The organism is Streptomyces sp. NPDC000880 (assembly GCF_053599675.1).
In genome coordinates this window covers 1-55212 of sequence record NZ_JBSFMS010000005.1, presented here as the reverse complement: position 1 = coordinate 55212, position 55212 = coordinate 1, and the positions used below count along the sequence as shown (strand labels likewise).

Annotated in this window: 54 protein-coding genes and 10 pseudogenes; 30 read left to right on the top strand and 34 right to left on the bottom strand. The window is 68.7% G+C overall.

Going from position 1 to position 55212, the window contains the following annotated elements:
* Positions 1 to 900: 900 nt before the first annotated feature.
* Positions 901 to 1305, bottom strand: a complete 405-nt coding sequence (locus ACWDO5_RS03035; RefSeq protein WP_450527873.1) for a PP2C family protein-serine/threonine phosphatase — start codon at positions 1303 to 1305, stop codon at positions 901 to 903.
* On the opposite strand from ACWDO5_RS03035, the pseudogene ACWDO5_RS03030 reads away from it, so the two are divergent.
* The 9 genes and pseudogenes from ACWDO5_RS03030 to ACWDO5_RS02990 all read left to right on the top strand — a co-directional run.
* Positions 1237 to 1581, top strand: a pseudogene (locus ACWDO5_RS03030) (LAETG motif-containing sortase-dependent surface protein); the annotation flags it as partial. The gene ACWDO5_RS03035 and the pseudogene ACWDO5_RS03030 overlap by 69 nt on opposite strands.
* Positions 1582 to 1609: 28 nt before the next feature.
* The gene (locus tag ACWDO5_RS03025) at positions 1610 to 2059 is read left to right on the top strand and encodes a hypothetical protein (protein WP_450527872.1); all 450 of its coding nucleotides are present in this window, start codon (positions 1610 to 1612) and stop codon (positions 2057 to 2059) included.
* Between the two features lie 401 nt (positions 2060 to 2460).
* Positions 2461 to 2862, top strand: coding sequence for a hypothetical protein (locus tag ACWDO5_RS03020; protein WP_450527871.1), 402 nt, complete (start codon positions 2461 to 2463; stop codon positions 2860 to 2862).
* Between the two features lie 35 nt (positions 2863 to 2897).
* Positions 2898 to 3059 carry a hypothetical protein gene (locus ACWDO5_RS03015; protein ID WP_450527869.1) on the top strand — a complete coding sequence of 54 codons (162 nt, stop codon included), beginning with the start codon at positions 2898 to 2900 and terminating at the stop codon, positions 3057 to 3059.
* A 79-nt stretch (positions 3060 to 3138) separates the two neighbouring features.
* Complete coding sequence (locus tag ACWDO5_RS03010) at positions 3139 to 3531, top strand: hypothetical protein (RefSeq protein WP_450527868.1); 393 nt, start codon at positions 3139 to 3141, stop codon at positions 3529 to 3531.
* A 3-nt stretch (positions 3532 to 3534) separates the two neighbouring features.
* Positions 3535 to 3849, top strand: coding sequence for a hypothetical protein (locus ACWDO5_RS03005; protein ID WP_450527866.1), 315 nt, complete (start codon positions 3535 to 3537; stop codon positions 3847 to 3849).
* Positions 3846 to 5114 carry a hypothetical protein gene (locus ACWDO5_RS03000; RefSeq protein WP_450527864.1) on the top strand — a complete coding sequence of 423 codons (1269 nt, stop codon included), beginning with the start codon at positions 3846 to 3848 and terminating at the stop codon, positions 5112 to 5114. The genes ACWDO5_RS03005 and ACWDO5_RS03000 overlap by 4 nt, the downstream gene beginning before the upstream one ends.
* Before the next feature lie 566 nt (positions 5115 to 5680).
* Positions 5681 to 6118, top strand: a complete 438-nt coding sequence (locus tag ACWDO5_RS02995) for a hypothetical protein (RefSeq protein WP_450527862.1) — start codon at positions 5681 to 5683, stop codon at positions 6116 to 6118.
* A gap of 103 nt (positions 6119 to 6221) precedes the next feature.
* On the top strand, positions 6222 to 6614 hold the full coding sequence (locus ACWDO5_RS02990) for a DUF4158 domain-containing protein (protein ID WP_450527860.1): 393 nt from the start codon (positions 6222 to 6224) through the stop codon (positions 6612 to 6614).
* On the opposite strand, the gene ACWDO5_RS02985 is transcribed toward ACWDO5_RS02990, so the two are convergent.
* Positions 6562 to 6672 carry a helix-turn-helix domain-containing protein gene (locus ACWDO5_RS02985; RefSeq protein WP_450527858.1) on the bottom strand — a complete coding sequence of 37 codons (111 nt, stop codon included), beginning with the start codon at positions 6670 to 6672 and terminating at the stop codon, positions 6562 to 6564. The two genes, ACWDO5_RS02990 and ACWDO5_RS02985, sit on opposite strands and share 53 nt — an antisense overlap.
* An 87-nt stretch (positions 6673 to 6759) precedes the next feature.
* A complete protein-coding gene (locus tag ACWDO5_RS02980; protein ID WP_450527856.1) occupies positions 6760 to 8388 on the bottom strand; it encodes an alpha/beta hydrolase in 1629 nt (542 codons plus the stop codon).
* A 392-nt stretch (positions 8389 to 8780) separates the two neighbouring features.
* Between ACWDO5_RS02980 and ACWDO5_RS02975 the strand changes: the two genes are divergently transcribed.
* Complete coding sequence (locus tag ACWDO5_RS02975; RefSeq protein ID WP_450527855.1) at positions 8781 to 9593, top strand: DUF4158 domain-containing protein; 813 nt, start codon at positions 8781 to 8783, stop codon at positions 9591 to 9593.
* A 180-nt stretch (positions 9594 to 9773) separates the two neighbouring features.
* Here the strand turns inward: ACWDO5_RS02975 and istB are convergent.
* Both istB and ACWDO5_RS02965 read right to left on the bottom strand, forming a co-directional pair.
* Positions 9774 to 10510 (bottom strand): annotated as a pseudogene (gene istB, locus ACWDO5_RS02970) (IS21-like element helper ATPase IstB).
* A 37-nt stretch (positions 10511 to 10547) separates the two neighbouring features.
* The gene (locus ACWDO5_RS02965; protein ID WP_450527853.1) at positions 10548 to 11033 is read right to left on the bottom strand and encodes a Mu transposase domain-containing protein; all 486 of its coding nucleotides are present in this window, start codon (positions 11031 to 11033) and stop codon (positions 10548 to 10550) included.
* A 232-nt stretch (positions 11034 to 11265) separates the two neighbouring features.
* Between ACWDO5_RS02965 and ACWDO5_RS02960 the strand changes: the two genes are divergently transcribed.
* The 5 genes from ACWDO5_RS02960 to ACWDO5_RS02940 all read left to right on the top strand — a co-directional run bounded on the left by ACWDO5_RS02960 (position 11266) and on the right by ACWDO5_RS02940 (position 15457).
* Positions 11266 to 11520, top strand: a complete 255-nt coding sequence (locus ACWDO5_RS02960; RefSeq protein ID WP_450527851.1) for a DUF5372 family protein — start codon at positions 11266 to 11268, stop codon at positions 11518 to 11520.
* Positions 11521 to 11623: 103 nt separating this feature from the next.
* On the top strand, positions 11624 to 12181 hold the full coding sequence (locus tag ACWDO5_RS02955; protein ID WP_450527849.1) for a helix-turn-helix domain-containing protein: 558 nt from the start codon (positions 11624 to 11626) through the stop codon (positions 12179 to 12181).
* Complete coding sequence (locus ACWDO5_RS02950) at positions 12153 to 12443, top strand: hypothetical protein (RefSeq protein ID WP_450527847.1); 291 nt, start codon at positions 12153 to 12155, stop codon at positions 12441 to 12443. The genes ACWDO5_RS02955 and ACWDO5_RS02950 overlap by 29 nt, the downstream gene beginning before the upstream one ends.
* Before the next feature lie 34 nt (positions 12444 to 12477).
* Positions 12478 to 14574: a recombinase family protein gene (locus ACWDO5_RS02945; RefSeq protein WP_450527845.1), complete on the top strand. Its 2097-nt coding sequence runs from the start codon at positions 12478 to 12480 to the stop codon at positions 14572 to 14574.
* A 430-nt stretch (positions 14575 to 15004) separates the two neighbouring features.
* The gene (locus ACWDO5_RS02940) at positions 15005 to 15457 is read left to right on the top strand and encodes a hypothetical protein (RefSeq protein ID WP_450527844.1); all 453 of its coding nucleotides are present in this window, start codon (positions 15005 to 15007) and stop codon (positions 15455 to 15457) included.
* A gap of 81 nt (positions 15458 to 15538) precedes the next feature.
* On the opposite strand, the gene ACWDO5_RS02935 is transcribed toward ACWDO5_RS02940, so the two are convergent.
* From ACWDO5_RS02935 to ku, 3 genes are all read right to left on the bottom strand, one after another.
* Entirely contained in the window at positions 15539 to 16477 is a 939-nt protein-coding gene (locus ACWDO5_RS02935; protein WP_450527842.1) for an SMI1/KNR4 family protein, read from the bottom strand.
* Positions 16474 to 16674, bottom strand: coding sequence for a FitA-like ribbon-helix-helix domain-containing protein (locus ACWDO5_RS02930; protein ID WP_450527840.1), 201 nt, complete (start codon positions 16672 to 16674; stop codon positions 16474 to 16476). The genes ACWDO5_RS02935 and ACWDO5_RS02930 overlap by 4 nt, the downstream gene beginning before the upstream one ends.
* A 449-nt stretch (positions 16675 to 17123) precedes the next feature.
* The gene (ku, locus tag ACWDO5_RS02925; protein ID WP_450527839.1) at positions 17124 to 17891 is read right to left on the bottom strand and encodes a non-homologous end joining protein Ku; all 768 of its coding nucleotides are present in this window, start codon (positions 17889 to 17891) and stop codon (positions 17124 to 17126) included.
* Positions 17892 to 18637: 746 nt separating this feature from the next.
* On the opposite strand from ku, the gene ACWDO5_RS02920 reads away from it, so the two are divergent.
* Entirely contained in the window at positions 18638 to 19267 is a 630-nt protein-coding gene (locus tag ACWDO5_RS02920; RefSeq protein ID WP_450527837.1) for a TetR/AcrR family transcriptional regulator, read from the top strand.
* A gap of 32 nt (positions 19268 to 19299) precedes the next feature.
* On the opposite strand, the gene ACWDO5_RS02915 is transcribed toward ACWDO5_RS02920, so the two are convergent.
* The 5 genes and pseudogenes from ACWDO5_RS02915 to ACWDO5_RS02895 form a co-directional block, all read right to left on the bottom strand.
* Complete coding sequence (locus tag ACWDO5_RS02915; RefSeq protein ID WP_450527836.1) at positions 19300 to 20064, bottom strand: SDR family NAD(P)-dependent oxidoreductase; 765 nt, start codon at positions 20062 to 20064, stop codon at positions 19300 to 19302.
* A 254-nt stretch (positions 20065 to 20318) separates the two neighbouring features.
* Positions 20319 to 20660 (bottom strand): DUF488 domain-containing protein, encoded by a 342-nt coding sequence (locus ACWDO5_RS02910; protein ID WP_450527835.1) that lies wholly within the window; start codon positions 20658 to 20660, stop codon positions 20319 to 20321.
* Between the two features lie 1753 nt (positions 20661 to 22413).
* Complete coding sequence (locus tag ACWDO5_RS02905) at positions 22414 to 22605, bottom strand: hypothetical protein (protein WP_450527833.1); 192 nt, start codon at positions 22603 to 22605, stop codon at positions 22414 to 22416.
* Between the two features lie 333 nt (positions 22606 to 22938).
* On the bottom strand, positions 22939 to 23535 hold the full coding sequence (locus tag ACWDO5_RS02900; protein ID WP_450527832.1) for a ParB/RepB/Spo0J family partition protein: 597 nt from the start codon (positions 23533 to 23535) through the stop codon (positions 22939 to 22941).
* A pseudogene (locus ACWDO5_RS02895) lies at positions 23532 to 23861 on the bottom strand (ParA family protein); the annotation flags it as partial. The gene ACWDO5_RS02900 and the pseudogene ACWDO5_RS02895, both read right to left, overlap by 4 nt.
* A 46-nt stretch (positions 23862 to 23907) precedes the next feature.
* On the opposite strand from ACWDO5_RS02895, the gene ACWDO5_RS02890 reads away from it, so the two are divergent.
* Positions 23908 to 24420 (top strand): hypothetical protein, encoded by a 513-nt coding sequence (locus ACWDO5_RS02890; protein WP_450527830.1) that lies wholly within the window; start codon positions 23908 to 23910, stop codon positions 24418 to 24420.
* Positions 24421 to 24778: 358 nt separating this feature from the next.
* Here ACWDO5_RS02890 and ACWDO5_RS02885 read toward each other — a convergent pair whose 3' ends face one another.
* Positions 24779 to 24952 carry a CsbD family protein gene (locus ACWDO5_RS02885; protein ID WP_450527954.1) on the bottom strand — a complete coding sequence of 58 codons (174 nt, stop codon included), beginning with the start codon at positions 24950 to 24952 and terminating at the stop codon, positions 24779 to 24781.
* Positions 24953 to 25248: 296 nt separating this feature from the next.
* Between ACWDO5_RS02885 and ACWDO5_RS02880 the strand changes: the two genes are divergently transcribed.
* Positions 25249 to 25404, top strand: coding sequence for a DUF6131 family protein (locus ACWDO5_RS02880; protein ID WP_328400485.1), 156 nt, complete (start codon positions 25249 to 25251; stop codon positions 25402 to 25404).
* 271 nt (positions 25405 to 25675) lie between these two features.
* Here ACWDO5_RS02880 and ACWDO5_RS02875 read toward each other — a convergent pair whose 3' ends face one another.
* Positions 25676 to 26530 (bottom strand): universal stress protein, encoded by an 855-nt coding sequence (locus ACWDO5_RS02875; RefSeq protein ID WP_450527827.1) that lies wholly within the window; start codon positions 26528 to 26530, stop codon positions 25676 to 25678.
* Positions 26531 to 27056: 526 nt separating this feature from the next.
* On the opposite strand from ACWDO5_RS02875, the gene ACWDO5_RS02870 reads away from it, so the two are divergent.
* The 3 genes from ACWDO5_RS02870 (at position 27057) to ACWDO5_RS02860 (ending at position 29114) form a co-directional block, all read left to right on the top strand.
* The gene (locus ACWDO5_RS02870; RefSeq protein ID WP_450527826.1) at positions 27057 to 27251 is read left to right on the top strand and encodes a hypothetical protein; all 195 of its coding nucleotides are present in this window, start codon (positions 27057 to 27059) and stop codon (positions 27249 to 27251) included.
* A gap of 381 nt (positions 27252 to 27632) precedes the next feature.
* Positions 27633 to 28064 carry an NfeD family protein gene (locus tag ACWDO5_RS02865; RefSeq protein WP_450527824.1) on the top strand — a complete coding sequence of 144 codons (432 nt, stop codon included), beginning with the start codon at positions 27633 to 27635 and terminating at the stop codon, positions 28062 to 28064.
* A 3-nt stretch (positions 28065 to 28067) separates the two neighbouring features.
* A complete protein-coding gene (locus ACWDO5_RS02860) occupies positions 28068 to 29114 on the top strand; it encodes an SPFH domain-containing protein (protein ID WP_450527823.1) in 1047 nt (348 codons plus the stop codon).
* A 308-nt stretch (positions 29115 to 29422) separates the two neighbouring features.
* On the opposite strand, the gene ACWDO5_RS02855 is transcribed toward ACWDO5_RS02860, so the two are convergent.
* The 3 genes and pseudogenes from ACWDO5_RS02855 to ACWDO5_RS02845 form a co-directional block, all read right to left on the bottom strand.
* Positions 29423 to 29566 (bottom strand): hypothetical protein, encoded by a 144-nt coding sequence (locus tag ACWDO5_RS02855; protein WP_450527822.1) that lies wholly within the window; start codon positions 29564 to 29566, stop codon positions 29423 to 29425.
* Positions 29567 to 30146: 580 nt separating this feature from the next.
* A pseudogene (locus ACWDO5_RS02850) lies at positions 30147 to 31033 on the bottom strand (Na+/H+ antiporter NhaA); the annotation flags it as partial.
* Positions 31034 to 31051: 18 nt separating this feature from the next.
* Positions 31052 to 31249, bottom strand: a pseudogene (locus tag ACWDO5_RS02845) (DUF488 domain-containing protein); the annotation flags it as partial.
* Positions 31250 to 31801: 552 nt separating this feature from the next.
* Here ACWDO5_RS02845 and ACWDO5_RS02840 point away from each other — a divergent pair.
* Positions 31802 to 32233, top strand: a complete 432-nt coding sequence (locus ACWDO5_RS02840) for an SRPBCC family protein (RefSeq protein WP_450527821.1) — start codon at positions 31802 to 31804, stop codon at positions 32231 to 32233.
* A gap of 9 nt (positions 32234 to 32242) precedes the next feature.
* Here ACWDO5_RS02840 and ACWDO5_RS02835 read toward each other — a convergent pair whose 3' ends face one another.
* From ACWDO5_RS02835 to ACWDO5_RS02820, 4 genes are all read right to left on the bottom strand, one after another.
* The gene (locus ACWDO5_RS02835) at positions 32243 to 33376 is read right to left on the bottom strand and encodes a site-2 protease family protein (RefSeq protein ID WP_450527952.1); all 1134 of its coding nucleotides are present in this window, start codon (positions 33374 to 33376) and stop codon (positions 32243 to 32245) included.
* Positions 33377 to 33935: 559 nt separating this feature from the next.
* On the bottom strand, positions 33936 to 34346 hold the full coding sequence (locus tag ACWDO5_RS02830; protein ID WP_450527819.1) for a VOC family protein: 411 nt from the start codon (positions 34344 to 34346) through the stop codon (positions 33936 to 33938).
* Positions 34347 to 36036: 1690 nt separating this feature from the next.
* Positions 36037 to 37440: an MFS transporter gene (locus tag ACWDO5_RS02825; protein ID WP_450527818.1), complete on the bottom strand. Its 1404-nt coding sequence runs from the start codon at positions 37438 to 37440 to the stop codon at positions 36037 to 36039.
* A gap of 179 nt (positions 37441 to 37619) precedes the next feature.
* Positions 37620 to 38495 (bottom strand): LysR substrate-binding domain-containing protein, encoded by an 876-nt coding sequence (locus ACWDO5_RS02820; RefSeq protein WP_450527816.1) that lies wholly within the window; start codon positions 38493 to 38495, stop codon positions 37620 to 37622.
* Positions 38496 to 38883: 388 nt separating this feature from the next.
* Here ACWDO5_RS02820 and ACWDO5_RS02815 point away from each other — a divergent pair, with 388 nt between their 5' ends.
* From ACWDO5_RS02815 to ACWDO5_RS02805, 3 genes are all read left to right on the top strand, one after another.
* Positions 38884 to 40065, top strand: a complete 1182-nt coding sequence (locus tag ACWDO5_RS02815; protein ID WP_450527814.1) for an L-talarate/galactarate dehydratase — start codon at positions 38884 to 38886, stop codon at positions 40063 to 40065.
* 323 nt (positions 40066 to 40388) lie between these two features.
* Positions 40389 to 41318, top strand: coding sequence for a 5-dehydro-4-deoxyglucarate dehydratase (gene kdgD / locus ACWDO5_RS02810; RefSeq protein ID WP_450527812.1), 930 nt, complete (start codon positions 40389 to 40391; stop codon positions 41316 to 41318).
* 36 nt (positions 41319 to 41354) lie between these two features.
* Positions 41355 to 42968 (top strand): aldehyde dehydrogenase (NADP(+)), encoded by a 1614-nt coding sequence (locus ACWDO5_RS02805; RefSeq protein WP_450527810.1) that lies wholly within the window; start codon positions 41355 to 41357, stop codon positions 42966 to 42968.
* A gap of 135 nt (positions 42969 to 43103) precedes the next feature.
* Here the strand turns inward: ACWDO5_RS02805 and ACWDO5_RS02800 are convergent.
* From ACWDO5_RS02800 to ACWDO5_RS02785, 4 genes and pseudogenes are all read right to left on the bottom strand, one after another.
* A pseudogene (locus tag ACWDO5_RS02800) lies at positions 43104 to 43268 on the bottom strand (IS3 family transposase); the annotation flags it as partial.
* 132 nt (positions 43269 to 43400) lie between these two features.
* Positions 43401 to 43567 (bottom strand): annotated as a pseudogene (locus ACWDO5_RS02795) (dihydrofolate reductase family protein); the annotation flags it as partial.
* A 229-nt stretch (positions 43568 to 43796) separates the two neighbouring features.
* Positions 43797 to 44147, bottom strand: a pseudogene (locus tag ACWDO5_RS02790) (hypothetical protein); the annotation flags it as partial.
* 207 nt (positions 44148 to 44354) lie between these two features.
* A complete protein-coding gene (locus ACWDO5_RS02785) occupies positions 44355 to 45815 on the bottom strand; it encodes a SulP family inorganic anion transporter (protein WP_450527950.1) in 1461 nt (486 codons plus the stop codon).
* Positions 45816 to 46296: 481 nt separating this feature from the next.
* Here ACWDO5_RS02785 and ACWDO5_RS02780 point away from each other — a divergent pair, with 481 nt between their 5' ends.
* Both ACWDO5_RS02780 and ACWDO5_RS02775 read left to right on the top strand, forming a co-directional pair.
* Positions 46297 to 46749 carry a MerR family transcriptional regulator gene (locus tag ACWDO5_RS02780; RefSeq protein ID WP_450527809.1) on the top strand — a complete coding sequence of 151 codons (453 nt, stop codon included), beginning with the start codon at positions 46297 to 46299 and terminating at the stop codon, positions 46747 to 46749.
* A 40-nt stretch (positions 46750 to 46789) separates the two neighbouring features.
* Positions 46790 to 47062: pseudogene (locus ACWDO5_RS02775) on the top strand (Na+/H+ antiporter NhaA); the annotation flags it as partial.
* On the opposite strand, the gene ACWDO5_RS02770 reads toward ACWDO5_RS02775, so the two are convergent.
* The 3 genes from ACWDO5_RS02770 to ACWDO5_RS02760 are packed head-to-tail and all read right to left on the bottom strand — an operon-like array spanning position 47020 to position 48321.
* On the bottom strand, positions 47020 to 47355 hold the full coding sequence (locus ACWDO5_RS02770; RefSeq protein ID WP_450527807.1) for a YnfA family protein: 336 nt from the start codon (positions 47353 to 47355) through the stop codon (positions 47020 to 47022). The pseudogene ACWDO5_RS02775 and the gene ACWDO5_RS02770 overlap by 43 nt on opposite strands.
* Before the next feature lie 11 nt (positions 47356 to 47366).
* Positions 47367 to 47675 (bottom strand): hypothetical protein, encoded by a 309-nt coding sequence (locus ACWDO5_RS02765; protein WP_450527806.1) that lies wholly within the window; start codon positions 47673 to 47675, stop codon positions 47367 to 47369.
* Positions 47656 to 48321 (bottom strand): MerR family DNA-binding protein, encoded by a 666-nt coding sequence (locus tag ACWDO5_RS02760; protein ID WP_450527804.1) that lies wholly within the window; start codon positions 48319 to 48321, stop codon positions 47656 to 47658. The genes ACWDO5_RS02765 and ACWDO5_RS02760 overlap by 20 nt, the downstream gene beginning before the upstream one ends.
* Positions 48322 to 48339: 18 nt before the next feature.
* On the opposite strand from ACWDO5_RS02760, the pseudogene ACWDO5_RS02755 reads away from it, so the two are divergent.
* Positions 48340 to 48785: pseudogene (locus tag ACWDO5_RS02755) on the top strand (hypothetical protein); the annotation flags it as partial.
* Between the two features lie 168 nt (positions 48786 to 48953).
* On the opposite strand, the gene ACWDO5_RS02750 reads toward ACWDO5_RS02755, so the two are convergent.
* Complete coding sequence (locus tag ACWDO5_RS02750; RefSeq protein WP_450527802.1) at positions 48954 to 50075, bottom strand: sensor histidine kinase; 1122 nt, start codon at positions 50073 to 50075, stop codon at positions 48954 to 48956.
* Positions 50076 to 50080: 5 nt separating this feature from the next.
* The gene (locus ACWDO5_RS02745) at positions 50081 to 50836 is read right to left on the bottom strand and encodes a response regulator transcription factor (protein WP_450527801.1); all 756 of its coding nucleotides are present in this window, start codon (positions 50834 to 50836) and stop codon (positions 50081 to 50083) included.
* Positions 50837 to 51194: 358 nt separating this feature from the next.
* On the opposite strand from ACWDO5_RS02745, the gene ACWDO5_RS02740 reads away from it, so the two are divergent.
* On the top strand, positions 51195 to 51383 hold the full coding sequence (locus ACWDO5_RS02740; RefSeq protein ID WP_450527799.1) for a Tn3 family transposase: 189 nt from the start codon (positions 51195 to 51197) through the stop codon (positions 51381 to 51383).
* Positions 51384 to 51786: 403 nt separating this feature from the next.
* Here the strand turns inward: ACWDO5_RS02740 and ACWDO5_RS02735 are convergent, their stop codons facing one another.
* The 3 genes from ACWDO5_RS02735 to ACWDO5_RS02725 form a co-directional block, all read right to left on the bottom strand.
* Positions 51787 to 52728 (bottom strand): NADP-dependent oxidoreductase, encoded by a 942-nt coding sequence (locus tag ACWDO5_RS02735; protein WP_450527798.1) that lies wholly within the window; start codon positions 52726 to 52728, stop codon positions 51787 to 51789.
* Positions 52729 to 52753: 25 nt separating this feature from the next.
* Positions 52754 to 52894 (bottom strand): hypothetical protein, encoded by a 141-nt coding sequence (locus ACWDO5_RS02730; RefSeq protein ID WP_450527797.1) that lies wholly within the window; start codon positions 52892 to 52894, stop codon positions 52754 to 52756.
* Positions 52895 to 52996: 102 nt separating this feature from the next.
* Entirely contained in the window at positions 52997 to 53977 is a 981-nt protein-coding gene (locus ACWDO5_RS02725) for an NmrA/HSCARG family protein (RefSeq protein ID WP_450527796.1), read from the bottom strand.
* 206 nt (positions 53978 to 54183) lie between these two features.
* Between ACWDO5_RS02725 and ACWDO5_RS02720 the strand changes: the two genes are divergently transcribed.
* Entirely contained in the window at positions 54184 to 54762 is a 579-nt protein-coding gene (locus tag ACWDO5_RS02720; RefSeq protein ID WP_450527795.1) for a TetR/AcrR family transcriptional regulator, read from the top strand.
* The last annotated feature ends 450 nt before the right edge of the window (positions 54763 to 55212 follow it).

Below are 55212 nucleotides of genomic sequence, written 5' to 3'. Positions count from 1 at the left end.
GGTCACCGGCGCGGGATCCCGGCTGCCGGTGTGAGCCAGCAGGGTGTGCAGGGGCCCAGGGGGCGGGGGTTGATGACTTGCAGCCAGCCGCATCCCGTACTGGTGAGGCAGTACGGGATGGAGGGATAGGAGCGCCACCTCCACGAGACCCACCATCGGGGTTCGGGGAGCTGTCCAGCCATGGGCATGTCGGTGGGCAGGAGTCTTCCGGCGAGTTCGACAGTGGCGAGGTCGGCGCTGCCCAGGCCAAGGCGGGACGCCCGTGATCACGAACTCTTCCGGCAGACTCACTCAATGGGGCACCGACGAAACCCATCTCCCTTCGCCTGGTTCACCGCCCTCGGCGGACGGGTAGCCGCGGGCCACCACGCTGGCGTCAGATGCCGACCTGCGGAGCGCCCTCCGGGGCACGCAGCAGGCCTTCCAGTAGATAGCCGGATCTGATGCGCAACTCCCACCCGTGCACCTGGACAGCCAGCGCGGCCAGAGCACTTGGCCAGGTAGCCGCACAACGCATCCATCTCCGCGAGGCCCGCCGGATCCGACCGCGACTCCAGCGGCGAGTACGGCACCCCGTCGCGGATCGCAGGCGCATAGTTCCCGTAGTAGCAGACCGATCACCCGGTCACGCTCCCAACCCGCGCCATTGACCACATCGCGAACGTGTGGGCGGCGATTACCAGCCACGCTCCAGCGGTCCGCCGCCTGCGGACTACGCAGCCGCGGTGCGGCGGAGCCTGGAGAAGGCAGCTGCTGCAGGAACATCAGACCCCGGTCCGGCGTGTACGCACGGGGGGACGGACTCACCGGCCGGGAGTGATCACTATAGCGTTCAACTACCTGTGTTTGCACAGCCGTTTGCTGGCTGCGTGCCCCGGCAATAGGTCTCCTGTTCTCGTGTCAGGTGTCGCTGGATGCAGTTGCGTAGAAGCGGGCCACGAGCAGCGCAATGTTGTCGTCCCGATCGCCTGGGTCGACCGTGTGCAGCACGTCGTCACAGAGTTCTTCCAGGGGTGGGCGGCCCGCTCCCGTCGGCGGATAGGCGTGGAGATGGTTCTGCAGACGTTCGATACCTGTCCCGATGCCGCGGTGCCGGGACTCGACAAGCCCGTTGGTGTACAGCACGAGGGTGGCTCCCGCCGGGAGGTCCAGCTCGACTGTTTCGCAGACCGCCTGACCGGTGCCGATGGGTGCTCCGAGCTGCACCGGCACGATGTCGGTCCGCTGGCCGCCCGGGTGCAGCAAGAGGGGCGGCGGGCGGCCCGCGCTCGCCATCGTGATCCGGCCTCGTTCTGCGTCTCGCATACAGGCAGGTCACCAGCTGATCTAGATCGAGTTCCTGCGCGTGCTCGTCGAGTGGCAGTTCCTCCAGCGGACCGACTGGGGTCGCCCTGTCCGCTCGCCGTTCAGCCGCCACAATCGGCGCGGCCATCGCGCTCGCCGCGGGCACCGTCCACCGACGGCACCGGTACACAGACGCAGACCGGCTCCGGGGCCTCCCCCCAAAACCTCGCGGAGACCGGCAGCAGCTCCAACACCCCCTACATCGCCGCCACCGCGGCCATCCTGGTCGCCGCAGGCACGTGTCTTCTCTTCGGTGGAGGTGCCGGTGCCGTCGGTTGTGGGGTTGGCCGTGCAGCGGCCCGTCGGCGCCAACGCCGCCACGTCCCTGCGCACCGCCGCCGTGGCCGCGCTCGTCGCCGCCACCGGTCGCTCCGTGCCCAAGCTCCACCGCCTGGACGTCGCCGACGTCGACCTGGACCACGGGCCCCTTCCTCAGATCGAGCTGGACACCGGGCCGCACCCGCTCGACCGGCAGACCGCCGACGTCCTGCGCCGCTGGCTCGACATCCGCGCCGGCATCACCGCCCAACTCGAAGGCAGCGACCCGGGCTACCTGTGGATCCCCACAAAGCCCGGCCGCGCCCGCGGCGGCGAAGAACCCCCAAAGCCCGGCCTCACCCGCGCCGCGGTACGCACCCTGCACTCCGCCCATCGCACCCTGGTCACCCAGGTCTTCGGCACGCCATTGCGCCCCGGCGCCCTCCTCCCCCACTGAGCAAGGGGGCAGCCAAGCCACAATGATCGCTGCTGGCCGGACACAGAGCGCTCGCATCCCGGCTCGCTACCGCTATTTTTCCGTTCCGATACCAACGCAATCGTCGACTCGATCACGGACCCGGCGAGGGGGGGGGCGAGCTGCATCGGCGTGAGACTTGCGCGACGGTCGCCGTCGAGTGCGCCCAAGGGACGGACTGTGCAGCATCGTCGACCCCGTCGGGCTCACTCTGGGACCCCACAGCTTGTCTTTGCTGTTCAACGCCATGAGGGGTGCGGCAGTCGATGCCAATCGTGCCCCTGATTCGCGGCACCCGCTGACTGCACACGAGCCGAGCGGGAACTACTGCCGCTGGACTGAGCCGCCTTGGGCTTGTGCAGGCGCTGCTAGATTCGGCCGCCATGCGATCACATGAGTACGACCTCGACTTCCGCGACCGGGCCAGGCGAGTACGCGCCTGGGGTATCGGTTTGTTGTCCTTGGCGACGCTCCTGTGGACATGGTGTTTTCTGTTGCTGCTCACGCCGTACGAGGTTGATAGAAAGCCTGACGACCGTTACCCCCAACAGTGCGAATCACGGTTGTTCACGGAGCGTGGTACGGCCAACGAGGGCCTGCAAGCCAGTGACTGGTGCCAGAACGAACGCGACTGGCCCGAGGCCCTGGCCGTACTCGGGCTATCCGTGCCAGTAACGGCCGCTGGTGTGGGGCTCTTCACGAGCGGCAGTGTGACCTGTCGGATGAGCGCCCACGCCGAGGCCATGCGCGAGCTGGACAAGCTCGCCGACTCACCGAAGAGGTAGGAGAGCTGTTTCGTCACGCAGTCCGCTGGCCTTACGTGTCTCCCGATTCCGCAGGTCGCCAAGTCGCCGTCGACGTGAAGGAGCTGCCGGACCTCGTGGCCGCGCTCATGCGCCGCAGGTCGGCCACGGTGCGCGTCCCGGCCCGCTTCGCGTACCAAGCAGCCGTTTTCCACAGGGCTTTCGTCATCCACAAGTAGTTAGGTGCCAGCCTGGAACGGGTGGGACGATCACGATGACCACGCCGAAAGGGGACGGAAAATGTCTACGCCTGCGATCATGCACGATCTGGAAACGGCACTCGCCTCCGGCGACAACAGCACGGTTCTCGCAGCCGGGTGGAACGCGTTCGATCTGGTGGAAGGGGTCGCCGACTCTGTCACCTGGGAAGGCGGAGACGAGCTGCAGGCCTTGGCAGCGGCGCAGGCTGCCTCCGCCGGCCGCGGCCTGTTGCCGCTGCCGGGCACCGGGCGTCCGCACGATGTTTTGCCCACAATTCCTGGGGCCGACGCACTGGTTCCGTACGCCGACTTGATGCGGCACGTGCACGCGGCGCTGACCCGTCTGGCGCAGGCGGCCGGCATCAGCGCGGAAACCCGCACTGTCCTGCGGGAGGCGGCCGGCCATGCGGCGGCCGCCGCCGGCGCCCTTGCCAGCGTGTGGGAGCGGTAGCGCGTGACGACGCTGGGGGACCTCTTCGACACGGCCGACGTCCGCCTGCGCGCGGCCGCCCAGACGCCGCTCGCCGCCGCCGATCCCGCGTATCGCGCAGCACTGGCCGGGCATCTCGACCAGTTCCTCAGCCATCTGCAGGACGGCCTGGGTGCCAGCGGTGATACGCCGGCGCCGTCCCCTGCAGCATCGGATCTGACCTTCCATCTGGGCAAGGCCGCGGAGCGCTGCAAACTGCCCAGCGGCTACTCCCGGCGCCGGACCGGGCCGGGCTCGGCGCAGAGGGCCACGAACTCGCCGACGCTACTCACGCTGTGACGGCCGTACGGGACGTGATCGAGAGCCACCGAGGCCCCAATCGCGAGCCGGTGACCGCGTACGCGTACACGTTCAGCGCACGGCCCGCCCACGACTACCTGACCCAGCGCTCCGCCGAACTCGCCTGGGAAGCAGGCCGGATCGCCCATGCCCTGACCCAGGGGGCGGAGGATCCGGGCGTCGCCGCCGCTCTCGCCGACGCCCGTGCCTACCTCGACCAGGCCAGCGTGTTCGGCCGGGCCGGTACCCGCTACGCCGACCCAGGCGTTGCTGCCTTCCCGCTCGCGCTGCCGATCGAACCAGTCCAGGCCAGCACCTCGGATGCGACCGCTGACATCACCGGCAGGCTCGCCGAGGACTGCGAGCGGCTGAGCCGGGTGGCCTTCGAAACCCTGCACGACCGGACCGCCCACCGACTGAGCGGCTCAGACCTGCAACAGCTGTCCCGCTGGACGGCAATGGGCCGTCTGCTGTCCGGTCGGGTGCTGCTGCGCGTAGCAGAGCAGACTTCGGATAGGGCCGTTGCTGGCGCTTTGCGGGAGGCGGCCGGCGGTCTGCGCGGCTCCGCGCGGGCATGGCAGGAAGCCGCGGCGGCCTGGCAGCGGATCGTCGACGTGGCCGATCCGCGTGCCCATCCCAAGCTGCCGCCGCCGAGCTACGAGATCGTCCGCCAGGGCAAGGTGGTACAGCTGCCGCAGGTCGTGCCGCACCCGGGCACGGTCATCGCGCACACCTCGGTCGTCCGGGTCGGTCAGATGCTGTTCGGAGCCCCGTGGCGACCAGAACAGCGGCCGGGCGAGCCCCGCACCGCGGACGCGATCCTCGCCGACACACGGGGGGAGGGGCCACTCACGGCATCTCTGTACCGACTCCCAGCGGCCGGCTGGCAGCTGGCCGCGGCCGCGCCGGTCACGGTGCGCCGTACCCAAGGCAGTCTGGTCACCGACTCCATCGAGCACCGGCCCTCCGGGCTCGATCCCAAGATGCGCTTCTATCCCGCCCATCCTCGCCAGATCGATACGCTCACCAACGTGTATGGAACGGTGATGAAGGCCGAGCAAACCGCCGCGGCGGCGCTGTTGACTGTCGCGAAGCAGACCGGCACAGCCGTCCCACGCGCGCTCCTCGATGCCGCCGCGCACCGCCTCATCGCCGAGCAACAGGGCTGGGCACAGCAGGACTCGGGCCCCACCGCCCGCCAACAGCGCAATGCGCTTCAGGGCGTACAGCCTCCCGTCCGGCGGCTGCGCGGCAGCCACCAGTAGCCCGCCGATCATCAGCGCTCCCGACACCTCCGACTGCCCGCTGGCTGTGCTGCCGCCTTCCGCGACGCGACGCTGTTCAAGACCGCCTACGACTACGGACTGCGGCGCAACGAGACGCGGATGCTCGATGCCGCCGACTTCGGCCGCAACCCGCGCGGAGGCGAGTTCGGCGAGTACGGCCGGTGCCAGGTCCGGTTCGGCAAGGCCCAGAAGGGGTCCAGCACTGGCGACCTCGCGTAATCGTGAGTCGCGTATTCCTCCGCCAGTGGGGGCTGTGCTCACTGTGAGTGGCCGCCAGTTTCAGCCCCTTTCCCCTGCCGCCGGGCAGGTCGGCCGTTCCGCCTCGACCCACCTGTCCGCGCTCCTCAACGAGATCGGTGTTCCCGGCTGCAGCCGCCCACGGCGCCGCCATCCGCCAACAGCTTCTGGAGATGCCCGCCCCCGGCGTCGCAGATGCTCTCGCTACCACGACAGAACCGCGACAGGCTGGTCTCCTCAACGAGGTAGGCGGGCGTGGAGTCGATACGCGCAGGCGAGTCCGCACCCAACGGTGATTGACTGGCCCGATGAGCACGTTCGACGAGTACCTCACGGACTGGGAGTTCGGCGAGGACTGGCGGCCAGTGGTCGAGCACCTGGCGGCCCGCGTCACGAGCTGGCCCAGTGGGGCGCCGGAACCTGAAGACTTTTGCGTGGACTTCCCCGTCGACGTCCTATGGACAGACGGCCTGCTGGTGTGGACGAGCCTGGTAGACCCCGTACGCAATATGATCAGCACCTGCTTGGGCGGCCAGATCGACCGTACGGGTCTTCGCTGCGGCATCCTGAACCCCCACAATCCGGGAGACCATCTCGACTGCCGCTTCGTCCTTCTCGGCGAAGGAAGATCCCTTTCTGATCTGGCAGATGTGCTTCTGGATTGGGTGGCCGCCGAGGCCGCACGTCTTTCGACCAGTCGACCGCAGCCCCTACGCGCGCCGAGATCCGTGCAACCGGAGGCGTGACCGCTCCCGGGCTCGTGTTCACCGTGAGTGGTCGCCGGGGGCATAGTGCCGCCAGGTCCCTCCGGGGGAGGCGTGTGCTCCGTCTGGGTGGTCGGCCGGGATCATGCGGCGCATGGCTTCGGTGGAACGTACCGCGTACCCGCGGTTCAAGCGCACGGTCTCCTCTCGTGAGTTACATGAGTCGTTTACCCCGGGGCCGTCCGAGGTGGCGTGGGCGCGGGGGAAGGCGCGGTCGGCGGAGCATGTGCTGGCGCTGGTGGTGTTGCTGAAGAGCTACCAGAAACTGGGCTATTTCCCGGACTTGGCCGAGGTAGGGGTGCCGGTAAGAACCGTGTCACCAGCCGCAAACGGCGGTGATCAGTCCTTTGACCTGGAGGGTCGGGTCAGTTCCGCCGTGTTGGTCGACTCGGCGAGCGCGAGACGGCCGCCCTTCAGTTCGGGCACTAGTTGTAGATGGTGTTGCGGGAGACTCCGAGGAGCTTCGCGATCGAGGTGACGGTGTTCGCCGGACGGGCGAGCAGGTCGCGAGCGTGACGTACCTGTTCGTCGGTCATGGCCGGCGGGCGGCCGAGCCGGGTGCCTCGGGCGCGGGCGGCGTGGGGTGGTGTCGTTCCCGAACCGGTCTCGGCCAGCGTGTCGTCCTACTGGGCGGCGACGGCCAACCCGCCCCCACCGGTGTCCACACTGCCGCGCGGCTTGGGCGCGGCGAAGGGGGGCGCGTCCTGGCGGCACATTGTTCCGGTCGGCGGGAGGGCGCCGTCGATGAGGTAGCGGCTTGCATAAGCGTTGACGCAGCTGCTGGGGTTGAACAGTGCCGTGTGCCCGACTGCATCGTGGGTCAGCAGGCGGGCATTGGCCAGCTCCTTCGCCATAGCCTGCGCGGCCGACAGGGGAGTGGAGGGGTCGTAGGTGTTCCCGACCACCAGGATGGGGTTCGCCGTCGGCTTGTTCCATGGGCCGCGGTAGCGGTCCTCGGCGACCGCCGGCCAGGAGGCACAGCCCGCGGAGGCCCAAATCCAGTAGCGTCCGGTGTCCCCAGCACGGGCGGCCGCGGCCTCTGCCAGGGTGTCGTACACACCGGGGTCCCGCGGGTTGGGGCTGTCGCCGCAGAAGACCGCGGTGCTCTGTTCCTCGCCCAGGTACGGATTCGGGTTGGGGACCGGTGGCGGGGGCGGGAGGGGGGACGGCTCCGGGACGCGGCCCTGCCACAGGTCCTGCAGCCTGCCGGCGAGTTCCGTCCCCCCGAGCTGGACGTCGTAGAGGCTGTTCACCACGTCAGCCACCGTGCCGGCGTAGGTCCACGGGCCCACGGGCTCCTTTCGGAGCCGCTGCAGCAGCTGGTCGTACTTGTCCTGGGTCGCCTTCGGGTTGCCGGCGGAGAACGCGCAGCGGGCGGTCGTCGTGGATCCGCACAACGTGAGGAACCGGTTCACGGTCTCCGCGGCGCTGCGGCCGGAGCCCAAGCGCTGGAACGACGTGGTCTGGGGGGCCTCGTCGGAGGCGTTGTTCGTCCAGGCCTGCGGGTCCCAGTTGGCGTCGAAGACCATGGCGCGGACCCTGCCGGGGAAGAGGTTCGCGTAGGTGGCGCCCAGGTACGTGCCGTAAGAGATCCCGTAGTAGGTGAGCTGGTGGTCACCCACCGCCTTGCGAAGCTGGTCGAGGTCGCGAGCGTTCTCGGCGGTCGACACATGGCGCAGGAGCTCGGGGGCACGCTGCTCACAGCGCCGGCTCAGTTCCTCGTACGCTGCGGTGAAGGCCGCCCGCTCCTTCTCTCCCACCGGGAAGCCTGCCGCTTTGCTCGCATTCCAGTCTGCGGCTTCCTCGGGACTCGCGAAGCAGTTCACCGCGGTGCTGTTGCCGATGCCGCGGGGGTCCCAGCTGACGATGTCGAACCGCTCCCGCACCTCGCGCGGGAAGGACTCGTAGTTCTGTGGCATCTGGACCGTTCCGGGGCCGCCAGGTCCGCCGGGGTTGAAGAACAAGGTGCCGATGCGCTGTCCGGGGCCGGTGGCCTTCCGTTTGACGACGGCGAGTTCGATGGTGCGGCCACCTGGGTCGTCGTAGTCGAGCGGGACCTTCGCGGTCGCGCAGTCGAACGGACTGCCCTGGACGCAGGGTTTCCAGTCGAGCTGCGGGGCGGGCACGGACGGGGACGGCGCGCCACCGGCCGGAGCGTGAACCGGTCCGGTAAATGCCGTCGAGCAGATCACCACGGCGGCGAGGGCCGCGGCATGATGCCGACGGCCCGCTATCGGGGTAGATATGTGCATGTCTTGTCCTTCCCGGTTGAGGGCCCGACGCCACCCATGCGCTGGACGTCGGCACGCATCCGGTCAACAACACCTCGGTCCGGCAAGGCGCGCGAGCGAACCGGGGCCGAATGGCGGAGCTACTGCCCACATCGTCTTAGGCCGGTATTGCGCCGCGAAGTACCTGGTCCGGGCTCGGAACTGCTGGCGCCGGTGTCGCGTCGGGTGGCGTGAGCACGGGGCTCCAGCCATTCGGACCCAGTCGCCTTGCGGGACCTGACCGGCCGCGGTGGGGTGGACGCGGGTGCGTGCCGACGCCCAAGCGATCGCCTCGCACTCGCCGAGGCGACCAACACGGCGGAACTGCCTAGGCCTGCCAGGTCCGAGGATTGATCACTGAGGTTTGCGGGCTGGTGACACGATTCTTACCGGCACCCCAGGTACCGGAGCTGGTGGTCGGGCATGTGCGCGGTCTGCTGGGGCTGGGCGAGGAGGTGGCGCCCACGCATGACTCCGCCCGTACGCTGCGGCATCACCGTACGGTCGTGCGTGAGCGGCTCGGTGTCGTCTACGACCAGGAGAAGGCCCGCGAGATCGCCGCCGCGGCGATCTACGAGGCCGTGCAGGCCAAGGACAACCCGGCGGACCTGATCAACGTGGCGCTGGAGAAGCTGGTCAAGGCCAGGCTGGAGCTGCCCGGCTACACCACGCTGGATGAGATGGCCGCGGCGATCCGGACCAAGGTGAACGAGGACTTCTTCGCGCGAGTCGTATCGTGCATGGACGAGGTAGAGCAGGTCCGGTTGCTCGCGCTGCTACGAGTGGTGGCGGGCTCGCGCAGCAAGTTCGACGAGCTGAAGCGGCCGGCGAAGGCGCCGACGGTCTCCCATTTGCGCGAGCACCTGACGTATCTGGACTCCCTGGAGCTGCTGGGCCCGACCGTAAAGTGGCTCGATGGGGTGCCGCCGGGGAAGGTGGAGCACTTCGCCGGGCAGGCGAAGGTGATGGACGCAGCCGAGATGTCCAAGGTCGGCGTGGTGAAGCGGCTCGCGTTGCTGGCGAGTCTGCTGCACATGGCGAAGGTGCGGGCCCGCGATGAGCTGGTGACGATGCTGTGCAAGCGCATGGGAGGGGGCGGGCTCGGTCCTCGTCCTGCGATTCGCGCAGCAGGGCCCGGTGGCGGACGACCGCCTTCTCCACGGCTTCGACCAGGTTGTGCCAGATGATGGTGTCGTGGTCGAAGGCGGGAACCACAGGTCCCCGAGAAGCACATCGCTCACGACCGTTCATGATCGTGCTTCTGGTGACCCTCCGTGGCCCTGGCACGGAAAGTGATCCAGAACCTGAACGCTGACCCTTTCTGGCCGGTCGAATCGTGACCCACCGGGGTCTGTTGTTGTGGTGGTTCAGTCGGTTTCTGTGGGTGCGGTGGGGATGCGTCCGAGTTGCCGTCCGCGTCCGCGCATGCGATAGGAGTCGCCTTTGAGGGAGTGCACCTCGGCGTGATGGACGAGGCGGTCGATCATCGCGGCGGCCACGGTTTCGTCACCGAAGACCTCTCCCCAGCGTCCGAAGGGTTTGTTGCTCGTGACGATCACGCTCGCTCTCTCGTAGCGGTTCGAGATCAGTTGGAAGAAGAGGTTCGCGGCCTCGGATTCGAAGGGGATGTAGCCGACCTCGTCCACCACGATCAGGGGATAGCGGCTGAGCTTGGTGAGCTCGCTCTGCAGGCGTCCGGTGTGGTGGGCGGCTGCGAGGCGGTCGACCCACTCGGCGGCGGTGGCGAACGCGACGCGGTGGCCGGCCTGGCAGGCGCGGACCGCGATTCCGATCGCCAGGTGCGTTTTCCCGATCCGGGCGGGCCCAGAAAAACTGCGTTCTCTTTGCCCGTGATGAAATCCAACGTACCAAGGTGCGCGATCTGTTCGCGTGTCATGCCGCGCAGGTGGCTGACGTCGAGCTCTTCGATCGTTTTGATCGCAGGGAAACGGGCGGCCCGGATACGGGCTTCCCCGCCGTGCGACTCGCGGGCGGCGACCTCGCGCTGCAGGCAGGCGGCCAGGAACTCGGTGTGGGTCCAGGACTCCGCCCGCGCCCGCTCGGCGAGCCGTTCAGCGGCGTCCAGCAGAGCCGGTGCTTTCATCGTCCGGGCGTAGAAGGCCAGGTCGGAGGCCGTCTGCTCACCGGTCCGACGGCCGGCTGCGGGAGCCTTGCTGTTGGTGGGAGCGGGTGCAGTGCGGGCCGTCACGACGTCTCCAGTCTGTCGTCGCGGTCTGCGCCCCCCTCGATGAGGGTGAACACCCGGTCATAAGTGTCCAGTCGGCGTTGCTCCACGTCGATGTACTCGGGTGTGGTGGCCGCGGCGCGGGCCTGGGCGGCCTGCTGGTGGCGGTATGCCCCGCGCAGGTCAGCGGCGGTGCGGGCGTGGTCGGGATCGGTGATCGTCTGATGTCTGGCCCAGCAGCGGGCATGCCGGCGACCTGTCTGCCTCCGGGAGTGAGCAAGGCCGTCACCTCCTCGGTGTCGGTGCGGACGACGACCGCTTTACCGATCGCCATCGGGTGGACGGAGTAGTCACAGGTGTCGACACGGATGTAGTGATCACGGCCGATGCGTGTGTGAAAGCGCCACCAGCGTGGTGGGTCGACGGGGGGAAGGGCGAGCATCCCGGCCCGGTCGGCCTCCCACCGCTCGATCGGACGGGCTCCCAGGGTGCGGTGGTGGCGCCGGTTGGCGATGGTGAGCCATTCGGCGAGCTGGGTGTTGAAATGCCCGGGCCGGTGAAGGTGCGACCGGGCAAGAACGACGTCTCGAGGTAGCCGTTGGCCCGTTCCACCAGCCCTTTGTCACGAGTCGTCGACTGCACCCGATCCGCACGGTCGGCACGGAGTTGTCCGGGTGACGCATCTTTTCCATCCCTGGGCCGGGCGGGAGCTCACCTTCGTCGACCGGCGTCTGGCCTGGGACGAGGACCGGGTCGCCCTTGCCGACGAGAACGGGGAGGTGGTCTCGCTGCCTGCGGCCTGGACGGATATCGACCCCGTCGATCCCTTCGTCACGATGGCCGCGGGACGCTGCTCCTTTCGGGTGGCGGACCTCCTGGCCGTCGCCGACCTCATCGACGCTCTTCGCGTACGGGCGTCGGGAGAATGATGCCGTGACCGTCGTCTGATCCACGCCCGGCCGGACGACCGGGTTGGTCAACGGCGCGCGGGGGTAGCCAGCTGGTTTGCCTCCGCGCGCCTGCCTCGTGGTCTTGGCCGGGCCGAGTGTCGGCGCGAACCTGGTGACACGGCCGGAGACAGGGGAGGCGGACGCGATGACGGTGACGGCGAGGGACCCGAAGATGGCTGCACTGGCGGCGTCCAGGTCGCTCAACCCGCATCCGGAGAAGGTGACCGACGAGGTGTTCCTGGCCTCGCCGTTCTGCGACCCGCGCGACGTGGTGCAGGTCAAGTACGAGATGGTGCGACGCGTCCGCGTCGACAAGGTGCCGGTTGCCCGGGCGGCCCGTGCCTTCGGCTACTGCCGTCAGGCGTTCTATGAGGTCGCCGCCGCCCTGGACTCCGGCGGCCCGGGTGCCCTGGTGCCCGGCAAGCCCGGCCCGAAGGGGCCGGTCAAGCTGACCGCACCGGTCATAGACCGCATCGATGCCTGGCTGGTGGCCGATGCTGCTCTGACCTCGAAGGACGTCGCCGGGAAGGTCACGGAGGAGTTCGGCTTCACCGTCCACCCGCGGTCGATCGAGCGCGCTCTCGCCCGGCGGCGCGAGCCGGACAGCGCCGGTGAGGACGAGCCCATATCCCGCCGTTGACCCGAGTGGTGACGTCACAGCGGGCGTTAACGAGTACGAGCGGCTGCGCGAGAGCGCGGGCCGCGGCAGCCGCCGCAACGGGCTGGGCGTGCTCGTCGCCCGGGGCATGGTCGCGTTTGTGAGAGTCGCTGCCTCGTTGGCTGCCGCGGCGGTGCCGAGGAGCCCTGCCCCGCCGGCCGCCGATGCGGTGGCCACCACGTTGGACGCGGAGGTCATCCGGGTGTGGTCCCGGATGGTCTGGGCCCACGCCAACTCCCCTTGAAGCAGCGCGATATGAGGATGGGGCGGGAACGTCGATGAATGACCAGCTGTTCGGTCCGGCCGCCAAGGTGACGGCCGCCCACCTCGCCAGAGATGCGTACTTGTATGTCCGGCAGAGCTCGCTGAAACAGGTTCTGAACAACACCGAGTCGACGGTGCGGCAGTACGGGCTGAAGGAGCGGGCCATCGCGCTGGGCTGGCCGGGCGACCGGATCCACGTCATCGATACCGATCAGGGCCAGTCCGGGGCCACGGCTGCGGACCGGGAGGGCTTCCAGCGGCTGGTCACCGAGGTCGGCATGGGACACGCCGGGATCGTCCTCGGCCTGGAGGTGAGCCGGCTCGCGCGCAACAGCACCGACTGGCACCGTCTGCTGGAGATCTGCGCGATGTCCGCCACGCTGATCCTGGACGAGGACGGCCTCTACGATCCCTGCGACTTCAACGACAGGTTGTTGCTGGGGCTCAAAGGGACGATGTCCGAGGCGGAGTTGCACCTGCTCAAGGCACGTCTTCGGGGTGGACAGCTGTCCAAGGCCCGGCGTGGGGAGCTGATCCAGCCGTTGCCGATCGGCCTGGTCTACGACGGCGCGGGAAAGGTCGTCCTCGACCCGGACACCGCGATCCAGGACGCGATCCGCACCGTGTTCACTCTGTTCGACGCCACCGGCTCGGCCACCGGCGTGGTCAAGGAGTTCAACAAGAACAAGCTGCTGCTGCCGCGGCGGATCCAGTCCGGCCCGGACAAGGGCAAGGTCGTCCGGGCACCGATCGCGCACTCCAGGGTGCTGCAGATCCTGCATAACCCGCGCTATGCCGGGGCCTTCGTCTATGGCCGCTACCAGCACAAACCCACAGCCAGCGGGAAGAGCGGCCCGGCTCTGCAGCCGCGCGAGCAATGGATCGCTCTGTTCCCCGACGCCCACGTCGGATACATCTCTTTCGAGAAGTACGAGGCCAACCAGGACAAGCTCACCGCGAACGCTGTCTCCTATGGCAAGGACCGCCGCCACGGACCACCGCGCGAGGGCCCGGCTCTGCTGCAGGGCATCACGATGTGCGGGATCTGCGGGCGCCGGATGACCGTGCGCTACCACCACCGCAAACACGGTCTTGAGCCGGAGTACGTCTGCCAGGCCAAGGGCATCGAATACGGCAGTCCGATCTGCCAGCGCGTGCACGGCGCCGTGGTCGACAACGCGGTCGGCCGCCTCCTGGTCGAGGCCCTGACCCCGCACGCGATCTCCGCCGCCCTCGCGGTCGCCGACGAGCTCGCCGCCCGCGCAGACGAGGCCGAACGGCTACGGGCCGCCGCCGTCGAACGCGCCCAATACCAGGTTGACTTGGCCCGCCGCCGCTACCTCGCCGTCGACCCCGACAACCGGCTCGTCGCCGGCAGCCTGGAAGCCGACTGGAACACCGCCCTGCGCGAACTCACCCAGGTCCGAGAAACGTACGAGAACGCCAAGAACAGCGGCCAAGGCGTCCTCGATGGCGCCCAGCGGGCCCGGATCACCGCCCTGGCCGCCGACTTCCCCGCCCTCTGGAGCGACGAAGACACCCCGATACGGGAACGAAAGCGCCTGGTCAGACTGCTCGTCACCGACGTCACCCTGGTCCGGGCCGAGCAGATCACCGCCCACGTCCGCCTCACTGGCGGCCAGCAGCACACCCTGGACATGCCCGTCCCCCTCGCCTCCTGGCAGATCCGGCAGACCCCGCCCGAGGTCGTCGCGCTCGTGGACGAACTCCTCGACGACCACACCGACGGCCAGATCGCGAAGATCCTCACCGACCAGGGCCACGTCTGCGGCGGCGGCCAGCCCATCTATCCAGGAACGATCAAGCACATCCGCAAGGCATACAACTTGCGCAGCCACCCCCAACGACTCGCCGACCAGGGGCTGTTCAGCCTGAACGAGATCGCCCGTCGACTCCAGATCCACACCAACACCGTCAAGAAGTGGAGAAGCCAGGGTTTGCTGACCGGCCGGGTCGCCAACGACAAGGGCGAGTACTACTACCAGCTGCCCGGCGCCGACTTCACCAGACCCCAGATCGGTCGGCCACCGGGCCCACGACCAGCACCAACCGAAACAACCACCGAATCAGCCCAAGGAGGCGCAGTATGAAGCACGAGGTTTCGCTTCCGGATCCCGGGGCCGGCACAGGTAGATGACGGGACCATCCCCGCGGGTGCGGGGAGCAGGGCGTGGCGTATCACCTGCTCGATCTGTTGGAGGGACCATCCCCGCGGGTGCGGGGAGCAGTGCCGCTCTGTCGGCGGTCACGTAATTACCCACGATCTGCATGCTCAGCGTCACGTAATTCCCCACCCCCGTGGTCACGACTCCCCACCGGGACGCTGACCATCGCGGGCCACTGATCATGCTCGAATTGGTGTAATGTTCCCCGTTTCGTGTGGTTTGAGTAGCTTCTAGCTATCTCTTGTGAATCGGTCGGGTTCCCCATGGGCATGCCGGTGCCGGGTTGGGGGCCTGGACCTCTCGGAGTCGTCGCGGTCCCTCGATCCGCGAGCCGAGAGGCCGACGGACGCACTGGATGGCAAGGAGAACGTTCCGCCGCCACAGCCGCAAGGTGGTGTGCCCGTCCACGTGGACCAAGCACCCCGCCGGCCCGATCATGGGCAGCACCGACTGCGACGAGTACGCCCCCGCGTCCACTCACGAGAGCGGCGGATTCCCCGGCGGCGTCAACCAGGTCACCGACGGCAGCAAGTGCGCCCAGCTGTACACGGACTGGGCGTTCAACGGCGTCGGTGACGGGTCGACGTCGTTCGGTCTGTTCGCCGACACCCGCACCGCGCCCAACGGCCCCACCGGCACCGAACGCTGCGGACGGGCGGCGATCGACTCCGCGCAGAACCAGGGCGCGTTCAGCAAGCTCCAGCCCAGCGTGTGGCGGCTGCTGGACGATGACGGGTTCTTCGTCGACACCCCCGGCTTCAACCACTGCTCGGGGACGGCGACCACCTGCATCTGGCGTAAGGTCTAGCACCGCCTGGCCCTCGAACAGGGCAGAAGAAGGGGGCGGACAGGTCATCACCTGTCCGCCCCCTTTCCGCGTTCCCGCACGTCAGCCGGTGAACCGCTCCCACAGGGCAGCCTCATCCGCGGCGAGCGGCGGCCCCCACACCAGCCGGCCGCCGATCAGCCCCGGCAGGTAGCCGATGGCCAGCTGCGGATTCTCCAGCTTGTCGGCCGTCTCCTCCAGCAGCACGCTCAACGTCTGGTCCCCGACAGTGCGCACGCTCGTGTCGTCCCAGTGCCCGACCAAGCCCGTCCCGGCGTCGGTGAACAGGCCGAAACTGGTGTCGGTCACCGACCACGAGCAGAACGGAATCCACGACGGCTTCCACACCACCGTCTCTTCCGCGCCGCCCCCGGCTTCTTGCTCCTGCTGGTTTGCCCAGTGCCACCGGTAGGACGCGGCCACCGTGCCCAGCGGCATCAACGCCCAGCCGTAGTCGGGCATCACACCCGCCCCCGGGGTGTCCCTGCCCCCCGCGCACAGCAGCCACAACGCCCGCAGCTCCACGGGTACACGTACCCCAAGTGCCTGCTCCAGCACGGCGATCTCATGCGCGGACGCGCCGGGCAGCAGCGCCGCACGGGTAGCGGGCGCGTGCTGCTCAAGCCAGCCGGCTATGCGCCGCCATGCCTCGGTCACCTGTCGCGCGGCGATCTGCTGCATGCGGGGATCCGGCACGCCCGCGGGGGCCTGCTCGTCGCCGGCGTCGGGGAGTGGCCCGGTCGCCTCGATGTCTCGGATCTCGATCCGGTCTACGTCCAGCAGGGGCGGACCGTAGGCGTAGCGCACGACCAGGGGTGGGCACGCATCGAAGGTGCCGCTGTCGATCGTCGCCGTGTACAGGCCGAGCCTGCCGGCGCGCTCGCCCAGGCGTGGATCGTCGGCCAGCTGCCGGGCCAGGGTCTTGACCGCGTACAGGACACCGTCGCCGAGCTCGGTGCAGCGAGCGCGTATGTGGTCGGGCAGGTCAACATTGACGGTCACTGGGAAGCATGCTCCTTGCGTAGGGCTCGGGCGTACCGCTGGGTGCGTTCGGCCGTTTCCGCCAGGGTGGGTTGCTGTGCCTCGCGGGTGATGAGCTCGAGGAGGAATTCCTGGAGGGACTGGCCGGTCTGCGCGGCGCGCACCTTGAGACGGGACATGGTTTCGTCCGGAATATTACGTATCACAATGGACGACATGATGGCATTCTGCGGCAATATAAGCGTTTGAAACTACAGCCACGCTTGCCCGCGTGCGGAAACGAAGAGGCCCTGGGGACTGTGGTCGGCCAAGCGCGGCGCGTACCGCAATCAGCCGCTCGGCGGTCCGCACGACGCGGTGGCCGACTGCAAGCTGCTGCTTTCGAGGCTCGAATAGATGGCCCAGGCCGTGCCCGCCGACCGCTGGTGATCTTCACCGACGACAAGCGAGGGCCAGAGCCGCACACGCGGCCTACTGCACGATCAGCTGCCGTGTGCCGCCTGGGGCCGGCCCCGGTGTGTCATCGCTCTCTGCAGGAGCAGCAGCCCACAGACCGGCGAGTAGCACCAGGCGCTCCACTTTGCAGCAGCCGAGCAGCCGAGCAGCACATGCAGCAGCGCACGTGACGGGCACCGTGCCGCTGGTGTAGCTCCCTGGGCCAGCGCGGTCACTCGCCACGGTGCGCGCGGGCGGCCCGCACCGATTCCTCCAGGGCGGCCATCAGGTCCACCGGCGGTGGCGTCTCCGCTGGCTCGGCCAGTTCCCGGCCGCCGGCCTTTGCCGCGACCAGTTGCTCCAGGGCGTGCGCGTACTCGTCATGGAGCTCGCGTGTCTCGATGCCGGTCAGCTCCCTGATCAAGACCTCGGCGAGCTCCAGTTCCCGGTCCGTGACCGGCGCGGAGGGGGCAAGGTCGGCCGGTTCACGCAGTTCGTCTTCCCAGAGCAGGGTCTGGAGAACGAGGACTCCGTGCCGGGGTCGCAGAAGCGCCAGGCGCTCGCGGCTCCTGATGGCGATCTTCGCCACGCCCACGCAGCCGGTACGGGCGAGCGCCTCAACGAGCAGGGCGTACGGGCGCTCGGCACCTGGGCCGACGGGCCCTGCGTAGTAGGGCTTGCCGTAGCTGATCGGGTCGATGTCCTGCCCCGGGACGAAGCCGAGTACCTCGATGACACGTTTCGTCGGGAGCGGAAGGTGCGCCAGGTCCTCTTCCGTGAGCGGCACCATGCGGCCGTCCGGCGTCGCGAAGCCGCGCCCGACTTCCTCGTACGGGATCTCCCGTCCCTCGGCCCGGCAGAAGCGCCGGTGCTCGACCCTGCTGCCGTCTGCGGTGTGGATCTCGTGCAGCCGTACAGGGTGCTCCTCGGTAGCCGCATAGAGCCGGACGGGGATCGCGACCATCCCGAACTGGATCAGGCCCGACCACGTCGCCCTCATCTCTCCAGCGTCAGCCGCCGCCGGTCGGGACGCACCTCAGCCCGGCGGTCTACGGCCGGCTGGTCCTGGCGAGGGCGCTGTCGAGGCGGGTCTGCCAGGTGCGTACGACGCCGTGGAGCGGGGTCAGGCTGTCAGCGCCTGGCCCCAGTCCCGTTCGAAGGCCGGCACCCACTGCTCGGCACGGCGGTCGGCGCGGATCCTGGCTAGCAACGCCCGGGCGCGGCTGGCGCCACTCAATGCCCGGATGAGCTCGGCTGGATATGCCGGGCGTCTACTGAGCGCGAGTGCGCCAGCCCCGTGTCGCGGTTTCTTCGAGGGCCGCACCTACAGCCGGGCAGCTCTGCCTGGGCGCAAGGTCCAGGGCACGGGCGTGGTGTTGGCCAGCCATTCGTTGGCGATCAGCCGTTGGGTGATGAAGCTTGGGTGCAGATCTTTTGAGGGTGCCTGGCACGAGCGTGACCTGCGGGTTCGTGATCCAAGCACGGTAACGCCGTGTCAGTTACGCCCGGCCGTACGGCGCCGACGCGGACCAACGGGTGCCGTGAGAGACAGACAGGCAGGTCGGCCGCGATGGGATCCGTGGCGACGATGGACCCCATCCGTACAAAACCGCAGGTGGGCCAGACCCTCAAAAGATCTGCACCCATCGGACTTCGACCGCCCACCCCTCTGGTAGCTCGCCGCAGTCGATCGCGGAGGGATGCCGACTATACTGGACTGTGCAGTCCATTTTGAGGAGGCGGGTCATGCGCGGGGAGCTGACGACGAAGGGGAAGGCGACGCGGAGCCGGATCGTCGAAGGGGCAGCGGCGGTGCTGCGGGAGAAGGGCGTCAGTTCGACGACGTTGGACGACATCATGGCGCGGACCAGCACCAGCAAGAGTCAGCTGTTCCACTACTTCCCGGCCGGCAAGGACGAACTGCTCGTCGCGGTTGCCCAGTTCGAGGCAGATCAAGTCCTGGAGGACCAGCAGCCGTACCTGGGCTGTCTGGACTCGTGGGAAGCCTGGGAGCAGTGGCGGGATGTGGTGATCAAGCGTTATGAGGCCCAGGGGGACGAGTGCCCGCTCGGGTCGCTGTTTCTTCAGATCGGGCGCTCGACCCCCGGCGCGCGGGCGATCGTGATCGAGTTGATGCGCCGCTGGCAGGAGAGCTTGGCGGTGGGCATCCGGTCGCTACAGGCCGCTGGCCGGCTTCCCGCAGCACTCGATGTCGATACCAGGGCTGCCGCGCTGCTGGCGGCGATTCAAGGGGGCGTGTCGATCCTGCTGTCGACGGGTCAATCCGCCCACCTGCGCGCCGCTCTCGACCAAGGGATCACGGACCTGCGCGCGCGCGGGCAGCGCAGTGCCGTGACCCGGCGCCAGAACGCTTGACACATCAGCCTCGCCCAGCGCGATAGCGCGTGTCAGCCGGCGATGACGGCAACGGCTGTGCGGCCGCCGTCGACGTCAAGCACGATGCCGTGAACGAAAGCCGACTCGTCACTGGCCAGGTAGACGGCGGCGTTCGCGATGGCATCGGGGGTCCCCACCCGGCCTACGGGGGTGCCCTTCATCATGACCTCGCCAGGGTGGATTTCCCCGGGGGCGGGCGTCAGCACGACGCCCGGGGAGATCGCGTTCACACGTACGCCCCGCGGCCCGAACTCTGCCGCCCAGGCCCGAGTCAGGGTTTCCACGGCTCCCTTGGTGGAGCTGTAGAGGGCGCCGATCGGAATGCCCAAGCGGGCGATCCAGGAGCCCAGGTTGATGATCGCTCCGCTACCGGCCTCCGCCATGGCGGGTGCGACGGCCGCGGTGAGGAAGAACGGGGCCTTCACGTTGACCGCGTAAACCTGGTCGAAGGTCTTCTCATCGGTGGCCGCCGTGGCGTCTCCGGGGTAGATACCCGCGTTGTTGACCAAGACGTCGATGCGGCCGCCGAGGACCCGCGTCGCCTCCCGGGCCAGTGCCTGCGAGGCGGCGGCGCTGCCGTCCAGGGCAGCCTGCACGAAGTCGGCGCGGCCACCTCGGGTGCGGATGCCGTCGACGACCTCCTTGCCGCGTCCGGCGCTGCGGCCCGAAACGGCGACGTGCGCCCCCTCGGCGGCGAACGCCTCCGCCATGGCCCGTCCGATGTTGCTGGTCGCTCCGGTCACCAGGGCAGTCTTGCCCTCAAGGCGCGTCGACATGGTCCACTCCGTTGCTTCGATCTCCGCTCCGAACCGCACGGCCGAACCACACGGCGCGTTCGACCGGTCGGGGCCCTGGAAAGCCAGGGCGCAGTGCCACTGTGCGACGCACAAATTGGACCTGCAAGTCCAAAAATCTGTGCGGCGCTGTGAAATGGTCCAGCCCCAACATCCGACCGGCGAAAACGCCCGCGACCAGCTCCGAAGTCCATCCCCGAAAGACTTCCGGCCGAGACCAGTTAGCCACTCCGGCCCTATCGGAAGACAACGATGTCAGCTCGAAGACCGGAGCGTGCAGAGCGAGACGGCGCCTCACTGTGATCAAGGTCTTTCGTCGCGGTGAGGAGGGTGGCCTTGTCGTGGGCGGCGAGGTCACGCAGGTGCTTCACGGCCGGCCGGTGATCGGCGGCCTCCAGTTCGGCGATGTATCGGTCGTGGAAGTCAGCGAACCGCTCGCGGTCGTGGTGGTACCAGTGGCGCAGGTCGGTCGACGGCGCCACATCACGGAGCCCCGCTTCGGAAATCTCTGCGATCTGCTTGCGCAACTCCGCGACCCTGGCCCGGCATTCACTCTCTCTGGCATCCAACGCGGCCATCAACGACGGCACCACACCACCCCGCCTCACGCGGTACCCGCACCCACGGCCGGCTCACCTCGCTGACGGTAGAGACCACCCCACACCGGCACACCCCGAACCCCTGCGAATCACCCCAACGAGACACCCTCACAAGATCTGCACCCTTCTGAGTTCCAGCGTCCCGACGGTGGCGGCGTCCTCGACGTGTCGGGCATGCGGGAGCGACGCAGGGACGACTGGTTGGAAAAGCGGCTACTACTTGTACCAACTGTGCGCACGATGTGGAGTGAGCACCGGCTCACAGCGGAGTGAGACCGACCGAACTGTTCTTGCTGCCACGGCCGAGCGTTGGAAGGAGATCTGGAGGCGCACAGCCTGATACGGTTGGACTTCCTCAAGATCAGGCCGTCGATGTCACCTTTGCTGGCGAAAGCGGAGGTGCGGCTTTCGTGCCACGGGTAGCGGTCGTCGAAGCCCATTCAGCTTTCCGGCTTCCGTCTCCGTGAGGCGGAGGCCGTCGCTCTCTCGGTACCAGCTACGGGCCTTACCGATCAGGCACTGCGACGGCTTGTCGGCGGAGAAGCAGTTGCCTCCCTTGGCGCGACCGTTGGCGTGGAGCGGCTGGTTGCCCCAGGTTGACCCGCTCGCCGCTTGCCCAGCCGAGCGCTCAGCGAGACGGATGGCGCCCCAGCCGCGCTCACCGGCGGCGACCGCCCCGACCAGGGCGAGCTGAGCGGAGCGCCCCCACGGTCTGTGCCACCTCGCGGCAGCAGCTGCTCCCCCTCAGCCACAGGCGGTGGTGCGATCGCCTCACGCATCCGCATCCGTGACCCGGGGGTACGGCGCCCGGCCCACGATGCCCGGCACTCCCGGTCGACCGCCCCAGCCACGGCACCCCTCCCGCGCAGCCAGCCGCCTTCACAGAATTGGGCACACGGGGCGGACGGCGGACGGCCAGCCACGTAAACCGCCCAGAGATTCCACCCGGGGCAGCCGACCACCACACAGCCGGCCGACGACGTCAGGAAACGAAAAGCCCCCGTCGTCCAGGACGGGACGACGGGGGCCAAGGGTCTGCTTGGGCTGCTACCTGCGGACCAGCGATCCGGGATCGAATTCGATCGGGAACGGCTCCTCGATGCGGGCGACGGCGCCCGCCAGGAGCGGCGGCTGGTCGGCGTACGTGCCGTTGTTCAGGCGGCCGATCAGGAGCCGCGGTGCGGGCTCCAGCTCGATGCGCCAGTAATGCTCGATGCCCGCCGCTGCGTACGGGGACGGAACTGTTCCACGTCATCGCCCAGATCATCCGCCGCCACATCGGCGCACACGGCACCGTGCCGGTCTGCATCCGCTACGACCTACACGAAAGGTCCGGAGCGAGAACGTGCACGGCGGAGGACTGCGGGCGATGTCCACCACGACGGTGTGGCGCATGATCCGCCGGGCCGCCGAAGGCCTGGCCGACACCGATCCCCGCTTGCCGAGGTGAAGTGCGCGACTTCCGCAGGTCTTCGCGACCAAACTGGTCAACAACAGGCTGCCGATCAGGCGGGTCCGTGAACTGAGGCCGGTCTATCGGGCGGCGGACCCGGTGTCGCGGACCGGCTATGATCCGGGTGAACTGGGCCAGTGCGACCTGTGGTTCCTGCCCGCGGATATCCCGCTCGGCTACAAGCTGACCACGAGGGCCGGCCGAGGTCTGGCACGAAAAAAGGCGGCCCCGCTCCCCCACCGTGCCGCTGGAGGGGCGGGGCCGCGGTACGCCGGGCGGTTACAGATCCTTGGTGAGGAGTTCGGCGAGGCGCTGCCGGTACTCGGGGTCGACGGCTTCGGCGAGCTGGTCGGCGAAGGCTTCTGGGCTGCCGAGGAGCTCGAGGTAGCGGCCGATGGCGCGGGGGCGTTCGGAGGGGAACATGTTGCGATGCACGAGCTCCATGACGCCGGGCCCGTCGTTCCACGCCATCCGCTTTGGTGCCTCCTGTGCCGGAGCTGGCCCGCGGGTCGGGTACGGACTGCTTGGTCTTGGTGTCGGTGGGGCTCGGCTGCTTTATTACGGCGTAATGATCGGCCGCGGGTGACGGTCGTTCGGTGGCCTCCGTGTCCGGCGTCCCGGTCGGTTGCTGTACCGCGGGGGTGGGGGTGGTCTGTCGGTCCTTGGCCCGGGTCTTCTTGTCGGCCTCCTCCTGCCGCTTCTTCTCCTTCAGCCGCTCGAGGTGCTGCTGCTGCTCTTCCGGCTTCTTGTTCCCCACCCGACGGAGGAGGTCGGCCGACTCCTCGCCTGCGGCCAACTTTTGCTTCAGCTCGGGGGTGAGGCCGAGGAGGGCGAGGCGCTGGGAGCCCAGCCCTGTGACCGGTGCAGCCGGGCAGCGAGAGCTTCCTGCGTACCATGCACCGTGAGCAGCTGCTTGAGGGCCTTGGCCTCGTCAAGGGGGTCCAGCTCTTGCCGGTGGATGTTGGCGACCAAGGCCGACTCAAGGAGTTCGTCGGGGTCGCTGCCGAGATCCTCGTCGAGCATCACCTTGATGTCGGTGAGTCCGGCTTCCCGGGCAGCGGCCAGGCGGGAGTTCCCGTCGATAGCAACGTACTTGGTGCCAGGCTCGAGGAGTGCCTCTTGCCCGGGGTTGGCCTCGATGTAGGCGAAGCGGGACATGATGCTGATGGCGGCCTTCTGGCCGTGGTCGCGGAGGCTGCCGGCGAGCTGGGTTAGGTCGCCCAGTTCGGAGCGTGGGTTCGCCGGGTTGAGGCTGATGACGTCCACTGGCAGCTTCAGCGGAGGCGGGGCCCCCTCGGTGGGTGCCTGCGTGGCGGCGTTGATGGCCTGCCGTCGGGAGCTGACGGTCTGAGTCTGCGCGAAGGAGGCCCCCATGCCCAGCTTGGCTGACTTGCTGCTCATGAGATCTCCCGGGCGAGGGCGCGCATAGCGACCGACTGGTTGCACCGCGGCGCGTACGCGAGCAGCGGCTGCTTCATGCGGACCGCTTCCTTCTGCTCCTTCAGGTCCCCGATGAGGCCGACAACGCGAGGATCCTTTATGCCCATCCACGCCTCGAGGGAGGAAGTGGCGATGTAGCCGCGGCGGGCGTCGTAGTGGTTGACGACGATGCCGAGGTAGTCGAGGTCGAGGCTCATATCGCTGCGGAGGTCCTCGATCTGGGAGGTCAGCAGGCCGTAGGCGTCGGCGGAGCTGTCCTCGGCCTGGACGACGACGAGGCTGGAGGAGCGGGAACTTACTGCTCGGCGGCGGGTGGAGTCGCTGCGGGAGGAAGTGGACCGGCTTCGTGCCGAGCTGGGGGATGCGGAGGCTGCCTGGCAGCGCTTCGTGATCACGAGGGAGACAGTGAGCGAGGTCCTGTCCGAGCCGCTTGAACCCGATGCCGTGGAGGCGGCCCCGGCTGCTGGGCAGACCGCGCCGGGGCGGGAAGCGGGGGCGGGCAGGGCCGGGGCGGTGCCTGGTTCGGTGGTGCCGGTGCGGCGGGAGGGACTCGAGGCGACGGTGCTGGCGCCCGACTACCAGCGGATCATGAACATCCTGGCCGACCGTGAGCGGTCCGGTGGTGGGCCGATGAACTGCCGGCAGCTCGCCGACGTTTTGGGCCTTCAGAAGCGGTTCCCGCGAAGGTCGAAGGGGTGCGGTCGAAGGCGAAGCGCCTGGTGGGGCGGGGATGGCTGGTCGAGCAGACCCCGAGCGCCTTCAGCCCGCCGGGCCAGGCGGCGGCTCATGACCATGGTCATCGACCACAACACCATCACCTCGGCCGTATCGGTCCGACTCTCGTAGTCCCGAGCCAGGCGGCGTGAGCGCATCAGCCACGCGAACGTCCGCTCCACCAGCCGCGCCTCTCCAGGCAGTCGACCCCGCGCCGCATGATCAGGTTACGGCGTCAACGCCTCAGCCCCGGGATGCTCCCTCCTTCTCTCGCAGGTGCGCCCGCGCCTCGAATTTTCGGCCTGGACGTTGCGCCGAGGAGGCCGATGAAATCTCCGCCGAAGGTCCGTTCTGCTCGGCCAGGCGGGCCCTGGATGCCGCACTGGACAGGTCCGCGGGGGCGAATTGCGCAGCAGCGCACCTGTCTGGAGTCCTCCCATGATGGCGGATCCGGCCTGCAAAACTTCCGCGCCGGATCCGTAGATCCAAGTCAGTGCTTGAAGGCGTCCTTCGTCTTCTCCTTAGCCTGACGAACATCACCTTTCGCCTTCTCGGCGCGACCCTTGCCCGTCACCCCTTCGTTACCCACCGCGCGACCCGCGGCCTCTTTTACCTTGCCCTTGGCCTGTTCGACTTTCGCCTTGGCCTTCTCGTCCTTGGCCACAGCACTCACATCCCGCTCACTCAAAACTCGATTGATAACTTCTAGCTCACCCAAGAATGATTCATTAAACACAACCACCCGAAACCCACCTGGTGACTTTGTAGAGATGTTTGTAGCAGGCATGAGTTGCGGCCAGTCCGAAAGGGCCAGAATGCTGATGCTGGCCACGTAGCCGATGACCAAGCAGGACACGGGGTGGATGCGCTCGCGCTGACTCAGGGCGAGTCCTGGTTTGCCGCGAATACAGCTGGGGAGCGGTGAAGAGAGAGGGGGCGCTCCCCTTACCGGAGGAAATCATGATCATCCTCGGAGTCATTCTGCTCATCATCGGCCTCTTGGCAGGCATAGGTATTCTCTGGACCATCGGGATCATCCTGGTCGCGATCGGGGTTCTGCTGTGGATTCTGGGAGCGGTAGGGCACGCGGTCGGCGGACGACGGCACTACTGGTAACGGCGCGTCCATTGCGTTCGGCGTTCGGCGTTGCATGGACAACCGATGCCCTCCCCGCGCGGCGTCGGTTGTCAGCTGACTCGACTCTTGGGTCCTGCCCACGAGTGGACCGGCGATGATGCAACAGGCCCGCAGTTTTGCTCACCTCTTCCGGCCCCGGGATCGCCATAGTCGGCCCTTTCGCGTGGCACCGAGCCACTGCGCAAGGGGGCAGGGCCGTCACGCTGCTTCAGGCCGCCTTCCCCCGATGGCCGCGGTTGCGTACTCGCCGTCACTCTCCGAGTCCTCGGCCCGTGCTGCTTCTTCCTCTTCCATTGCTTCGCTGGCCGGACACAGCCTCGGCCAGCAGCCGGGCCTCTTCATCCCGGAGCATTCCGGCGTCGTACACCAAGGGCGCCATATCACCGGGAGCGCCGGTGACCGGTCCAGTCCAGTCGTTCCAGGTGTGCAGAGCGGTCAGTTCCGCACCGCGCAGTGAGGCTTCGTTGAAGGCGAATCCGACCGCTGTGGCCCCGGCGGGGGAGCCATCGACACCGAGCAGCACCTCTCCGGCAGGACTCGGCCTGCCGCGTACGACCAGGACAGGGCATTGGGCGTGTGCCGCCAGATGCACGGCCACGGAGCCCAGCAGCAGTCCGGTGAAGCCGCCAAGGCCCCGGCTGCCGACGACGACCAGCGCCGCGGTGCGCGACTGGCCAGTCAGCACCGTCAGCGGCTCGCCGACGACGGCGGCATGGGCGGCCGCCACCTCCGGTGCGGCGGCGTGCGCCCGCCGCACCGCGTCGGCGACGACGCGGTCCGCGAGGCTGTGCAGCCCGCCCTCGGCGAGAGCCGACTGCGGTAGGCCAAGCTGCGGGTGCATGGCCGGCCAGGTGAACGCGTGGACGATGCGCAATCCGCAGCCGCGCAGCAGCGCTTCGCGGGCCGCGAGGTCAACCGCGGCCAGGCTCGACGGCGAGCCGTCCACGCCCACCACGACCGGCGCGCTCATCGTCAGCCCCCCGTCGGCGAGCGCATCGCAGGCAGCCCGGATGCGAACCTCTCCGGGCAGCGACAGGCCGCCGTCATGGAAACCCCGCCACCGCCAGTGCGGCGCACTGGCGGCACGAGCGATCCAGCCAGCCACGCGAACGGCCATCGGATGTGGACCACGGATGGGACCTCCTCCATCGTCCGGCTCGCCGGGCCTTCGCCCCTTCGGGGTAGGCCCGGAGGGACCGAACGGCGCGGCCTTCACCAGCATCGTCGGCGCATTCCTGGGTGGCCTTACTGCTCCCGTACCCAATCCTGCGGCGGGCGTACGCACACCCCCGTGGGCGAGCCAGCGCAGCCGGAGCCCGGTGCGGTTGTCGCGCGCGGAGTCGACGATCATGGCGTACAGAGTGCGGGGCAACAGTTCGGACACAGGTACTTGCGGCCCGCCGGTACTCCCGTTGTCGTACGCGCCGGGCCAGGCCGCGACGCGTGCCTGATCCGTCCCTCGGCGGAAGCGCGCTGGGGGCCTGCCGCGCCCGGCCAGGGGCTCCTACCCCCTACGACGGTGTTGAGCGTCAGGCGCAGGCGAGCCGGTCGGCCGCCGACCAGTCGATGCGCACCCGTGGCGGATCTGCTCGGCGATGCTGGCGACCTGATCGGCGTGCGGCTGGCGCTGCATGAAGTGGCGCAGCGCCCGGTTCACTTGGTCGCGGAGTTCCGCGTCGGTCATTGCGTCGGCGTTCTCCTGCAGTTCGTCCAGCTTCTATCCGGCGCGGGCCGCGGCGCAGTGCCGCGCCGTCGAGCGGGCCCTCGGCGAATCCGTTCCGGACGCGCAGGCCGTCCTCGATGAGCGTCACGCGGCCACCGCTTGATCGTTCGTCGTCTTCACAAACCACGATGATCACCGGTGGCCGCGCCTGCGGACCAGCCCGCCTGAGATGGCGAGCGAACCTCGCCCGCCCACTCCCAACAGGGATCAGCTCATCCAAGGCGCGACACCCGACCAGCAAGATCACGATCTACGGCTGGAGAACTCTAGATCGCCTCGTCTGCACGGAAAAAGCCCGCTTTTTCGGAACGGGTAAAATTACTTTAAAAGTATGAAGTAGTCGCCTGAGGCACGTTACACCAGTACAGCTCCGCTCGTTCGGCAGGACTTTCTTTTCTCAGGGGTACGCGGCTGTCCCGTATCGGCGGCCAAGGGAGCATCGTCTAGCCATTCACGCACCCGCACCAGTCAGGAGGGGCATGCAATGGATCTATGGCTGATCTGGTTGATCATCGCAGCGGTGTTGGCTGTAGCGGAAATCTTCACTCTCACTGCTGCGCTCGGAATGCTGGGTGGGGCCGCGTTGGTCACGGCGGCATTCGCCGCGGTCGGACTTCCGCTGCCCTTGCAATTCTTGGTGTTCACCATCGTCGCCACGGTCAGCGTGCTGTTCGTGCGCCCCATTGCCTTGCGCCACGTGCTCCATCCCCCGGTGCAGCGATTCGGCATAGACGCACTGGTCGGCAGGGCTGCCTATGTCGTCTCGGAGGTGACGGACCTGGGCGGCAGGGTCCGCATCGGCGGCGAGGAATGGACGGCCCGCTCCTATGACGAGACGCTGGTGATTCCTCCCGGAACCACCGTCGATGTCATAGAGATCAGCGGCACCACCGCACTCGTCTATCCCCGGGAGTGAACCATGGAAGCCTCGGCGTTCCTCATCGCTGGACTGATCGTCGCGCTTTTCGCAGTCTTCACCGTTTTGCGGGCGGTACGCATCGTGCCCCAAGCACGCGCTCGCAATGTCGAACGACTCGGCCGCTACCACCGCACACTGCAACCCGGCCTCAACGTCGTCATCCCCTACATCGACCGTGTCCATCCGGTGATCGACCTGCGGGAACAGGTCGTCTCCTTCAAACCACAACCGGTCATCACCGAGGACAATCTGGTCGTCGAAATCGACACCGTCCTGTACTTCCAGGTCACCGACCCACGAGCGGCCGCCTATGAGATCGCGAACTTCCTCCAGGCAGTCGAGCAGCTCACCGTCACCACCTTGCGCAACGTCGTTGGATCCATGGACCTGGAAAGGACTCTCACCTCACGCGACACCATCAACAACCAGCTCCGTGGCGTGCTGGACGAGGCCACTGGCAAGTGGGGGCTGAGGGTCAACCGAGTGGAGATCAAGGCCATCGACCCCCCGCAGTCCATCAAAGACGCGATGCAGAAGCAGATGCGGGCCGAGCGGGACAAACGGGCCGCGATTCTCGGGGCCGAAGGACAACGCCAATCGCAGATCCTCACCGCTGAAGGCGACAAGCAGTCTGCTGTCCTTCGCGCGGAGGGCAACCGTACCGCTGCGATCCTCCAGGCCGAGGGCCAGTCCCGGGCCATCGACGAGGTGTTCCAGGCCGTGCACCGCAACGACCCCGACCCCCAGCTGCTCGCCTACCAGTACCTCCAGATGCTGCCGCAACTCGCGCAAGGCTCAGGCAGCACATTCTGGGTGATCCCCAGCGAGGTCACCTCCGCACTCCAGGGTGTGTCCCGCGCTTTCAGCGAGGTGCTCCCCCAGTCACCGGCCACCCGCGAGAAATCCTCAGACGACAGGGCTGCCCAGGCCGCCAACGACGCGGCGCAGGCCGCAGAGGCCGCCGCCGAGGCCGTCGCCGACGCAGCCAAGGCCGATGGCGTCACCTCCGGCGCCCTCCCGGCCCACCCCCTCCCTGACGGTGGATGAGAACCACCGGACATCGAGAAGCAACCGGCCGCCGTCGGGCATGACGCCAAGACCGTCGGCTCCTGCGGCTGTCCACCCGGATTCTCTGGCACCCGCACTGGTCCACGCTGGGTCGTTCGCCGACGGCCCGTGGGGAATTGCGTCGCCAGGCGCGTGCGCTGGAGATCGGCCCGGCATAAATGGGTCGGACTTGTGAGCGGCTCTCCAGCAAAACCGTACGCGCGCATCACCCTTGTTCTGCCGGACGAGCAGACCGTCGAGGTACGGCTGTACGAGAGGCGACAGACCACCGGAGCGTCCCCGTGGCGCTACCGATAGGGGTGCCTGCCTGGGTGGCGACGGTGGGCGCGGTGGGCGCGGTGGAGGCGGGGTGCCCAGCCGCCGACCATGGCCAGTCCGGCAGGCAGCAAGGCGAGGGAGAAGATCGCAAGTCCGATCCACTGCCAGGTCATCGTCGTGTGGCTCCTGTTGTCAGAGGTGGTCAGCGGAAGGGCCGCCGTGTGGGCGTGGCCCGCTGCCGTCGAATCAGCCGCGCAGGCTGGGGCCGGCAGCCCTCATGACGAGCCCGGTGGTCAGCAGGGCCAGGCCAACGACGAGGTCGGGCAGGCCCGGGGCCGGGCAAGACTTGCTACGCCGCCCCGGCCAGCGTGAGAGTTACCCCGGAGGCTGCCAGGACGATCCCGGGTCCGTCTGGCCGACATGCTGCGCTCCTTGATTGGGGGTCTGAGGTCAGTGATGGTGTGTGCCCTGGCTGACCAGAAAGGCGGTGAGTGCCCCGGTGAGTACAGCCCAGGCCAGCGCTGCCCAACCGGCGTGGCTCCAGCCGATCCCGGCGGTGGCCAGGGCAACTGTGAGACCCGCGGAGCCCGGCCGTCGGTGAGACACATTGGCTGCGTGCACTGCCCGGGTGCCGGATCTCGCCGATCGCGGTCCGGATAACCAGGGCGGCGATGATGATCACGTGCGCCAGTACCAAGGTTTCGGCGGTGGTCATCAGCCGGGCTGTCCGTTCTGACGGCTGGTGGACGCGCTGCCGCCCGGGTCGCTCTGCTGGTAGATGTCGGCGATGCCGTCGGCGTCCTCATCGAGGTTCTCCTCCTCGTACAGGCGCCGGTAGACGGCGTTCCTGCGGTGCAGGAGCAGGGCGGCCAGCGTGGCGGCCATCAGGGAGCCAATGAGGACGGCGGCCTTGACGTGCTCGCCGACGTCTCCCGTGGGGAAGGCGAGTTCGCCGATGAGCAGGGCGACGGTGAAACCGATTCCGGCCAGCGTGGCCAGGCCGAAGACGTCTACCCAGGCCAGATCCGGGTTCAGTTGGGCGCGGGTGAAACGGGCGGCCAGGTAGGTGCCGGCGAAGATGCCGAGGATCTTGCCGATCACCAGGCCGAGGACCACGCCGAGGGGTTCGGGGCTGGTGAACACCTTGCCCAGCGCGTCGCCGGAAACGCTGGCCCCCGCGGCGAACAGGGCGCACAGCGGTACCGCGACGCCGGCGGAGAAGGGGTGCAGCAGGTGCCGGTGCGCGCGCCGGGCGATGCCTTCTCGCCCTCGTCACGGGTGGTGCGCAGGATCAGGCCCATGGCGACGCCGGCGACGGTGGCGTGGACACCGCCGTTGTACATCAGGGCCCAGATCGCCAGGCAGAGCGGCAGGTACCACCACCAGCCCCGCACCCGCAGCCGCTGCAGGACGTAGAAGAGGACGAGTCCGGCGAACGCCCCGGCCAGCGCCACGGGGTTGAGGTCGGAGGTGAAGAAGATGGCGATGATAAGGATGGCGCCGAGGTCGTCGACGACCGCGAGGGTGAGCAGGAAGGCCCGCAGGGCGGTCGGCAGATGGGTGGAGATGACGGCCAGGGCCGCGAGGGCGAAGGCGATGTCGGTGGCCATCGGTACCGCCCAGCCGTCCATACCGCCGCCGGCTAAGCGGCGGCCGAATTCGGCAAAACGCGCGGGGTCGTGGCTGTACCACTTGCGCAGCTCTGTGGACGGTACGACCTGCTTGCACCACTCGTCGAGGTGAGCCTGGTCCTTGGTCAGTCCTCGTGGCCAGATTCGGTCGACCAGCACTCTGGCGCCGTCGCCCTGCGCCGGATCATAGACCCGGCGGACCTGCACCGTAGTCTTCCGAGCCATTGATGGGCCTCCTTGTGCCCGCCGGTAGCTCCCGATGTAGGAGACAGCGGTCAGCAGGGACAGCGCCTGCTGCGGGTTGGCCACCACCCGCGGGTCGACCGCGACCACCTGCTTGGGCACCCGCCGGCGGTTCCGCTCCCGGGGTCTGCCCAACTCGCCCTGCTCGATGGCGTAGTGCAGGGCATGCACCAGCACCTTGCGCTTGCGGCGCACCGTCTCAGGTGCCGCCGCGCTCCCGTCACCCTTGCGACGCAGCGCGGCCAACGTCCGCCGCGCCGCCGGGCGTCAATCCGACGCGGTTGAGAGCGTCGTGCAGTGCACCGTGTCCGCGGCGGTGTTCGGCCCGCAGCGTCAGATCCGCGGGCGTCGTCACCGGGCCGTCCGCGCACAGCAGCGCGTCGGTGAGCTCGAACAGTCTGTCGCCGCGTGCCCGCGTCGTCGGCCGGTCGCACCACGACGCCGTGGCGCTCCGGACCTGACGCCGTGGCCTGCGCGCTATGGGCGGCGCACCCTGGAGGGGAGGGGGCGTGGACCGATCAGGTGAGGTTACTCATGAGTACTCTCGAAGAGCAGATCGATATCAGCGTTCCCACCCAGGTGGCCTGGGACCGCCTGCACCGGGTCGAGGAGTACGCGCGGTTCGTCGGAGGTGTGCGGCAGGCCCGGGCGGAAGGCGGGCAACGGGCGCGTTTCGATGTCGAGGCCGGCGGCCGGGCGCAGCGGTTCGATGCCGAGATCACCGACCGTGACCGCGGCCGCGTGATGGCGTGGCGGACCACGAACGGGCCGCGACTGGCGGGCACATTCTCGGTGCTGCCGATCGACGCGGAGCACTCCCGCATCCAGGTCCGGCTGGAGTACGACCCCGGCGCCGTCACGGAGACCTTCGGCGGGCCGAAGGGATTCGCGCAGGCCACCGCGATCGAACGCCTCGTACGGCAGGACCTGGAGCAGTTCAAGAACCTCGTGGAGCGCGAGCACTGACCGCGAGCACTAACCGGGAGCCGAGCCCAGGGTGTGGCGCCGGACCAGGCGGGTGATGTCGTGCGCGGTGATGATCCCGGCCAGATGCCCGGCGTCCATGACCAGGACGGGTAGGCCGGTGCCGGTGGTGGAGCCGATGCGGTCCAGGACGTCCTCCATCGGCTCCTGGGGAGCCGCGACCGTGCACCGTGACAGCGGGGCCGCCACATCGCGCGCCCGCACCGCGGGCCGCCGCGCGGGGGGCACCGCCGCCAGCCGGCGCAGCTGTACGACGCCGCTGGGGCGGCCCTCGAAGTCGAGCAGCGGCAGCACCGAGTGGCCCGCGTGGGCGGCGACCTCGTCGATGAAGCGGTCGACGGTCAGCCAGTCCGGGCCGGTGGTCACCGGGCCGGACATCGCCTCGGCCACCCTGATGCCGCGCAGCGCCGCGCCCAGCGCGGCCCGCTTCCGCTCCGCCGACGCCACGATCGCGACGAACCCGCCGATCAGCGCCAGCCACAGCCCGCCCGGCGTCCCGCCCGCGAACGACAGCACGCCGGCCGCGACCAGCAGCCAGCCGAAGACCTGCCCGCTGCGCCCGGCCGCCCGCTGCGCCCGGTCCTGGTCGCCGGTGCGCCACCACACCGCCGCCTGGAGTACCCGGCCGCCGTCCAGCGGGGCGGCGGGCAGCAGGTTGAACACCCCCAGGAGGAGGTTGGCCCCGCCGAGCCACAGGAGTACGGCGGCGGGCACCGAGCGGCCGAACAACGCGTACGTCCCCATCCCCGCCGCAAGGGCGGCCCCGCCGACGGCGAGGCTGGCCAGCGGCCCGCTGACGGCCACCACGAACGCCGCGCGGGCGGTCCTCGGCCGGTCCATCCGGGTCATCCCGCCCAGCGCCCACAGCGTCATGTCCTGGACGGGAATGCCCGCCCGGCGGCCGGTCAGCGCGTGCGCCGCCTCGTGGACCACCAGGCTGGCCATCAGCAGCAGCGCCCCGGCCAGCGCTCCGAGCGTGTACACGCTGGAGGACAGCCCGGGTACGTACGAGGGCAGGGTGCGGCTGCCCAGCCCGTGGGCGAACAACACGACCAGCAGCGGCACGCTCCAGTGCGTCCGCAAAGGTATCCCGCGCACCTGTCCGATCCGGATCGAGCCGTTCATCACCATCACCTGTATTTCCATGGTCCGCCCTCGGACCCGGAAACGGCGGGGCGATGATCGGCGGATGGCCGGGAGCCCTGGCGGCGACCCGTGAAGCCGGTCTCCAGTAGCGTGTCGTGGGTGGCGGCGCGGCGGGTGCGGGACAGCCCGCCCGGGCCCAGGGTTTCCGGCGCCCACAACTCGTCGTCGACCAGCCACTGCCGACGACCACGTTTCCCCACACCCAGCAGCCGAGTCGCCCGGCCGCAGGACACGGCCATATTGAGTGAGGGGCTCAAGAACCATGACCGCACCCTGGACGCAGGCGCGGCAATGATGCCGATGCGGGCGCGGTGCGCGCGAGGTAGCGAATGGCTCGCTCGCGGCTACGTAGCGACCCGGCTGTCCTGGCACCCCACCTCGCAAGGGAAAGGGCGCTAACTGCGAGGCGTGTGCGGTTGTATGGCTCGTCGAACCAATCGAATCCTCGGGGTACGCCAAGAGCAGCGCCCCGCCACTCGTGATCGGAACGTGCACGTAGATGTGCGATCTGGCTGGGGTTACCCGCGGGTGGGTTCGGTCAGCTGCGCGGCTGGCCGATGTTGAGCATCCAGGGGATGCCGAAGCGGTCGGTGCACATGCCGAACACGTCGCCCCACATCTGCTTCTCCATCGGGACGGACACGGAGCCGCCGGCGGACAGCTTCTCCCAGTAGCCGCGCAGCTCGACGTCGTCGTCGCCGCTGAGGCTCACCGAGAAGTTGTTGCCCGGCGTGTGCTCCCCGGACGGGGTGTCGGCGCCCATCAGGGTGAAGCCGCTCGGGGTCTCCAGCATGCCGTGCATGATCTTGTCGGCCTCCGGGGTGCCCTGCTGGCCGAACTGGCCGTAGGTGTTGAGCGTGAGGGTGCCGCCGAAGACCTCCTTGTAGAACTCCAGCGCCTGCCGGGCGTCGCCGCCGAAGATGAGATACGGGTTGAGTCGCGAGGCCATGAATACCTCCTGGAACGGTGTAAACGGTCGGATCTGTGCAGATTAGCGGGGGCCACTGACAACGGCCTGCTGTGTGCGACCGCACCTCGGATTGCAGGTGAGCCGACAGACCTCATGGGATCCGCGACGTCAGCCAGCCGCGGGTTGCGACTGCAGCGCAGCGGCGAACGTCTTTCGCCTGGATGCCGAATCCTTGAGGCTGGTCCTGTCCGTCAGGCTGGTCCGGCGAACCGGATCCCTACGCGAAACGTCGCTGTCTCGTCCATGCCTGTCCTTTGCCGTTCTTGCTTGAGATCTGCCGTACAGGAAGCAGGCACCGCCGAGGTCCTCGGCTCGCCCGGTCGGATTCCGACTATCAGGGCGTGAGGGCCACGAGTCCTTCGCACAACGCGTTGGTGTCGTCGAGCGCGCGGCGGCGCATGTCGTCGGTGACGACGAGGCACTGACCGCAGAACGCGGCGTCCATCGCCGGTCTGTGTCCTCACCACCGAAGCTGTCATCGCCGACAAGCCGGAGGAAGAACTAGCCCCTGCCGGGGCCGCGATCGGCTCTGAGGGGCTGTGACGTCCCGCACCGTATACGTCGTCAGCTGTCGCCAAACGGGGTCTGGCTGCCCCCGCGGGCAATCCGCTGAGCCCGCACACGTACACGGCGGCCGACCCGCGGGGGCGCTCCCGCGACTCCCGCATCTGAGCCGGGGGCGGGGCAGCGCCGGACCCCATTCCGCCCCGTCCGGCCAGGGGACCGTCCCGCTCGCCCGGACGGGGCGTGGCCTTCTCCTTGGAGGAGTCGGGCCGCAGTTGGAGGGTGACCGGGTCGATCCTGCGTCGGTCACGAACCGTCAGCGACGGGCGCTCCCTCCGGTCGCCGGGAGGTGGGTTGTTGGGAACGCTCATCCGGCACCTCCCTTCAGCTCGTCATCGACAATCTCCGCATCGACGACGTCCTCCCGACCCTGGGGAGCAGGGCTGAAGCCGGAGGCGGCGCCGTGGCGGAACCGCCAGAGCTCCACATGGTCCTGGCCCCCGCGACGGGTGAAGCCGCAGTACGGGACGCCGTGGCGGGACGAGGCGTCGTTCAGCTGTCCCCGCGTGGATGGCGGAAGCGGCCCACCGCGCCTTCCACCGCGCGTTTCTGTTTAGCGGCCGTCTGACATGCGCCTCAGCACGGATGACGGATCGTCAGAGCGTGCGTCAAACTTGCGTCAAGATATCGCCCGTGACGCACATAATGCACGCCAGCTAAACCCGCAGGTCAGGCGCCCTTTACGGCAGGCTCAAGGATCGCCACGCACTCCACGTGATGCGTCATCGGGAAGATGTGCAACTTGCCACTCGCAAGGAAAGATGCAGGCCAGGTGGCATTTCTAGGGCTTCCAGACCCGGGCCGAGAGCGCCTGTGCGTCAAACGTGCGTCACGGCCGCGGCCGTGCGTCAAGCAGAGCCGCGGAAGCCCCGCAGTGTCACAGCCTCGACCAGGGACAGGCCACCTGCTGGAACTCCTGGCAGCGATGGAGTGCTGCGTTGAACGCTTGGGCGGAATGCGGCTCTTACGTGCGTGGTGGTGCAGGAGTGGTGCCTGTGGCCCGGAGGGCGGCACGTGTGAGCCAGCCAGGCCGTTGGGCCTGGCTCCGCCTCGTCTACTGGCCCCAAAGCGGCGTGTGCGGGGGCCGGTTGTCCGGGGGCTGGGGTCAGGCCGGCTGGGGCTGGTGAGCGTGGTCGTCGGCGCCTTCGAGGTCGAGGCGCTTGATGTCCTTGACGATGACGGCGTAGCTGATGACGGCCATGGCGGCGCAGGCGCTGACGAAGGCGAGGGCCAGGTCGAAGGAGCCGGTGGTGTCGATGATGTAGCCGATCAGGAGCGGGGTGACGATGCCGGCCACAGCGCCGAAGGCGTTGAACACACCGCCAGCGAGACCGGCGATCTGCTTGGGCGAGACGTCGGCCATCACGGCCCAGCCCAGAGCGCCCAGGCCCTTGCCGAAGAAGGCGAGGGACATGATGAGCACGACCAGCCAGGACGCCGAGACGTAGTTGCAGATGATGATGCTGGTGGACAGCAGTAGGCCCACGACGATGGGGATCTTGCGGGCGGCGGTGAGGCTGACGCCGCGGCGGGCGAGGCTGTCGGAGAGGAATCCGCCGAGCACTCCGCCGGAGAAGCCGCACAGTGCGGGCAGCGAGGCGACGAAGCCAGCTTCCAGAATGCTCATGCCGCGTTCCTGGACGAGATACACCGGGAACCAGGTGAGGAAGAACCAGGTGATGGTGTTGATGAAGTACTGGCCGACGAAGATGCCGAGCATGGTGCGGTTGGTGAGCAGCGTCTTGATGTGACGCATGTTCTCCTTGCCGCTGGTGGCCGCCTTGGCCTTGGCCTCTTCCTGGGCGGTGGGGGCGTCCATGTCGATCAGGGCGCCGCCCGCGTCGATGTAGGCGAGCTCGGCCGCCGTCATCCTCGGATGGCTGCGCGGAGGAAATATGACCTTCGTCCAGATCAGTGCCAGGACGACACCGACGCCGCCGATGACGGTGAAGACGTGTTCCCAGCCCATGGCGACGACGAGCCAGCCCATCAGCGGTGCGAAGGCGACCGTGGCGAAGTACTGGGCGGAGTTGAACAGGGCGGAGGCGAAGCCGCGTTCCTTGGTGGGGAACCAGGCGGCGACGATGCGCGAGTTGCCGGGGAAGGACGGCGCCTCGGCCGCGCCGACCACGAAGCGCAACACGAACAGCAGCACGACAGCTGCTCCGGCGAAGAACCCGATGGTGCCCTGCAGCATGGTGAACAGGGACCAGAGGAAGATCGCGGCCCCGTAGACCTTCTTGGATCCGTATCGATCCAGCAGCCATCCGCCGGGTATCTGGGCGATGAGGTAGGACCAGGAGAACGCGGAGAAGAGGATGCCCAGCTCCCCGGAGCTGATGTGAAGGTCCCTCTGCATGGAGTCGCCCGCGATCGAGAGGGTTGAGCGGTCTGCGTAGTTGATCGTGGTGACGGCGAACAGCATGGCCAGAATCAGGTACCTGACACGGCCTGCTTTGGCGGTGGGGACGGCGGTCACCGGCTCGTCCTGCCGGTCGAGAGCTGTCATGAGGTCAATCTCCTAGACCTGGGGGTGGCGGCGGCGTTGCCGCTTGTGGTCCAAGCCACAGCACGAGTGGCTGAGTGATGACCGTAGGTTCGCTTCTCATTCCCGTCTATATCGATTTTTGTAGGCTGCGATACCTTGCGCGCATGACTCCGGCGGGATGTGCGTGTATCGCCCGCGTGTCACAGATGCCGGAGCAGGGCATGCAGGGCGGGATTGTCGTTGTTTTTCCGCCACACCAGGTTCAGCTCAACGGGCTTGGGTTCGGTCAGGGACAGCGACTTGAAGGTGATCCCCGTGAACTGCATCTGAGCTGCTGCCTCCGGGACGAGCGCGATGCCCCACCCTGCGTTGACCATCGCCAGGATGCTGTGGACCTGGCTGAGGTACTGGGTGAACATGGGCGCGACCCGGGCCGCGCGGAAGATGCTGACGAGCAGCTCGTGGAAGTAGCGGGACTCCACCGGCGAGTACATCAGCACGTGCTGCCCGTCAAAGTCCCCCACGCACAGGTTCCCCTCGCGCGCAGCGAGCGGATGACCGGTGGGCAGGGCTGCGAGCAAGCCTTCCTTTATGGCGGGCCGAGTCTCCAGGTCAGGTCCAGTGTTTGCGGGCCGGATCATGCCGAGGTCGAGGGAGCCCTCGGTGATGGCCTCCAGTTGGTCGCGGGTGACCAGCTCGCGCAGCAGGATCTCCGCGCCGGGCATGGCGGAGCGGGCGACGTTGAGCAACGTGCCGAGGGCGGAGTAGGCGCCGGCCGCCGTGAACCCGATCGCGATGGCCCCCGCCTCCCCGGCGGAGACCTGCCGTACGGCGAGGGCGGCGTGCTCGGCCTGGCGCAGGATGCGGCGGGCCTCGTTGAGGAAGGCGCGGCCCGCCGGGGTCAGCCGCACGGAGCGGTTGGTGCGATCCAGCAGCTGCACGCCCAAGTCGTGCTCCAGGAGCTGGATCTGCCGGCTCAGCGGCGGCTGGGTCATCTGCAGCCGCTCCGCGGCCCGGGTGAAGTGCAGCTCCTCGGCTACCGCCACGAAACTCGTGAGTTGCGCCAGCGTGAACAACGATTCCCTCCAGGTATCAGCGCATGCAAAATTTATGTTGGACGTGGATTAATCACCGACCTTAGCTTCAAAGGGAGTTCAACGGCGAGCCGCCCGCCAACCCCGTCCGCAAGGCCGTGGCCGGGCCGATCGCCTTCGCACTGGGAGCACCACGTCATGCCGCAGCCACCCCGCCCCCCTTCCGGAACCCCTGCCTCCGGGCTGGGGTACGTTCCCCGAGCGTGAACCCAACGCACGCCGCACGCCGGCAACCGCCCACTCGCAGCACGGCAGACGCGACGTGCGCCCCGCGGCGCCCGCCGGGCGCACCGCACCCGCCGACTCGTGATTCAAGACCGCCGCCCGGCAAAGGGCCGGTCGCATCCGCCTCACACCCCAGGGACACGAAGTGGTGACCATGACCCACACGACAACCAATGCCGCGCACCGTGCAGGCGAGGCGACGCTCGACAGGATCTCCTGGATCAAGCTCTCCTCGGTCACCCTGCCACTGGCCACGCCGATCAGCGACGCCAAGGTCCTCACCGGACGCCAAAAGCCCATGACCGAAGTGGCGTTCCTCTTCGTGGAACTGGGGACCGAGCAGGGCCACCAGGGCATCGGTTTCAGCTACTCCAAGCGCGCCGGCGGGCCAGGCCAGTTCGCCCACGCCAGGGAGATCGCCGACAACCTTCTCGGCGAGGACCCCAGCGACATCGGCAAGATCTGGACCAAACTGGCTTGGGCCGGCGCCTCGGTGGGACGCAGCGGGCTGGCCACCCAGGCCATCGCCGCATACGACGTTGCCCTGTGGGACCTCAAGGCCAAGCGCGCGGGCCTGCCGCTGGCCAAGCTCCTGGGCGCCCACCGCGACTCCGTGCGCTGTTACAACACCTCCGGCGGCTTCCTGCACACCCCCACCGCGCAGGTCCTCGACAACGCCACCGCCTCACTGGCCAGCGGCATCGGCGGCATAAAGATCAAAGTCGGCAATCCCGATCGCAAGGAGGACCTGCGCCGCCTGAGCGCGGTACGCGAGCACATCGGCGACGACGTCCCGCTGATGGTCGACGCGAACCAGCAGTGGGACCGGCCCACCGCCCAGCGCATGGGCCGGGCCATGGAGGAGTTCAGCCTCGTCTGGATCGAAGAGCCCCTGGACGCCTACGACGCCCAGGGCCACGCCGCGCTCGCCGCGTCCCTGGACACCCCCATCGCCACCGGCGAGATGCTCGCCAGCGTCGCCGAGCACTGGGAGCTGATCCGCAGCAACGCCGCGGACATCATCCAGCCCGACGCCCCGCGCATTGGCGGCATCACCCAGTTCCTCAAGCTCGCGACCCTCGCCGAGCACCACAACCTCCAGCTCGCTCCCCACTTCGCGATGGAGATCCACCTCCACCTGGCCGCCGCCTACCCGATCGAGCCCTGGGTGGAGCACTTCGACTGGCTGGAGCCGCTGTTCAACGAGCGCCTCACCATCAGCGACGGCCGCATGCACGTCCCCTCCCGCCCCGGCCTGGGCATCACCCTCACCGACCAGGCGCGCGCTTGGACCCAGGCCACCCACGAGGTCGGCAAGCGCCCTTAACGCCTCACCACACCCGCTTGTCCGTGCCCCTTCCCGTGGCGCGCAGACCTGGCGCGGGCTCCGCTGGACGTGGACAGCGGCGGAGCCCGCGCCAGACGCATGTCCCGCCCCGGCGGCGCACCGCCTCTAATACCCTATTGGTATCTGCGGATGCGAATTCAGTGTTGGACGGGCATGAGTTATTGCTCGTAGCGTCGTCCTCAGCGCCACAGCAGCAGCGGCTGCCGGCGCCCAGCCCTGTCCGCCACACGCCAAGGGCGCCGGTACCGTGCAGCACCCACGACCGGACCGCGCCCCCCTTTCACTCCAGGAGCAGAACCCGGATGACGTCCTTCACCCCGTCAGAACTCGGCCAGCGCATCGGATCCGGCCTGCTCTCCTTCCCCGTCACCCACTTCACGGCCGACAACCACTCCTTCGACGAAAGCGCCTACCGCGACAACATCACCCGCCTGGCCAAGTACGAGGTGGGCGGCCTGTTCGCCGCCGGCGGCACCGGCGAGTTCTTCTCCCTCACTGCCGCCGAGGTGGAGCGCGTCGTCGCCGCCGCGGTACAGAGCGCCCCCGAAGGAACGCCGATCCTGGCCCCGGCCGGATACGGCACCCGCACGGCCATCGAGTACGCCCAGGCAGCCGAACGCGCCGGCGCCGACGGCATCCTGCTCTTCCCGCCCTACCTCACCGAGGCCGGACAGCAGGGCCTGGCCGAACACGTTGAGGCCGTCTGCCGCTCCACCTCGCTCGGCGTGATCGTCTACAGCCGCGCCAACGCCGTCTACACCGCCGCCACCCTCGCCCGTATCGCCGACCGATGCCCCAACCTCATCGGCTACAAGGACGGCGTAGGCGACATCGACGCCATGACGCGGATCTACACCCGCCTCGGGGAACGCCTCACCTACATCGGCGGCCTGCCCACCGCGGAAACCTTCGCCCTGCCCTACCTCGAACTTGGCGTCACCACCTACTCGTCCGCCATCTTCAACTTCTTGCCCGAGTTTGCCCTGGACTTCTACGGCGCCGTCCGCGAGCGCAAGCACGACACCGTCATCAAGCTCCTCAAGTACTTCGTCCTGCCATACACCGAGATCCGCAATCGCCAGCCCGGCTACGCGGTGAGCATCGTGAAGGCCGGCATGACCGCCATCGGCCACAGCGCAGGCCCGGTCCGCCCGCCGCTGACCGACCTGACCACGGACGAGCTCGAAGAACTCGCCGCACTGATCGGCGGCCTGCCCACCCCCACGGCCTGACCGCCAGCCGCACCCCCGCACAGAAGGACCCCCCAGGTGACTGCCACACACGAAACCCAGGCCCCCGCAGCCCCGCTCCAAGGGGCGATGTTCATCGGAGCGGAACGCGTCACCGGCACCGGCGCCCAGATCCGTTCCACCAACCCGCACACCGGCCAGGAGCTCGATCCCCCCTACCACCACGGGCAGGCCGCCGACGTCGCCCGGGCCTGCCAACTCGCCGAGGAAGCCTTCGACACCTACCGCTCCACCCATCCCTGGCAGCGCGCCCGATTCCTGGACAGCATCGCCCACCACCTCACCGCCGCCACCGACGCCATCGTCGAACGGGCCCACCTGGAAACGGGCCTGCCGCTGGCCCGTTTGACCGGCGAGGTAGCCCGCACCACCGGACAGCTGCGCATGTTCGCCAACGTCCTGTGCGAGGGCAGCTGGTACGGCGCCCGCATCGACCCCGCTCAGCCCGACCGCGCTCCGCAGCCGCGCCCGGACATCCGCCAACAGCACATCCCGCTCGGCCCGGTGGCGGTGTTCGGTGCCAGCAACTTCCCCATGGCCTTCTCTGTCCTCGGCGGCGACACCGCCTCCGCCCTGGCTGCGGGCTGTCCGGTCGTCGTCAAGGCCCACGACGCCCACCTCGGCACCTCCGAAGTCGCCGCCCAGGCCATCCGGGCCGCCATCAAAGACACCGGCATGCCCGACGGCGTCTTCTCCCTGCTCATCGGGGAGGGCTGGACCCTGGGCACCCAGCTCGTCAGCGACCCCCGCATCCAGGCGGTCGGCTTCACCGGCTCCCGCACCGCCGGCATGGCCCTGAAGCGCACCGCAGCCGAACGGCGCCAGCCCATCCCGGTCTACGCCGAGATGAGCAGCATCAACCCCGTCATCCTGATGCCCGGGGCCCTCACCGAACGCCCCGAAGACCTGGCCACCGCCTTCGTCGCCTCACTGACCCTGGGCGCCGGACAGTTCTGCACCAACCCCGGCCTCACCATCGCCGTCGACGGACCAGCACTCACCACCTTCCTGGACACCGCCGCACGCCAGGTCAAGAGCGACACCGGGGCCACGATGCTCACCCCGCGCATCGCCCAGTCCTACCGCGTGGAAGCCAAAAACGTCGCCGCCCACCCGCAGGTCACGGTCCTCGCCGAGGGCAGCGCACCCGACAGCGCCAGCGCCGGTCGAGCCCTGCTCATGACGGTCGACGGCGACGATTTCCTCGCCGATCCCGAACTGCAGCGCGAGATGTTCGGCGCGGCCTCACTCGTCGTGCGCTGCCGCGACCTGCAGCAGATCACCGACGTCGTGCGCGGCCTCGAAGGCCAGCTCACCACCACCGTCCACACCGCCCAATCCGACCTGGACGGCGCCCGCACCCTGCTGCCACTCCTCGAACGACGCGCAGGACGCGTCCTGTTCAACGACTGGCCCACCGGAGTCGAGGTGGGACACGCCATGGTCCACGGCGGCCCCTACCCGGCCACCTCCGACGGACGCAGCACCTCCGTCGGCTCCCTGGCCATCGAACGCTTCCTGCGCCCCGTGGCCTACCAGAGCGTCCCCGAAAGCCTCCTGCCCCCGTCGTTGCGCGACGACAACCCCTACAACATCCCGCGCCGCATCGACGGCACACTCACCCCGGGGTGACCGACTGCTGCCCAGGCGTCCCGCCCTCGGTGCGGAGAGGGCCGGACGCCGAAATTCCGCGGTGAAGTCACGCTTCACAAAATCCGGCGCGGCCGGCCGCTTGCCGGGCCGGGTCAGGCCCCGGCGACGCTTGACCTTGCGCCCGGCCAGCCCGAGCTCGGCCATGACCGTCGCGACCGTGTTCACCGAGACCCGCCAGCCCGTGCGGACCCGCTCGATGAACACCTTCGGCGAGCCGTCGGTGCCGCCGGACTTCTCGAAGATCTTCCCGATGGATTCCTCAAGCTGCCGCCGCCGCACCTCACGCCCGGCGGGCTCCACATCGCGGGGATCTTCCTCTGGTCCGCACGGTGATCCAACGCCCGCCGAGCAGGTCCTTCTGACGAGTTCCACGTCCAGGGACGCGACGGCAGGGCAAGCACGGGAGCCTTGTCAGCGGACGACGTCGAAGACGTTCTTCTGCAGGCCGTTGGCATAGACCTCGTGCTCGACAAGCTTCAGCTTCTGGGTGTCCTTGTCCGTGGCGCTGAACAGACGCTTGCCTGCGCCGAGCAGGAGCGGGAAGACGATCAGTGGTAACGGTCGATCAGGCCGGCTCGAGCAACCGCACGCCGAGCCGCCGTCGCAGTCCGGCCGCCGACGCCAGCGTCATCGCTCCCGCCCGAACGGGTCGGCGCCGACGAGCTGCGGCGGGCCTACGAGGATTGAAACGGAACGTCCACCACAACGCTCCGCCGAGTAGCCGGGGGGAATCTCACCCCCCCGGCCCTCACAGAACCGTGCGTAACAGTCTCCCGTTACACGGCTCTTGTCGTCCTGATCATCAGATCAGCACGGCGCACTGTGTCGGAGACAGGCGCCAGTGCGCGAACATGCGGGGGTATCGTTTCGCGCTGCGTCCGTCGGCGCCAGGGCGGCCGCACGCTCGTAGGCGGCCGCGGCCTCGTTGTTCCGGCCCAGCCGCCGCAGCAGATCGGCTCGCGTGGCGCGGAACGCGTGGTAGCTGTCCAGGTCCAAGTCGTCCACCGGGGCCAGCGCAGCAGCGGGGCCCTGCAGCTCACCGACGGCGATGGCGCGGTTGAGGGCCACGACCGGCGTGGGGGCGAGAGCAAGCAACTGGTCGTAGAGGGCGACGATCTGCGGCCAGTCGGTCTGCTCGAATGTCGCAGCGTCGGCGTTTGTCTCGGCGAATGACGTGTCGCGTTCGGCGCGTGTCGCTTCAGAGACGCGAGATGCCGTATGCGACCGCTCAGGGATGGCGAAGCGTGTCGCTTTCTTCGTGCGCATTCAAGTGACACACATCACTTGGAGCTACCCGCCCCTGAGTACGACGAGAGGACCCCGGCGATGCGTCGGGGTCCTCTCGTTCAGGTTCGTTGGAGATGATCAGTGGCTGGTGAGTTCGCCGCTGAGCTTGCCGTGGAGGTCGGCGCTGGGATCGTTCAGGCCGATGATCTCGACCGTCTTGCCGCGCAGCTTGTACTTGGTCTCGATGGCGTCCAGCGCGGCGACGGAAGACGCGTCCCAGACGTGCGCGGCGGACAGGTCGATAACGACCTTGTCGGGGTCACCGGCGTAGTCGAACTGGCCGACGAGGTCGTTGGAGGAGGCGAAGAACAGCTCGCCGGTCACGGAGTAGACCACCGTGCCGCCGTCCGGGTCGCTGACCGCGGTGACGCTCGCGAGGTGGGCAACGCGCTTTGCGAAGATCACCATGGCGCTGATGGAGCCGATCACAACTCCGATGGCGAGGTTGTCGGTGGCGACCACGCAGACCACGGTGATGGCCATGACGGCGATCTCGCCGGCGGGCATCCGCTTGAGGGTCTTGGGTGCGATGGAGTGCCAGTCGAAGGTCGCGAAGGAGACCACGACCATGACGGCGACCAGTGCGGCCATGGGGATGTCGGAGACGACCGTCCCGAAGACAATGCACAGCACCATCAGGAACACGCCCGCCAGGAACGTGGAGAGACGGGTGCGGGCCCCGGACACCTTCACGTTGATCATCGTCTGGCCGATCATCGCGCAGCCGCCCATGCCGCCGAAGAAGCCGGTGACGATGTTGGCGATGCCCTGGCCGATGGACTCGCGGGTCTTGGAGGAGTGGGTGTCGGTGATGTCGTCGACGAGCTTGGCGGTCATCAGGGACTCCATCAGTCCGACGAGCGCCATCGCGAAGGCGTACGGGGCGATCGTCGTGAGGGTGTCCATGGTGAACGGCACGTCCGGCAGGCCCGGGACCGGTAGCGAGGACGGCAAGGCGCCTTTGTCGCCGACCGTGGGGACCGCGATTCCGGCGGCGACCGTGATGACGGTGAGGATGATGATCGAGACGAGCGGGGCCGGGATCGCGGTGGTGATCTTCGGGAAGAACACCATCAGCGCCAGGCCGGCGGCGATCAGCGGATAGACGGGCCATGGGACGTCTTGCATCTCGGGGACCTGGGCCATGAAGATCAGGACGGCGAGGGCGTTGACGAAGCCGACCATCACCGACCGGGGCACGAACCGCATCAGCTTGGCCACGCCGAGCGCGCCGAGCGCGACCTGGATGACGCCGGCCAGGATGACGGCGGCGACCAGGTAGCCGAGGCCGTGCTCACGGTTCAGCGGTGCGATGACCAGTGCGACGGCGCCGGTCGCCGCCGAGATCATCGCCCGCCGGCCGCCGACGATGGAGATGACCACGGCCATGGTGAACGAGGCGAACAGGCCGATCGCCGGGGCGACCCCGGCGATGATCGAGAACGAGATCGCCTCGGGGATCAGCGCGAGCGCGACCACCAGGCCGGCCAGCACCTCGGTACGCCACACCTTCGGATCGGTCAGCCAGTCCGGACGCATGCCGCGCAGCCGCGCGGCGGGAGACAGTGAGGAAGAAGACAAGGAAATGGGGACCTGTCGTGCTCGGGCACACCCCGGTCGTCAGGCCGGGGTGTGCGGGGAGGGTGCGGGGGACGGGCCGACGCCCCGCGGACGGCCCGCTCGGCGGGCCGGAAGTCTTCGAAGCGGATGACGCGAGCGGGCGCGGAGGCGCGGGCGGGCTCGCGTCAGGGGCGAAGCGTCACCGCGGGCAGGCAGCGGCGCCGGGCACCATGGACACGCGCACGCATTTCTCCTGCAAGGCTCGGTTCTTCGCCGGGGGCGCCATCGGCCCCGACACGGCAGCGGGCGGGCCTTCAAGCCCATAACCGCGCGCTGAGAGCGACACCAGGCCTCGCCCCTCAACACCAGCAACTCTACCCTAACGTTAGGGTAGAGAATGATGGGGACTGGCCGTACGGAACGCGGCAGGCCGGGATGAGAAGAGCCAGGAGAGTCGGGCGTGGACAGCAAGCACATGCAGATCGGTGAGGTCGCCGCGCGGACCGAGCTGTCCCTTCGCACCATCCGGCACTACGAGGAGATCGGACTCGTCATCCCGTCCGCCCGCTCCCAGGGTGGCTTCCGCCTCTACACCGAGGCCGACGTGGCCCGCCTCATGGTTATCCGCCGGATGAAGCCGCTGGGTTTCTCCCTGGATGAGATGCGCGATCTGCTGGACGCCACCGACCGCCTCGATACCGGCGGCGCTATGGATGCCGGGGAGCGAAACATCCTGCTGGAGCGTGTGCAGACTTACGAGCAGGCCGCGGCCCGGAAGGTCGAGGACCTGCGTGTCCAGCTCTCGCGGGCCGAGAACTTCTCCGCCACCCTCCGTGCCCGCCTGGAGCGCGCCGAGCCGGCCGTCACGGTATCCGGCGGGCTGGGCGCGGAAGACCTCCCAGATAAGGTGTAAAGAACGCGTCAAGAAGAGCGGGGTGTGCCGGGAAGTCTGGTTGATCCTCAGCACCACCCGCGACCAGGGCGAGACCGCTTCCCCCGCCTCCCGGGTCGCGCACCTGATGCACCCGCTGTCCGCCGGGATCGCGGTACCGCTGTTCGCTCTCCTCGCCGCCGGAGTGAGCATCTCCGCTGCCGCCCTGGGCGAGGTGTTCACCAGCCCCGAACCCCTCGGCGTCGTGATCGGCCTGGTCGTCGGCAAGACCCTCGGCATCTTCGCCGGCACCTACCTGGCCGCCCGCTTCACCCGGGCCCAGCTCAACCCCGACTGGCAGACCAGGGCGCCGATGACGTCGTAGCGGTCGGGGCGGTAGCCGTCGGCGACCATGCCCCAGGCGATGGACCCGGCGACGAAGATGCCGCGGTAGGCGGCGAGGATGCGGCCGAAGTTGTCGTCGTGCTGCCAGGTGGCGACGACGCCGTAGAGGCCGAGGGCGATGACGCCAGCGCCGATCCAGAACCATCCCTTGTGCTCGCGGATGCCCCGCCAGACCAGCCAGGCGCCGCCGATCTCGAAGAGGGCGGCGACGACGAAGAGGGCAACGGAACGAGCGACGGTCACACCGGCTGACCCTACTGGCGGCCCGTGCTGGTGATCTTCACCGGATCCGTGGACGACTGGCAGCCGCATCCGTCCTCGCCTGCGGTCTTCGGCGCGCAGGAGCGGCAGCGCTGGACGAGCCACCAGGCCCCGCTGGCGAGCGCGGCCAGGACGACGGCGAGGGCGGGCAGCCAGCCCACCACGGCCCCGACACCTGCACCAAGGACGCCGGCGGTGATCAGGACGGGCAGCGCGCAGCACGCCACGCAGGCCAGGGCGGCCAGGCCCGCGAGCGCCTTCGGCATCTTGTGGGGGCGGGGGTCAGCAGCAGGGTCCGGCATGGCGGTTCTCCTCGGCAAGGTCGGTGAAGGAGATGAGGCAGCAGGCGATGGAGGCGCACACGGTCAGGTCGTCGCAGCCCGCGTCGACGGCGGCGGCCGGCGCGGTTCGGATGGTGGTCAAGTCCGCGAACTTCGCGTCGACCTCGGGGAGTTTGGCCTGCGCCCGCTCCTGCAACCCGGCGACCGGGCGGCCGTGGCGGTGGCGGCCGGCCTCCCGCCGCTCGGCGACCTCCTCCAGAGTGAAGCCCAGACGCTGGGCGGCCTTGATGACCCGCAGCGCCGTCACCGCCTCCTCGCCGTACAGGCGTGCCCGGAGCGGCGCCGGGGCGGCCTGCTGACGGAGGCGCTCGATTTCGGCGCGCTGGGCGGCGAGTCGGCTGAGAGCCTGTGTCCTGAATTCCGTGAGTTCCCGTACTTCCTGGTCTCGCTCCTTCAAGCGCTCTCGCAGAGCGGCGACCAAGCGCTCTCGCAGAGCGGCGACCTGAACCTTGAGACGTTCGACTTGAGCGGCCCGCGGGTCGGCGATGGTCCCGGCCTGCTGCTGGGCAGCCAGTCGGTGGGTGAACCCTTTGGCCAGGTGCTGGTAAGGGCCGGGGCGTTCTGTCCCATCGGAGCTCTCGCGCGGGTAGAAGCCGGTGCGGGACACCCGAGCCTCCTGGGCGAGGGTCAGTCGGTCACCAGCGCACTGGCCGCGGCCGACAGCCCGGACACCTGCGACTCCCAGCTGGCCAGGCTGCTTCTGCACCTGGACAACCTCGAGTCACGCTTCGCCGACCACGACGGTTTCCTTGCCGAGATCGCGGACAAGCGGACCGAGGTCCACGACGCCTTCTCGGGCCGCAAGCAGAAGCTCCAGGACGCGCCCGGGCCCGGCGCGCCGAGCGCCTCGCCGATTCGGCCGGACGCGTCCTGGAGACGATCGCCCGCCGGGCGACCACCCTGGACAGCCTCGACGCGGTCAACACGTACTTCGCCTCCGACCCCATGGCCGCCAACGTCCGTCGCACCGTCGGCGAGCTGCGCCAGCTCGGCGACCAGGTGCGGGCGGAGGAGCTGGAGGGGCGGTTGAAGGCCGCCCGTCAGGAGGCCGGCCGCGCGCGGCAGGACAAAGAACTGGGACTTCTTGAGCCGACACCACGGGCTCCCTTGCAGAAGAAGCCGCTGCGTCGTCGCGATGGTGAGGACCGGGGGCCCACCGATGTCCGGGGACAATCTTCCAGAAAACCGCGGGATACCGACAGAATGGTTTCCGCCCCGGGACCTTCGCCTGCTGCCGACTCAGCCGTGCGGTACGGCCGCCGAGGGCAGCGACACCTCGAACCGGCAGCCTCCGGTGACATTGCGTACGGCGGCGCGGCCCGCGTGCGCCTCGACGATGCCGCGGACGATGGCAAGGCCGAGACCCGCGCCCGCCGGAGGCGTACGGGCCTGGGTCCCGCGCCAGCCGGTGTCGAAGACGCGTGGGAGGTCGTCCTCCGGGATGCCGCCGCAGCCGTCTGTCACGGACAGGACGACCCATTCGTCGCGGCGTTCGGCGGCGACGGCGACGGTGCCGTCGGCCGGAGTGCGGCGGATCGCGTTGACCAGGAGATTGGCGAGCACGCGGGTCATCTCCTTGCCGTCCACCTCGACGGGCCAAGGCTCGACCGGGTCGCCGATCAGGCGGACGCCGTGCTCTCGGGCGAGCGGATCCGCACCGGCGAGCGCTTCTCCCACCAGGTCGTAGACCGACATACGGGTGGGGGTGAGGGCGAGGGTTCCGGCGTGGATACGGGAGAGTTCGAAGAGGTCGCCCACCATCGAGTTGAGGCGGTCGACCTCGGTGCGGATCTGCCGGTAGTAACGATCAGGGTCCTGGACGACGCCGTCCTCCAGCGCCTCAGACATCGCGCGCAGCCCGGCGAGCGGGGTACGCAGATCGTGGGAGATCCAGGCCACGAGCTCCCGGCGCGAGGTCTCCAGGGCCTGTTCCCGCTCGCGGGAAGCGGCCAGGCGGTCGCTGGTGGCGGCGAGTTCCCGGCTGAGGGCGGCGAGTTCGGCCGTGGATGGCCCGTCAGGCGCGGCGAACTGTCCGCCGTCGCCGAACGAGCGGGCCGCGCGGGTCAGTTCGCGGCTGCGGGCGACGACCCAGCGGCCGAGCAGCATCGCCGTGGCGAGCGAGACGACGGCGGCCATGGCGACGACGGTGGTGACGACGGTGAGGTCGTGCGCCGACAGGAACATCGCCTGGGCCACGGCGAGTGTGCCGGCGAGCATCGCGGTGACGGTCACGGCGGCGACGACGGTGAGCGAGACGGTCACGGACCGGTGGCGCAGCAGCCGCAGCACCAGGGCGCCGGCGATTCCGGCGGCCACGGCGCCGAGGGCGGCGAAGAGGGCGATGAGCAGCATGTCCCGCACGGCGATCAGACCCCTTCCCGTGCGGACGGGCCGGCGGAGGCGGAGACGTCGGCAGCCGGCTCCTGCGGACTGTGCGGTACGTCGAAGCGGTAGCCGACTCCCCACACCGTCTGGATGAGCCGGGGCCGGGCCGGATCGTCCTCGACCTTGCCGCGCAGCCGTCGTACATGGACGGTGACGGTGGACAGATCGCCGAACTCCCAGCCCCATACGTCCTGCATCAGCCGCTCCCGGCCGATTGCCTCGCCCGGGTGCCGCATCAGATGGGCGAGAAGATCGAACTCCCGCAGGGTCAGGCTCAGTTCGCGCCCGTCCTTGGTGGCGCGCCGCGCGGCCGGGTCCAGCACGATGCCGGCGGTGGCCAGTTCGGGCCCGGGGCGCCGCTCCCCCGCGGTGCTCGCCCTGCGCAGGACGGACTCGACCCGCAGCACCAGCTCGCGCGGACTGAACGGCTTGGTCACATAGTCGTCTGCCCCTATCTCGAGGCCGAGGATGCGGTCGTCCTCGTCGCCTCGCGCGGTGAGCATGATCACCGGTACGGCGCCGGCCGGGTCGGAGCGCAGTCTCCGGCACACCTCCAGGCCGTCCATGCCCGGCAGCATCAGATCGAGCACGACCAGGTCGGGGCGGTGTCCGGCGGCGATCCTGAGGGCCTGCGGCCCGTCGGCCGCCCGGTCCACGCCGAATCCCGCGCGCTCCAGATAGCCCGTGACGACCTCGGCGACGGTCGGATCGTCGTCGACGACCAGGATGGTGTGCATACGGCCAGTGTGCTCGCCCGGGGACCGGGGCGCGGCCGGTGCCATCTTACGGAAGTGTGACGCCCAGGGGCGCCGATGCGGCGGGTCCGGTCGTCGGGTGCCGGGGGTGCGCCCCAATCTCCATGCCCTGTTGCAAGGGGACGGGGCCGCCCTCCCTGGAGCACGGGCAGACGGACGAGCCGGTTGGGGGAGTCGGTCCCGCGGGCACCAGCGCTCTGACCTACAGATTGCCCAGCCCACGGCTGGGACCTTCTTCCAATGTCCGATGGTGTCGCACCCGATGAGCCCAGGTCGGGGGTAAGGGCTGCCGCACGACTTAGCGTTGTTTTTTTCGGCGAGAACCAGTACGGGACCCTACTTGTCCGATCCGGTCTACCGGCGCAAGATCGCCCGTCAGCTGAACCGGGGCGAGTTCATCCACTCCCTGCGCCGCCAGCTCCACTATGCCCGCGAAGGCAAGATCACGCCGCCGCCGGAGCAGCAGAACGAGCAGGCGTGGTGCCTGACCGTCGTGACCAACGCGGTGATCTGCTGGCACACCGAGTAGCTCGGCCTGGCCGTCGGCGAACTGCGCGGCGCGGGCCGCGGGGTCGACGACGAAGTGCTGGCGCACATCTCCCCGGCCCGCAGCTCGGCGGTCAACTACTACGGCCCAATCCCGTCGACTACGAGCACGAGCTCGCCCAGCTCGACGAGAAGGGACACCGGCCGCTGCGGACCCTGGCCCAGGCGACCCCGCGGGGGCTGTAGAGGGACCTGGGCCCGCTGAACCGCAGCCGGATGGGGAAGAGTGCGGACACATGCCAGCGCAAGGGGCGGGGGCGGTTTGCCCAGGCGTCGTGACGGCAGTTCCCTGCCGCCGGTCTGACAGGGGATACGAGATGGGGCGGATCAGTGCCGACAGGGTTGGCGCCGTTACAGGGCGTCGATGACGTGGGGCTCCCTGTCCGTCAGCCGATGCGCAGCACGGTCTTGCCGCGCAGGTGGGTGAGGTCGGTGAGGATCGCGGGGAGCTGGTCGAGGGTGACCTCGCGTTCGACCGGCACCCGGATCCGGCCTTCGGCGGCCTCATCCACCACGCGGGCAAGGGTTTCCGCGTCGCCTTGGGATTCGAAGTTTCCTCCGGCGAGGCCGAGTTCGGTGAGCCGCTTGTCGTCGGCCGACCCGATCGAGCTCCACGCCGTGCCACCGCGACGCAGCACCCGGAGCAGTTCGGCGAACTGTTCGGGGTTGCTGACCAGGTCGATCAGCGTGTGGATGCCGTCGGGGTGGGCGGATCGCACTTGACCGGCCACGGGTGCTTCGGTGTGGTCGATGGTTTCGGCGGCCCCGAGGGCGCGGGGCCTGGCTGCGTCCGCGTTACGGGCGGTGGCGATGACGTGCGCGCCGCGCGCGGCGGCGAGTTGCATCAGGAAGGAGCCGACGCCGCCGGTCGCGCCGACGACCAGTACGGTTCGGCCGGTGTGTGGCCCGGTGGCGTCGATCAGTTCCAGCGCGGTCATCCCGGCCGCGGGCAGTGTGGCCGCTTCGGTGGTGCTGAGGCGGTCGGGAATCGGAGTTACTGCCGACTGTTCGGGGATGACGGCGTATTCGGCGAAGGTGCCCCGGCCGATCGGGGGAGCGAGGAACCTGCCGACGACCCGGTCGCCGAGGGCGAACCGCGTGACGCCCTGGCCCACGGCCGTTACCGCGCCGGCTCCGTCGACGCCGAGGACGAGCGGAAACTGGTGGGGCAGCTGGCCATCGAGGAAACCGTCGGCGATGCGGGCATCGATGGGGTTGACGCCGGCGGCTTCGATGCGGACGAGTAGCTCGCCCGGTGCCGGTTGGGGCTGGGGAACGTCGATGAGCTTCGGAACGGCGCCGAAGCCGTCCACCGCGATAGCACGCATGGTTGATTCCTGTCTCGTGTGAACTTTACCGCGCGGGTTTGGCGTCTACCGGGGTCCGGTGGATGAGGTACGGCTTCTGCCGCAGGTCTTGGCCTCTGTTGAACATCGCCTGCCGGTCGAGCTGGTTGACGGTGAAGTACAGGTAGCCGTCGCCTGCGACAGTCACGGTGTCGATCCAGTCCAGCGCGGGGTCCTGGACGAGGGTGTCGAATCGGCCGTCGGGCTCGCGGCGCAGGATCGAGCTCGCAGTGTCAGGCGTGTTCGGCCGTCAGTCGAGCGGAATGTCGCGCTTGTGCTCCTCCAGCCAAGAGTCGAGGGACCGGAGATCGGGGTTGAGCTGCCGCACCAGGGCGAGGTCTCGGACCCCGGTGAAGTACTCGGAAGCGTCCGAGTAGAACTGGTACGTATTGGCGAGCTCCAGCGCGACGGGCTGCCCGGACGCACGCATCTCGTCGTGGGTGACCGGCCGGTAGACAACCTTCTCGCCGAACACCGAAGTGAACTTCGCGGCGAGTTCCTGTCCCGTCAGGTGCTCGCCGGCGATGCTCACTGTTTTGCCGACGAATTCCCGACCGCGGCGGAAGATGCCGAGCGCGGTCTTCCCGATGTCCTCCGCCGCGATGAGCGCCAGCTTGTTGTCGGCCATCGGCATTGTCAGGACCAGCTCGCCGCGCTCGTTGCGGTGAGGGCCCTGCCCTCCGGTGATGAACGCCTCGAAGTAGAAGGTCGGCTGCAGGAACGTCGTCGGCACACCAAGCTCGGTGAAGAACGCATTCGCCTCTCCCTTCGCATCAAAATGTGGCACCTTGTACGTGCCCATGACGCTCGGAACGTCGATGCCAAGTCGCTCGAAGTGCGGACGGGTGTCCTCGAGGGTGGACCACACCACGTGCTGCAGGCCCGCGTCCTTCGCGGCCCGCGCGGCCGCCGCAGCCTGGGCCAGCTCCATCTCGGCGCGGGTCCGGGCCTTTTCTTCTTCCGGCGACCTCTGCACCCAGAAGTTTGTCACCACGTATGCGCCGTACGCTCCGTCGAAAGCCTCGCGAAGGCTCTTCTCATCGTCCAGGTCCGCCCTGACCACCTCGGCCCCTTGCGCGGCCAGTTCCCGCGCCTGGTCCGTGTCGACGTTCCTGGTCAGGGCCCGTACCGAGAAGGGGCCCTCCGGGGCGGCGAGGATCGCCCGCACAAGACCGCCGCCCTGAGCTCCGGTCGCCCCCACAACCGCAATGATCTTCTTCGTGCTCATCATCAGCTCCACCTCAGCTTGATTTCGGATTGAAGGCCAGGACGCAGCAAACCCTCTGAGCGCAGGCACGTGGGTTACCCGAGAGGGGTTTCAAGCGCGTTGGCCCCGGATGGCCCCGGATTGCCCGGTGGGCGGGTCGGCGGTGTCGCCGCACAGAAGCGTAAACGGACCTTACCCCGCTTGTTATTCCGGCCAGTAGAGTCAGTCCTGTGGATCGCACCGCCTTGCCCTTGGGAGCGCCGCGCGTCGAGCGCGCCGACGCCGTACGCAACCGGCTGCATCTACTGGCCACAGCCCGCGAGATGCTCGCCGAACAGGGCGCGGACAAACTGACCATGGACGGGCTGGCCGAACGGGCCGGCCTCGGCAAGGGGACGGTCTTCCGCAGGTTCCGCACCCGCGCGGGGATCTTCCAGGCGCTCCTGGACGACGAGAAGGCCTTCCAAGAGCAGGTACTGTCCGGGCCGCCGCCGCTGGGCCCGGGTGCCGCGCCACTGGACCGCCTGATCGCCTACGGCCGAGCCCGAGTCGGCTTCCTCATCGGGCACCGCGAGATCGCCCGCGCCGCCCTGAACGGCAGCCAACCCGTACCAGCCGGAGCAGAGACGCCCCTCTCCTGGACGCACATCCGCATGCTGCTGGCGCAGATAGACCTCGGCACCGCCGACCTCGACGTCCTGACCGTCCAGCTCACCGCCGCCCTGGACGGCCCCCTCCTCCTCTACCTGTCGGCGTCCGACCTCATCGAAGCCCCACTTCAGGTCGAGGAGCGCATCGCGCAAGGCTGACAGGACCTCGTACAGCGCATCTGCCGACCTTGAGAAACAAGTCGCCCTCGGTGGCACCGTCGTCCGGGTCCGGGCCGAGGATGTAGCTGTCGAGGTGAAGGCCGCGCAGGACGCAGCCGCCGCGGCAGTCCGCCTGACCTGCATCTCAAGCGAGGTGACGACCGTCAGAACGTGCGTCAAAACGTGCGTCGAATATGCGTCAAGATATCGCCCGTAACGCCTACAACGCACATAATGCACACGACCCAAAATCGCAGGTCAGACGCCCTTTGCCGCAGGCTCAAGGATCGCGACGCACTCCACGTGATGCGTCATCGACGACACCCAGGCGCCGCCCGGCGCGTTGCGGGGTACCACCACCCGCCACCCGGCTGTCGTGGATCAGGCCGTGGACGATCCCGGTGGCCGCAGGCAGGGTCATGTCAGCCACGCCCAGGTGCTTGGTCGCCC

Coding starts and splice junctions, on each gene's coding strand:
- ACWDO5_RS02930 (WP_450527840.1), bottom strand. CDS start 16,674: ATGTCGTCCATTGTGATACGTAATATTCCGGACGAAACCATGTCCCGT.
- ACWDO5_RS03010 (WP_450527868.1), top strand. CDS start 3,139: ATGCACGATCTGGAAACGGCACTCGCCTCCGGCGACAACAGCACGGTT.
- ACWDO5_RS02910 (WP_450527835.1), bottom strand. CDS start 20,660: ATGGCCGCGTTGGATGCCAGAGAGAGTGAATGCCGGGCCAGGGTCGCG.
- ACWDO5_RS02920 (WP_450527837.1), top strand. CDS start 18,638: ATGCGCGGGGAGCTGACGACGAAGGGGAAGGCGACGCGGAGCCGGATC.
- ACWDO5_RS02855 (WP_450527822.1), bottom strand. CDS start 29,566: ATGACCTGGCAGTGGATCGGACTTGCGATCTTCTCCCTCGCCTTGCTG.
- ACWDO5_RS02870 (WP_450527826.1), top strand. CDS start 27,057: ATGAAGTGGCGCAGCGCCCGGTTCACTTGGTCGCGGAGTTCCGCGTCG.
- ACWDO5_RS03035 (WP_450527873.1), bottom strand. CDS start 1,305: ATGCGAGACGCAGAACGAGGCCGGATCACGATGGCGAGCGCGGGCCGC.
- ACWDO5_RS02880 (WP_328400485.1), top strand. CDS start 25,249: ATGATCATCCTCGGAGTCATTCTGCTCATCATCGGCCTCTTGGCAGGC.
- ACWDO5_RS02980 (WP_450527856.1), bottom strand. CDS start 8,388: ATGCACATATCTACCCCGATAGCGGGCCGTCGGCATCATGCCGCGGCC.
- ACWDO5_RS03020 (WP_450527871.1), top strand. CDS start 2,461: ATGCGATCACATGAGTACGACCTCGACTTCCGCGACCGGGCCAGGCGA.
- ACWDO5_RS02745 (WP_450527801.1), bottom strand. CDS start 50,836: ATGCACACCATCCTGGTCGTCGACGACGATCCGACCGTCGCCGAGGTC.
- ACWDO5_RS02900 (WP_450527832.1), bottom strand. CDS start 23,535: ATGAGCAGCAAGTCAGCCAAGCTGGGCATGGGGGCCTCCTTCGCGCAG.
- ACWDO5_RS02965 (WP_450527853.1), bottom strand. CDS start 11,033: ATGCTCGCCCTTCCCCCCGTCGACCCACCACGCTGGTGGCGCTTTCAC.
- kdgD (WP_450527812.1), top strand. CDS start 40,389: ATGACGTCCTTCACCCCGTCAGAACTCGGCCAGCGCATCGGATCCGGC.
- ACWDO5_RS02865 (WP_450527824.1), top strand. CDS start 27,633: ATGGATCTATGGCTGATCTGGTTGATCATCGCAGCGGTGTTGGCTGTA.
- ACWDO5_RS02860 (WP_450527823.1), top strand. CDS start 28,068: ATGGAAGCCTCGGCGTTCCTCATCGCTGGACTGATCGTCGCGCTTTTC.
- ACWDO5_RS02985 (WP_450527858.1), bottom strand. CDS start 6,672: ATGACCGACGAACAGGTACGTCACGCTCGCGACCTGCTCGCCCGTCCG.
- ACWDO5_RS02725 (WP_450527796.1), bottom strand. CDS start 53,977: ATGATGAGCACGAAGAAGATCATTGCGGTTGTGGGGGCGACCGGAGCT.
- ACWDO5_RS02835 (WP_450527952.1), bottom strand. CDS start 33,376: ATGAACGGCTCGATCCGGATCGGACAGGTGCGCGGGATACCTTTGCGG.
- ACWDO5_RS02995 (WP_450527862.1), top strand. CDS start 5,681: ATGAGCACGTTCGACGAGTACCTCACGGACTGGGAGTTCGGCGAGGAC.
- ACWDO5_RS02785 (WP_450527950.1), bottom strand. CDS start 45,815: ATGCGTCCGGACTGGCTGACCGATCCGAAGGTGTGGCGTACCGAGGTG.
- ACWDO5_RS02940 (WP_450527844.1), top strand. CDS start 15,005: ATGGCAAGGAGAACGTTCCGCCGCCACAGCCGCAAGGTGGTGTGCCCG.
- ACWDO5_RS02825 (WP_450527818.1), bottom strand. CDS start 37,440: ATGACAGCTCTCGACCGGCAGGACGAGCCGGTGACCGCCGTCCCCACC.
- ACWDO5_RS02905 (WP_450527833.1), bottom strand. CDS start 22,605: ATGGCGTGGAACGACGGGCCCGGCGTCATGGAGCTCGTGCATCGCAAC.
- ACWDO5_RS02735 (WP_450527798.1), bottom strand. CDS start 52,728: ATGCGTGCTATCGCGGTGGACGGCTTCGGCGCCGTTCCGAAGCTCATC.
- ACWDO5_RS02945 (WP_450527845.1), top strand. CDS start 12,478: ATGAATGACCAGCTGTTCGGTCCGGCCGCCAAGGTGACGGCCGCCCAC.
- ACWDO5_RS02765 (WP_450527806.1), bottom strand. CDS start 47,675: ATGCCGGACCCTGCTGCTGACCCCCGCCCCCACAAGATGCCGAAGGCG.
- ACWDO5_RS02840 (WP_450527821.1), top strand. CDS start 31,802: ATGAGTACTCTCGAAGAGCAGATCGATATCAGCGTTCCCACCCAGGTG.
- ku (WP_450527839.1), bottom strand. CDS start 17,891: ATGAGGGCGACGTGGTCGGGCCTGATCCAGTTCGGGATGGTCGCGATC.
- ACWDO5_RS02990 (WP_450527860.1), top strand. CDS start 6,222: ATGCGGCGCATGGCTTCGGTGGAACGTACCGCGTACCCGCGGTTCAAG.
- ACWDO5_RS02915 (WP_450527836.1), bottom strand. CDS start 20,064: ATGTCGACGCGCCTTGAGGGCAAGACTGCCCTGGTGACCGGAGCGACC.
- ACWDO5_RS02830 (WP_450527819.1), bottom strand. CDS start 34,346: ATGGCCTCGCGACTCAACCCGTATCTCATCTTCGGCGGCGACGCCCGG.